This is a genomic window from Wenzhouxiangella sp. XN79A (assembly GCF_012272825.1).
Lineage (GTDB): Bacteria > Pseudomonadota > Gammaproteobacteria > Xanthomonadales > Wenzhouxiangellaceae.
The window spans coordinates 57,252-110,917 of sequence record NZ_JAAWWS010000157.1 but is presented as its reverse complement, the minus strand read 5'-3'; the positions used below and the strand labels follow the sequence as shown (position 1 = coordinate 110,917).

Genomic DNA, 53,666 nt, shown 5'->3' with positions numbered 1-53,666 from the left:
CCGCGGAGATGGAAGGGCTTGCCGGGTACAGAGGGGTCAGAGCCCGAAGCGAAGCCGGATGGTTGTTTCCGGCTTGGTTCGGTGAACGGCCCTTCGGTGGGCGGGTGTTCTGCTTCTGGTGTTCTGCTCGCCTTCGGGTTGTTGCTGCCCCGGGCTACAAGCCGTTTCGCCACGCGGACTTCGTCCGCTTTCTGGCGAGGTACTTTTGTCAAACGCCACAAAAGTACCCAAAAGGGCTTTTTTAAAAGCGCGCGTACCGGGCGGGGTTTGCCCTCCGGTGAGGGTCGTGGCGCGAAGAATCGCGAAGTGCCGCGGAGATGGAAGGGCTTGCCGGGTACAGGGGCATTGGAACCCGAAGCGAAGCCGGATCATTGCTGCTGGCTCGGTTCGGACACAGGCCGCTTCGGTGGACGGTCGTGGCCGACCAGCGACGGCTCGGCCTGGCCCTGGCTTCTGGGTTGCATCCGGGGCCACTGTAAACCGCAGCCGGAGTGAGCCAGGGCGCGGTCCGACCACCGGCCCACCGACGCAGTCCGGCAGCCACTGCCCGTTCAGCCGCCTGTAAGAGCGCTTTTGCCTACTTTTGTCGCGACTGACAAAAACAGGTCGCCAGAAAGCGGACGAAGTCCGCGTGGCGAAACGCTTGTAGCCAGACCCCCGGCACAGCCGCCGGACAGGGCTCCGGCAAGACGCGAAGAAAGCAAACCACCTCTCAGCCGAAGCTTGTGGCCGACCAACGACAGATCGGCCTGGCCCTGGCTTCGCGGATGCATCCGGGGCCACTGTAACCCGCAGCCGGAGCGAGCCAGGGCGCGGGCCGACCACCGGCCCACCGACACAGTCCGGAAGCCCCTTCGCGTTCCGCCGCCTTCGAAGAGCGCTTTTGCCTACTTCTGTCGCGACCGACAAAAACAGGCCGCCGCACAATGCGAAACGCTTGTGGCCCGAACCCCGGCAACAACAACTGACGCGGCTCCAGAGAAAACCTGCAGAAAGCGAATACTGTCGAACAACGCCCAGCGCAATCAAAAGTCAAACTTCTGCAATCACTCCTCGTCGACCGGCTCCAGCAGGTCGTCGAGCCTGGGCGCCAGGTCGTCGGCGCGGCGGGCCGGGATGGCATAGGCCCACGGGGACAGGCGGCCGTCGACGGCAACGGCGTTTGCCAGGCGCTCGGCGGACGCCTGCTGCGCAGGCGGCTCTTCGGCCGGACCTTGCGTGTCCGCATCGTCGGCGTCGCTGACCGGTTCGATCGGGGGGGGCACGGCGTCTCCGGCGTCGGCAACCGTGAAGTGCACCCAGGCGGTCGCGTCGTCGCCGTCACCGTCCCGCCAGGTGTGCGCGCTGAAGCGCAGGCCGTCGGCGGTGAGCAGTTCGGTGATCACGGTGTCGTCGGGGTGCGGCGGGTCGAAGCGGCGGACGTCGTCGAGGTTCAGGCCGCGGATGCCGTTGGCCAGTGCGTCGCGCTTCCAGGCCGGGCCGGCGCTGCGGCCTTCCGGCACATCGCGCAGGACCCAGTCGCCCGCCTCGCCCGGCTTCTCGAGCACGACGGTCTCGCCGTCCGGGTGCGTGACGGTGATCGCGACCAGGTCCTCGCCGGGGATGTCCATGATGCCGGGCTCCAGCCACGACACCGGATCGGCGGCCAATTCGATGACGCGGTCGGCCAGCCAGGCCCGGGACTCACCGGCGATCCGGACGTAGCTGCCGCTGTCGGTCGGGTCGACCTGGCCGACGATCAGCGACGGCAGGTCGGTGCCCGGGAAGTCGATCCGGCGGCCGGTGGCCTCGGCATCGCCGGTCTCGGCCACGCCCAGCCGGCCGTACCAGTCGGGATTGTCGGTGCGCGGCTCGTCGCGCTGGGCTTCGGCCAGCGTGCGCAGCAGGTCGACCACCTGGCGGAAGTCGGCCTCGTAGCCGTCGCGCTCGGCCACCTGCCAGCGCGCATCGTCGCGCCGGAGCCGGACCGTGGTCGCTCCGCCCGGCGCGACCACGTCGACGGCATCGATCGCATTGACCTGTTCGGCGAGCCCCGGCAGCAGCGGGCCGGCCTCGACGGTCGGCGCGCCCCGCTCGTCGCCCAGCAGCATCACCAGCGCGATCGCGACCAGCGTGGCGGCCGCGAGCGCAAGCAGCAGATTGCGGTTCATCGACGTCCTCCTTCGTGCTGCGCCCGGCGCCGCCGCCAGGCCACGACCAGCGCGACCAGCGTGACCAGCAGCGGCATCAATACGATGTTGATGACCTTGATCCGTGTGCCGAGCGCTTCGATATCGCGGTCCAGCTCACGCCGGACCTGGCGCAGTTCGCGGCGAATCTCCAGGCGCTGATCCATGAACCGGTCGATCGCGGCTTCCTGTTCGGGCGTCAGGATGCTCAGGTCGGCGTCGCCGCGCGCCTGCTGCAGCTCGGTCAACTGCGCTTCGGTTTCGCGCAGTTCGGCTTCGAGCTGCTGTTCGGTGGACCGCAGGCGCGCCTCGGCCTCGCGGCGGAGGTCGTCGACCAGGCCGAACGGCCGGTCCGAGGTTGCCCGGCCGCGGATCGAGATCAGGTTGGCGTCACCGAGCAGGTTCTCGACCGCATTGACCGCCAGCGCGCCGTTGTCGGCAAAGGGTTCCAGCAGCACCTGGCCGAGGAAGCGCTGGCGCTGCACCCACAGGGCGTCGGCCAGCAGGTCGGTGTCGGCGACCAGCACGGCGTTGATCGGACCCTCGCCGATCCAGTCCTCGCGCTCGCTCTCGGGCCAGGCGGTGGTCGCGGTGCCGGACAGGCGTACCGCCAGCGTGCGCGTGAGACCCTCGTCGCCGAGCTCGTCGAGCAGCGTCGACGGGTCAGCGGCCATCCGCAGCCGTTCGGCCGGCAGCAGGCCGGCGGCGTCGCTGGACTGGATGAGCGGAATCGCCTCCAGGCCGTCGGCCAGGCCGGCCAGGTCGAAGGCACCGGCCGAGGCCACGTTGACGGTCTCGAGCTGGGCCGTGACCAGGTCATCGACGTCCATGTCGGCGCGCGTCAGGCCGAGAATGGCGGGATGCCGCACCGGCGGCTGCCCGGGCTGCAGCGTGACCTGCAGTGCGCGACCCGGGTCGGCGACGAACTGTTCGACGTCGAAACCGATTCCCCAGGCCTCGAACAGCTGCGGCAGCGATGAATCGCGCTCGGCCATGAAGCGTGCGGCCGGGTCCATCGGGTTGTCGCCGGGGTCGGCCTCGGCATAGGGATCGACGAAGGCCAGCAGGCGTCCGCCGCCGAGCACGAACTGGTCGATGTCGCGCACCAGGCCTTCGGAGAGCTGCTTCGGGTGGACCAGGACCAGCGCGTCGAGATCGTCCGGCAACGAGGCCGCGGTCGGCTGCACGGTCTGTACATCGAACAGCTGGGTCCACTGGTCGTGGATGGCCCAGGCCGGGGACCGCTGCCCGGTCTGCGGATCCATGCCGCCGGTGATCGGCAGGCCGCTGATCAGCCCGACCTTGGCCCGGTCCGGCGTGGCCAGCGCGGTGATCATCCGGGCCAGGTCGTACTCGAGGAAGCGTTCGCGCTGCGGCGAGGCGAACGGCAGCACTTCGAGCCCGTCGATGCGGTTGGTGCCGACCACGCCCAGGTACAGCACGTCGCCGGCCTGGCTCAAGGGTACGGCCTCCAGCCCGTAGCGCGCCGCGTCGTCTTCCTGTTCGGAAAACGGCACCGGATCGATCCGGGCGATCTCCAGCTGCCCGTCGGCGCGGCTTTCCATTTCCTGCATCAGTTCCCAGACCCGGTCGGCGTAGCGCCGGATCTGCGGCAGGTCCTCGCTGGCCCCGTCGCTGAAGTACAGCCGAAGCGTGACCGGCTCGGCCAGCGACTCGAGGATGTTCACGGTGCCGTCGGACAGGGTGTAGAGCCGGTTCTCGGTGAGGTCCACGCGCAGGTTCTTGAACAGCAGTCCGGCGAGCACGGTCAGCACGACGAACAGCACGGCAAGAAGGACCAGCGCGCCGGTGGAGTAGAGATTCTTCATGCTCACTGCGCCTTCTTCAGTTCGATGACGATGCGGTTGGCGGTCAGCCAGAAACCGATGACCAGGGCGAAGTAGACCAGGTCACGCAGCTCGACCACCCCGCGCGAGATGGAATCGAAATGCCCCAGGAAGCTCAGGTTGGCGATCGCGTCGACGGCCGCCTGCGGCAGCCAGCCGCGGAACAGGTCCAGCACCAGCGGCAGGCCCGACAGCAGGAAGCCGAAGCAGACCACCACCGACAGGATGAACGCGACCACCTGGTTGCGGGTGACCGCCGACAGACAGGCGCTGATCGCCAGGAAGCCGCCGGCCATCAGCCAGCTGCCGAGGTAACCGGCCAGGATCACGCCGTTGTCGGGGTCGCCGAGCACGTTGACGGTGATCCAGATCGGGAAGGTCAGTGCCAGCGCCAGGCCGATGAACAGCCAGGCGGCGAGGAACTTGGCGGTGACCGCCTCGCCGGCCGTCACGGGAAGGGTGAGCAGCAGCTCGATGGTGCCGGACTTGCGCTCCTCGGCCCACAGCCGCATGCCGATGGCCGGCACCAGGAACAGGTACAGCCAGGGATGGAAGGTGAAGAAGGGCTGCAGGTCGGCGATCTCGCGCTCGTAGAAGCCGCCGAGGTAGAAGGTGAAGGCGCCGGCCATCAGCAGGAAGATGACGATGAACACATAGGCGACCGGCGTGGCGAAGTAGCTGGCCAGTTCGCGCTTCAGCAGCACGCCGAGGGTACGGTCGAACGGGCGCATCAGGCGGCCTCCTCGCGAGCGGTCTGCTGGGTGATGGTGCGGAATACGTCATCCATCCGACCGGCCTCGAGCTGCACGCGCTCGACCGGCCAGGCCGACTGCTCGGCCAGCGCCGAGACGGCCCGGAACAGGTCGCCCTTGCCGGACGGGAACACGGTGACCAGGCCGCGCCGGATCTCGACCTCCCCGGCCTCGTCCAGCCCGCTGAGTGCCGAGGCAGCCGCCTGCAGGTCGGGCGTGGCCAGGCTCACGGCGCGTGCATAGCGCGAGCGGGCCAGCAGTGCGGCCGGGGTGTCGTCGGCCAGCAGTCGGCCGTGGGCGATGATCATCGCCCGCGAGCACAGCGCGTCGACCTCTTCGAGAATGTGGGTGGAGATCACGATGATCTTGTCCGGCGCCATGTCGCGGATCAGCCGGCGGACCTGCTGCTTCTGGTTGGGGTCCAGGCCGTCGGTCGGCTCGTCGAGGATCAGCACGGGTGGATCGGACAGGATGGCCTGGGCCAGACCGACTCGGCGCTTGAAGCCCTTCGACAGCGTCTCGATGGTCTGGTGACGGACCTCGCCGAGCTCGAGCCGATCGATGACCTGCTCGACGCGCGCGATCGCCTCGCGGCCTTGGAAGCCGCGGGTGCCGGCGGCGAACTCGAGGAAGCGCAGCACCGAAAGCTCGCCGTACAGGGGCGCGCCTTCGGGCAGGTAGCCGATCAGCCGACGCGCGGCCAGCGAGTCGCTGCGGATGTCGTGGCCGTGAATCATCGCCGTACCGGAGGTCGGCGGCAGGAAGCCGGTCAGCATCTTCATGGTGGTCGACTTGCCGGCCCCGTTCGGGCCGAGGAACCCGAGCACGGTGCCGGGTTCGACGCTGAAGGTCAGGCGGTCGACGGCGGTGAAGTCTCCGTATCGCCGGGTGAGCTCTCGGGTCTCGATCATCTCGACAGGCTCCGGATCAGGTAATGGACCGCGCTTCGATTGGGGGTATCGCCGGGAGTTTTCAAGACCCGGTTTCGTGGCGGCGAATCGGATAGCCTAACCGTTTCGCCCGTCCGACCCGCAACCGGGTCGCATCGGGCGCCCGAATCACGGATCGCTTCGTTCATGCAGGTCGACATCCTGGATCATCTTCCCGCCGGACTGCTCGAGCATCCGGCCCACCACCTGGCTCGGCACCTGAACGGGCCGACCTTGATCCATCTGCCCGGCCGCCGGCCCGAGCCGCTGTTCGTCTCGGTCATCCAGCACGGCAACGAGATCTCGGGCTGGGACGCGGTGCGCCGGCTGCTGGCCGGCCGCTATGGGCGCGATCCGCTGCCGCGCAGCCTGGCCCTGTTCATCGGCAACGTCGAGGCGGCCGCCGAACGCAAGCGACGGCTCGACGGCCAGCCCGACATGAACCGCTGCTGGCCCGGCTCGCACGATGCGGCCACGCCGTGGCACGCAGAGCTGGCAAGGATCACCGAGCACATCCGTCGACTCAAGCCCTTCGCCAGCATCGACATCCACAACAACACCGGCGAGAACCCGCACTACTCGGCGGTCAACGCGATCGAGCCGGAGCGGCTGAACCTGGCCAGCCGCTTCTCGCGCACGGTGATCTTCTTCACCGAGCCGGCCGGCGTTCAGTCGATGGCCTTCGGGAAGTTCTGCCCGGCGGTGACGCTGGAATGCGGCCAGCCGGGCAAGCGCGGCGGCACCGACCATGCAATGGCCTATCTGGAAAACGTGCTGAACATGGACGGCCTGTCGCAGCGCTACCCGAACCCCGAGGACCTCGACCTGTTCCAGGTCACGACCACGGTGCAGGTCGACAGCGACTGCAGCTTCAGCTTCGGCGAATCCGACGCCGAGCTGGTGCTCGACGCCCACATCGACCGGCTGAACTTCACCGAGGTGCCGCCGGGCACCGCCATGGCACGTCACAACCGCGCCGACCGCTCGCTGCTGGTGGCGATCGACACCGACGGTCACGATTGCACGCGGGACTGGTTCCGGATCGAGGACGGCCGCGTCGTCCTGCGTCGACCGGCGATGCCGGCCATGCTGAGCACGCATGCCGAGGTCGTCCGCCAGGACTGTCTGTGCTACCTGATGGAGCGGATGCGCATCCGCCGGCCAGCGCCGTATGCCGACCGACATGTCGAACTGCCCGAAGCCCGGCCCTGACCGCCAGCGCTGCAGGCCTGCCGGAGGACCTGACGTTCGGCACCTGCGCCCGGTGTCCTGCAAGCGATAGAATCCCGGTCTGATTCGGGACTCGGGAGCTCGCTGATGAACCTCTGGACCGCACTGGTCGCGATCGCCGGCATCATCGGTATCGTCCAGATCACCCGCTATCGCCTGGAAAGCCGCCGCGCCGAAACGGCCGAGCCCGACCCGCACGCTCGCGAGACCATCGAGCGGCTGGAGGAACGGGTCCGCACCCTCGAGCGCATCGTCACCGACGACAAGGAAGCGCTGAAGCGGCGCTTCGACGACCTCTGAAGGGCCGACCATGAGCGTGCCCGCCGACGACGATCGGCCTTCGCTGGCCCAGCGACTGGTCCGCCTGTTCCTGAAGGGCCTGGCGACGATCATCCCGATCGCGCTGACCCTGCTGATCGTGTTCTGGCTGGCCGGTCTGGCCGAGGGCGGCGTCGGCGCGATGATCCGCTGGGTGCTGCCGGACGACCTCTACATTCGCGGCATGGGCCTGATCGGGGGCATCCTGATCGTCATGGCCATCGGTCTGCTCAGCCAGGTCTACCTGTTCCGCAAGCTGATCGACCTCGGCGAAGCCGTGCTCGACCGCCTGCCGCTGATCAAGCCGGTGTTCCGGGCCACCAAGGATTTCGTCGATTACTTCAGCGATAACGGCGGAAAGAAGTTCGACCAGGCCGTTCTCGTCCGCCAGCCCGAGCTGGGCCTGGCCATGGTCGGCTACGTCACTCGCGAGGACTTCTCCGACCTGCCGTTCGGAAAGGAAGGCGAAGTGGCCGTCTACCTGCCGCTGAGCTACCAGGTCGCCGGCTACATGATCATCGTGCCCCGCGACTGGCTGGAACCCATCGACATGCCGTTCGACGAGTCGCTGCGCTTCGTGCTGACCGCGGGAATGTCGCGGCGGGCAGGGCCGAGGGACTAGGGCCGAGGGACTAGGGGCGACTGTGTTGTATGGGCGGGTTCGCGACGCTCCTCCGTTCTTCACTCGTCCCTCGCCCCTGGTCCCTCTCCTGGTCCCTGACCACCCGAACCTCGGCCCCGCCCGATTCCCAGCGCGGGTCATGGGCGGCTTCGAGCGTGTTGCTCTCGTAGTCCCACATCACGCCGTGCATGTTGCCCCAGGGCCGGGCCCGGACTTCGACGTCGTGGCCGCGGGCTTCGAGTTCGGCGATTTCATCGTCGGTCAGGGCATCGCGCTCGACCGAGATGCGGTCGGGCAGGTACTGGTGGTGGAAGCGCGGTTTCGAGACCCAGGACTCCGGGCCGTTGCCGTCGAGAAAATCGAGGATGCCGAGCAGGACCATGGTGATGATGCGCGAGCCGCCCGGCGTACCGAGCACGGCAAGACGATCGGGGCCGTGGATGATGGTCGGGCTCATCGACGACAGCATCCGCTTGCCGGGTTCGATGGCGTTGGCGCGGAACCCGATCAGGCCGTAGGCGTTCGGCTCTCCGGCCTTGGCCGCGAAGTCGTCCATTTCATTGTTCAGCAGCACGCCGGTGCCCGGCGGGGCGTACCCGGCACCGTACGGCAGGTTGACCGTCAGCGTGGCCGAGACGCGGTTGCCCTCGGCGTCGATCAGCGAGAAATGGGTGGTGTTGGTCGAATCGTCCAGCCGGTCGGGATCGGCCGCCAGGTGGGCCGACGGCAGCGCGCGATCCATCCGGATGGTCGTGCGCACGCCGGCGGCGTAGTCGTCGCCGAGCAGCAGGTCGGTCGGGATATCGGCGAAATCGGGATCGCCGAGATACAGCGCGCGATCGCGATAGGCCCGGCGCATTGCCTCGGCCAGCAGGTGCACGCGGTCTACACGATCGAGCTCGAAGTAGCCGAACGGCTCGATCAGCTTCAGGATCTGGGCAATCGCGATGCCGCCCGACGACGGCGGCGGGGCGGTCAGCAGCGTGTAGTCGCCGAACTCGATGGTAATCGGGTCGCGTTCGACGACCCGGTAGCCGGCCAGGTCGGCCAGCGTCCAGATGCCGCCCTCGGCGCGCACGCCCTCGACCAGCTTCTCGGCGGTCTCGCCGCGGTAGAAGCCGTCGGGGCCGTGCTCTGCCAGCCGCTTCAGCGTTGCCGCCAGGTCGGTCTGGACGATGACATCGCCGATGTCCGGAAGCTCTCCGCCGGGCATGAAGATCGCCGCGGTCTCCGGCCACCGCAGCATCACGTGGGCACGCCAGTTCAACAGCTGCTGGTACTTGAGATCGACCGCGAAGCCCTGCTCGGCCAGCCGGACGGCCGGCGCCAGCGATGCCGACAGCGGCAGCCGGCCGTAGGTCTCGGCAATGTGCGCCCAGGCCGCGGGGGCGCCCGGAATGCCGGCGGCCAGCGCGCCATCGATGGCCAGTTCGCGGACGAACTCGCCGTTCTCGTCGAGGTACATGTCGGCGGTGGCCGCACCGGGCGCGGTTTCACGGCCGTCGACCATCGTGGCGAAACCGTCGGCGCGCTCGAGCAGCCAGAAGCCGCCGCCGCCGATGCCCGACGAAGCCGGCTCGACCACCGCCAGCGCGGCCGAGACGGCCACCGCGGCGTCGAACGCGTTGCCGCCGGCGGCCAGCACCTCGAAGCCGGCCTCGGTGGCCTCGGCATGGGCGCTGGAAATCGCCGCGGCGCCGGGGCCCGGACGGGCGGACTCCTGGTCGCCGAGCACATGGACGGGCGCCAGCAGAAGGAGAAGGGGAAGCAGAAGGTTCGGGCGGATGCGCATGGCTCCTCCGGGAAGGAATTCGAACAGGGGGTTCAGGCGTAGTGCCGTTTCAGTGCGGCGGCGACCCGCTCGTCGACGAACTCCGACACATCACCGCCGAGGCGGGCGATTTCCTTGACCAGGCTCGAGGAGATGAAGCTGTACTCCTCGGCCGGGGTCAGGAACACGGTCTCGGCGTCGCGGATCAGGTGGCGGTTCATCGACGCCAGCTGGAACTCGTACTCGAAGTCCGACACCGCGCGCAGGCCGCGCAGGATCACGCCGGCGCCGCGGCCGGCGACGAAGTGCGCCAGCAGATCACTGAAGCCGACCACCTCGACGTTGGGCACGCCATGGGCCTCGAGCACCGATTCGGCCAGCTCGATGCGCTCGGCCAGGGCGAAGGTCGGCTGCTTGTGCGGGCTCTCGGCGATCGCGACGATCACCCGGCGGAACATCCGCGAGGCCCGGGCGATCAGGTCGGCATGACCGTTGGTCAGCGGGTCGAAGGTGCCCGGGTAGATCGCAACGCTGTAGTCCAGCTCCGACGGGTCGAGCGGTTCGGTCATCGGTAGAGTTCGCCAGGTGAATGAGAACAGCCCGCGATTATACCGGCCGCGACTCCTCGGCCCGGTCGCCGTCCCGGTCCGGGGCCAGCAGCTGCATCCGGACATCGCCCTGGACCTTCTCGCGCAGCCGCAGCCAACCCGGACTGTCGCCGACCGGATCGGCGGATCGAGCAGCGCTTTCGACGTACACCCGAGCCTCGTCCGACAGCCGGCCGGGCCGGCCCAACGCATCCAGCGCGGCCCGGTGCAGCCCGGCGTCGAAGGGTGGATCGACGAACACCAGGTCCAGCGGCGCACCCTCCGGCGCATCGAGACGCTGCAGCCAGCCCAACGCGTCGACGGTGTGCACACAGACTCGTTCGGCGCCGGGCCAGCCTTCGATGGCCCGCTTCAGCGCATCGCCGGCGCGTCGATCGAGTTCGACCAGGTCGACGCGAGCGGCCCCGCGCGAGGCCGCCTCGAAGCCCAGCGCCCCGCTGCCGGCGAACAGGTCGGCCACGCCCCGCCCGGCTACCCGCCCCTGCAGCCAGTTGAACAGCGTTTCGCGGGCCCGGTCGCCGGTCGGCCGGAGCCCCGGCCGGTCGAGCACGGCGAGCCGCCGGCCGCGCCAGTCGCCGCCGATGATCCGGACCTGTCCCGTGCGTTTGGATCGAGCCACGGTGCTAGCATAGCGGGCTTGTCACGCAGTGCTGCAAGCGCGGCCCGTCAACGATGTTCTCGATCTTCCGACGCAAGAAATCCGGCGACGGCCTCGAGCCGACCGCCGTGGTCGAAAAACCGCAATCGGGCCAGGACCCGCTCGAGGCCCGGATGGAGCGGACCCGCTCGAACCTGGCGAGCCTGTTCGGGCTGATCCGGGGTTCGGAGTCGATCGACGACGACCTGCTCGACGACATCGAGACCACGCTGCTGACCGCCGATCTCGGCGTCGCGGCGACCACCCGGATCATGGACCGGCTGCGCGACGGCGTGAAGCGCGGCCTGGTCGCCACGCCGGCCGACGTGCTGCCGGCGGTCCAGGCCGAGCTCTACGCCCTGGTCGAGCCCTGCGAGCAGTTCCTGGCCGTCGACCCGAGCAGGAAGCCGTTCGTGATCCTGATGGTCGGTGTCAACGGCGTCGGCAAGACCACCACGATCGGCAAGCTGGCCCGGCGCTACCTCGACGACGGCCTGAAGGTCATGCTGGCCGCTGGCGACACCTTCCGCGCCGCCGCCGTCGAGCAGCTCAAGGAATGGGGCCAGCGCAACGACGTGCCGGTCATGGCCCAGGGCCAGGGCGCCGATTCCGCGGCGGTGATCTTCGACGCCCTGCAGTCGGCGAAATCGAAGGGCGTCGACGTGCTGATCTGCGACACCGCCGGCCGGCTGCACACCCAGGACCACCTGATGAAGGAGCTGGGCAAGATCCGCCGGGTGATGGGCAAGGTCGACGACACCGCGCCGCACGAGGTCATGCTGGTCGTCGATGCCGGGACCGGCCAGAACGCGCTGGCCCAGGCCCGGCAGTTCGACCAGGCCGTGCAGCTGACCGGGATCACCGTGACCAAGCTCGACGGCACGGCCCGCGGCGGCATCGTGTTCGCGATCGCCGAGGAGATGAACCTGCCGATCCGCTTCATCGGCGTCGGCGAGCGCGCCGTGGACCTGCGGCCCTTCGACGCCGGCACCTTCATCCACGCCGTGCTGCCGGTCGAGACCGACTGACCCCGGGCCCGATGGCGCCCTTCGCGACGCGGCTGCTGCGCTGGTGGCGCGCCCACGGCCGCCACGACCTGCCCTGGCAGCATCCGCGCACGCCCTACCGCGTCTGGGTCTCGGAAATCATGCTGCAGCAGACCCGGGTCGAGACCGTCATCGGCTATTTCGACCGCTTCGTGACCGCCTTCCCCGACGTGACCGCGCTGGCCACCGCCGAGCTCGACGACGTGCTGGCGCACTGGTCCGGCCTGGGCTACTACGCCCGCGCCCGCAACCTGCACGCTGCGGCCGGGCTCATCGTCGAACGGTACGGCGGCGAGTTTCCCGCCCACGTCGACGCGCTGGCCGCCCTGCCAGGCATCGGCCGCTCGACCGCCGCGGCCATCGTCGCCCAGGGCTTCGATCAGCGTGCGCCGATCCTCGACGGCAACGTCAAGCGCGTGCTGGCCCGCCATGCCGGCATCGCCGGCTGGCCGGGCCGCAGCCCGGTCGAGAAACAACTGTGGATCGAATCCGAGGCGCGGACACCCAAGCGCCGAGCCGCCGACTACACCCAGGCGATCATGGACCTGGGCGCCACGCTGTGCACCGCAAAGACGCCGGCCTGCCCCGACTGCCCGGTACGCAGCGACTGCATCGCCTTGCGCGACGGACGTACGCAGGAACTGCCAACGCCGAAGCCGAAGAAGTCGCTGCCGACCCGCGAGCAGCGCTTCGGCGTCTACCGCGACGGCCGGGGGCGCGTGCTGCTGGAACGCCGCCCGCCGACCGGGATCTGGGGTGGTCTGTGGTGCCTGCCGGGCGATCCCGCGACGGCCGGCACGTCTGCCCGCCCGCCGGAACTGCCCGAAACCATCGACCACGTGTTTTCGCACTTCCGGCTGCAGATGAGGCTGGAGTACCGGGTCGTCGACGACCCGGATCGCGTCGCCGACGGCGCCGAGCGCCGCTGGATGCCCCTCGACAAGGCGCTGGCCACCGGCCTGCCCCGGCCGGTCCGCGCGCTGCTCGAACAACTCCGTGCCGCGGCCTCTACAATGGACGTCGAATCGAACCCGGAACCGTCGCCATGAGCCGCACCGTGCACTGTGTCTACCTCGGCCGCGAGGCCGAAGGGCTGCCCCGCAAGCCGCTGCCCGGCGAACTGGGCGAGCGGGTCTTCAACGAGATTTCGGCCGAGGCCTGGCGCAAGTGGCTGGCCCACCAGACCATGCTGATCAACGAGAATCGACTCTCGCCGATCGACCCCGAGCACCGCAAGTACCTGATGGACCAGGCCGAAGCGTTCCTGTTCGGCGGCGAGGTGGACCAGGCCGAGGGCTACGTGCCGCCGGAGGACTGAGCCTGCCGGCGAGCCCGGCCGCTATCGATCGGTCACGATCGCCTCGCGCCAGCCGGCGTGGTCGAACGGCGCGATCCGCGCGATCCGGCAGTCGCGACCCTGCAGCACCACCCGATCGGCCGTGGTCAGCCGGCCGGCACTACCCTGGACCAGGCGCATGCCGATCGCCTCGCGCGCATCGGCAATGCACGGCTGCATCAGCTGCACAGCAAAGAACCGATTGCGGTTGACGCGCAGCATCACCCAGTCCCGGTCGAGCACCCGCCAATCGACCAGCTGGCTGAAGCCGATCGAACGCTCGGGCTCGCCGACGAACTGCATGAACGGCGCCGTCGGCTCGGTCTCCCGGTTCGCAGCGCACGCGGTCAGAACCAGCGCTGCACACAGCGCCAGGCAGCCCTTCAGGAACGACGTTGCCATGGTGGTCTCCTTCTCCTTCGATTGAGTTCTTCTGACGCTCGCCGCTCACGGTTCGTTCCCGTCTCGCTCGCGGCGCTCCGAGGCCCCCTGCGCTGTGGCATGGTAGCCCGAACCCTGCAAGGAAGACGCCGATGCGATCGATCGCCCTGCTGGTGGTTTCGGCCTGGCTGGCCGCGTTGCCGGTCCACGCCGAAGTCCTGCCGGTGACCCACCCCGCTGCCGCCGGCGCGCTGGCGCCCGAGTTGGCCGAATCCGATCGCGGTGCGGTGCTCACCTGGCTGGAGCCGGACGACGACGGCCACGCCCTGCGCTTCGCCGAGTTCGACGGCGAGCGCTTCGGCACAGGGCGGACGATCGCCCGCGGCCACGACTGGTTCGTCAACTGGGCCGATACCCCGCGCCTGTTCATCGCGCCCGACGGCGACTGGATCGCGCACTGGCCGGTCAAGAGCGGACGGGCGACCTATGCCTACGACGTGGTCGCCGCGCGCTCGACCGATCGCGGCGCGACCTGGTCGCCGCCCGTCACGCCGCACCGCGACGGCACGCAGACCGAGCACGGCTTCGTCAGCTACTTTGCCGACCCCGACGGCACCGCCCACCTGGTCTGGCTGGACGGCCGGCATACCGGTGCCGCGACCGGTCACGCCGGCCATGGAACCGGCGGCCCCACCCGTGACGAAGCGGAAGAAGGCGCGATGACCCTGCGCACCGCCAGCATGGTGGGCGCCTCCTTCGGCCCGTCGATCGAACTCGACGACCGGGTCTGCGACTGCTGCCAGACCGCCAGCGCCTCGACCGAGGCCGGACCGGTCGTGGTCTACCGCGACCGGTCCGACGACGAGGTGCGCGACATCCATATCGTGCGCCGCCTCGACGACGGCTGGACCGCACCCGCTCCGGTCGCGGCCGACGGCTGGGTCATTGCCGGCTGCCCCGTCAACGGGCCAGACATCGCCGCCGACGGCGACCGGGTGGCGGTGGCCTGGTTCACGATGGCCGACGGCGTGCCGGCCGTGCGGCTGGCAGTCTCGATCGACTCGGGCGCCTCCTTCCAACCGGCGCAGACCTTCTCGGCCGGCACCGCACTCGGTCGGGTCCAGCTGGCCCGGGTCGACGACGGCTTCCTTATGCTGTGGATGGACGAGGCCGAAGCGGGCGCCGTCCTGCGCCTGGCCCGCTTCGGCGACCGGGGCGAGGCCCGCTGGACCCGCACCGTCGCCGAACTCGGCGCCGGCCGCAGCAGCGGCTTTCCGCGCATGGCCGTGGTCGGCGACCGGATTCTGCTGGCCTGGACGAGCTCAGGAACGAATGCCGCCGGCGATCCGGCCCCGCGAATCGCCACCGCCCTCGTCGACCTGGAATCCGCCCCGCCGGGTTGACTTTCGCACCGGTTCCGGGTGTAATACGCGGCTTCCGGTCGCCGGCCCCCGATTCGCCCGAATCACCCCGCGCGGCCTGCTGGTTCGAGAAAATGGCCAGGTAGCTCAGTTGGTAGAGCAGGGGATTGAAAATCCCCGTGTCGGCGGTTCGATTCCGTCCCTGGCCACCATCTCCAACTCACTGTTTCTATTCAGCATCTGGCCGCGTACTGGCAATGCAGGTAAGCCATTGCGCCGATGCCGTGTAAGCCATATGTAACCTAGATCGGAAAATCAACCCCAGTTCTGGACACTCCAGCGCGCGTAGTTGTGCAACAAACCAGCGCCTGAACGTGCGTAAAAACTGCTCAAGCGGGCCGCGCTCCCCAATGTGTCCAGAAACTCGACAGCTCCCCTCTTTTCTGGCTGCGGAAAACTCCTCACCACCGCTTTGTTTACGGCCCCCAAAAACCCAGCCATTGCGGTCTTTTTTCTAGGGAACCTCTGAACAAGTCTGCACGGGCGCGACGGGGTTTCGCCGGAGAAGCCGCATCTCGCGCGCGACGTGGCTCGGCCGTAGCAACGGCTACTGTCACTCGCCACGGCACACACGATCTGCGGCTTCTTCGACCGGCTTGTTCAGCGATCCGCGCTCCGCGCAGACTTGTTCAGAGGTTCCCTAGAAGAATTCGATTGCCTCTGCAGGCGAGATGATCCGGATGTCGCGCCACGGGTTCATGGACAAAAGATCTGCGTCGCCGGTGACGATCAGCGGAGCTTCTGCATTCAATGCAGTCTCGAGAATCATGTCGTCGTCACGATCGCGGCAGCCCATCGGAGCGCCGGTGATCCCGACGATCTCGGCGATGGCGTCCAGTTCAGCGAGAAATTTCACGCGCAAGGATCGATCGACGTATCGGTCGAACTTCGATTTCAGCATTCGGGTGGCCAGCTCGTTCATGGTCGGCTCGGAGAACACCAGCACGCTTCGAGCTCGCACCAATCGAGCGAGCAGATTCGCGGGTGCGCCGCTCGGCGAGAGCACGGCGCTGATCAGCACATTCGTGTCGAGAACGACGCGCTCAACGATCATCGACCAGGAGTTCGGCGAGGACCTCGTCGGTCATCCCATTGTCTGCAGACTGTTTCTGCATCGCTTCGACCGTAGCGGCCAATCGATCCCAGGCAATGCCGCGCAGACGCTGATACTGCTCCTCTGACATCAGCACGCCGGCCGATCGGCCCCGCCGAGTCACGCGCACTGGGCCGCGCTGCGCGGACTCCAGCAACTGGCCGAACTGATTCTTGGCGTTTTTTGCATTGACTTCTTTCATGAAGCCATTGTAGCTACTTCGGCCACTTCAGAACAACCACAGCGAGCCACGAAAGATTCCGGCCCGATGTAGGCTATCCCCCGTCGTCCCGCCGGCCAATGACATGTTGCGATCCGTTGTTCTGTGCGTGCTCGCCCTCCTGCTCACCGCCCCTGTTTCGGTCCACGCCGACTCGGACTGGACCCAGGTCGTGATCGTCCGCCACGCCGAGAAGGCCGATGACGGAACTTCGGATCCTGCACTGACGCCCGAGGGCGAAGCGCGCGCCGAGCGGCTTGCCGATCTGATGGCCGATGCGGGCATTAGAGCGGTGTTTTCGACGCAGCGCCGGTACGTACCGGACACCCACTGCGAAACCCCAGCGAACCGGACACCCACTTCGAAACCCCCTCTGCGACCCGGAGGTCGATCCACATCATGAAGACTCTGATCCTCCCGCTGCTGCTTCCGCTGCTTGCTTCGCCGCTCTCGGCCGACGATCCCGGCGACTGGACCCAGGTCGTCATTGTCCGCCACGCCGAGAAGGCCGACGGCGGGACGTCGGATCCGCCCCTTGCGGCAGAGGGCCGCGCGCGGGCCGCGCGGCTGGCGGAGCTGATGGCCGATGCCGGCATCGAAGGCGTCTACTCGACGCAGTACGCTCGCAATACCGAGACCGCGCGTCCGCTGGCCGAGCGGCTGGGAGTCGATGTGCAGGTGCGGCCGATCGAGTCGGGCGGGATCGAAGCACATTCGAGGGCGCTTGCCGACGAGGTGCTGCGCGAGCACGCCGGCGCCGCGGCGCTGATCGTCGGCCACAGCAACACCGTCGACGACCTGATCGAGGCCTTCGGCGGACCGGCGATCGGCGACCTGGACGAGGCGGATTACGAACGGATCTTCATCGTCCACACCCGGCCCGGCGCACCGGCCCGGCTGCTGCGTACGGCCTACCCTGCCTCGGAATGAACTCGAACGAGCGCGATGCGTCGGGCGCGCACACCACAGCGCTGACCTTGGCGGACTTCGACCGGGTCGACCTGCGGGTCGGCACGGTGGTGGCCGCCGAGCCGTTTCCGGAGGCCCGAACGCCTGCCATCAAGCTGCGGATCGACTTCGGTCCGGAACTCGGCGAGCTGAAATCCAGCGCGCAGATCGCCGACCACTACACGCCCGAATCGCTGATCGGCCGCCAGGTGGTGGCGGTCGTCAATTTCCCACCGAAGCAGATCGGACCGATGATGTCCGAGTGCCTGGTGACCGGCTTCCACGACGAGAACGGTGCCGTCGTGCTGTGCGTGCCGGACGCGGAGGCTCCACCCGGCACCCGCCTCCGCTGATTCAGGCCTGTGTCGGCAGCGACCAGTCGATCGGCGCCTGCCCTTGCTGTTCCAGCCAGGCATTCGCCTCCGAGAAATGCCGGCAGCCGAGGAAGCCGCGGTGGGCCGACAGCGGTGACGGGTGCGGGGCGGTCAGGACGAGGTGGCGACCCCGGTCGATGCCCTGCCCCTTCTTCTTCGCCTGGGCACCCCAGAGCAGGAATACCACCGGGTTGGGCCCGGAGTTGATCACTTCGACAACGCGATCGGTGAACGTCTCCCAGCCCCTGCCCTGGTGGGCGCCGGCGTTGCCGCCTTCGACGGTCAGCACGGCATTGAGCAACAGCACGCCGTGCTCGGCCCAGGTCTGCAGGCAGCCGTGGTTCGGGATCTCGAAGCCGACGTCGTCGCGCAGTTCCTTGTAGATGTTGACCAAAGACGGGGGCACCGGCACGCCGGGCAGGACCGAGAAGCACAGACCGTGCGCCTGGCCGGGACCGTGGTACGGGTCCTGGCCGAGGATCACGGCCCTGACCTTCGACGGCGGCGTGGAGTCCAGCGCGTTGAAGATCTGCTCACCCGGCGGGTAGATCGCCGCGCCCGCCTGCTTGCGCTCGAGCAGGAACGTCCGCAGCGCCTCCATGTACGGCTGCTCGAACTCACCACCGAGGGCCGCGAGCCACTCGGGATGCAGCCGGATTTCGCGCGAGGTTTCGGCGGTCTTGGACATCGTGACGCGTGCCATCATGTAAGGTTGCACGCATGCTACCGGAAGGTCGCGGCGCGGGCGGAACCGGTCCGCCCGGGCGCCTTCCGGACCCACCCACATCGAAAGGACGTTCCATGACGATCAAGACCGACGCGGTCATCATCGGCGCCGGCCCGGTCGGGCTGTTCCAGGTCTTCGAGCTCGGGCTGCTGGGCCTGAAGGCAGAGCTGATCGACTCGCTGGCCCAGGTCGGCGGGCAATGCAGCGAGCTGTATCCGGAAAAACCGATCTACGACATCCCGGCCTGGCCGGTGATCGGCGCGCAGGAGCTCATCGACAAGCTCCGCGAGCAGATCCGACCGTTCGAGCCCGGCGTGCACCTGAACCAGGAAGTCACCGGCTTCGAGGCGAAGGACGATGGCCGATTCCGGGTCGAGACCTCGAAAGGCAAGGCGTTCGACGCCGGTGCGGTGATCATCGCCGCCGGGCTCGGCGCGTTCCAGCCGCGGCGGCTGCGGGCCAAGGGCCTGGATGACCTGTCGGCCAGCAACATCCACTACAAGGTCACCGACCGCTCGCAGTTCGCCGGCAAGCGCCTGCTGATTCTCGGCGGCGGCGACTCGGCGCTGGACTGGACGCTGGACCTGGCCGACCTGGCCGAGCACATCACGCTGGTCCACCGCCGCCACGACTACCGCGCGCAGCCGGCCTCGGTGGCGAAGATGAAGGAACTGGTCGAGGCCGGCAAGGTCACCGCGCAGCAGGGCACGGTCGGCGAGGCCCTGGGCGTGCCGGGCCGGATCGACGCGCTGGAACTCAACACGCTGGAACGCGAGAAGGTCCGCGTGGAAGGCGATGAAGTGCTGGTCTTCTGGGGCCTGGCGCCGAACCTGGGCCCGATCGCCGACTGGTCGCTGCAGATCGAGAAGAAGCAGATCCCGGTCGACACGGAGAAGTTCCAGACCTCGATTCCCGGCGTGTTCGCGATCGGCGACATCAACACCTACCCCGGCAAGAAGAAGCTGATCCTGTCCGGCTTCCACGAGGCCGCGCTGGCCGCGTTCGGCGTGCAGAAGCACCTCGACCCCGAGGCCCGGCAGTTCCTGCAGTACACCACCACCAGCCCGATCATGCACAAGCGGCTGGGCGTGGCCGAAGAAAAGAGCGGCTGAGCCGATGCTCGGCCGGCTGCTGCGTCGGCGCCGGGCGCGCGAAGCCGCGGCGCTGGCGCCGACGCCGGACGAGCTCGCGGCCGTGGTCGCGGCCTGGCCGTGCCTGCAGCGACTCGATGCACGCCAGCGCGAACGGCTGCGCGAGCTGTCGGGTCACATCCTGGCCGGCTTCGAGTTCCACGGCGCCGGCGGGCTGGAACCCGACCGCGCCGACTGCCTGCCGGTCGCCGTGCATGCGGCCCTACCGGTCCTGAACCGCGGCCTGGACTGGTACCGCGATTTCCGCACCTTCATCCTCTACGCCGACGAATTCGAAGTCGAACTCGAAGAGACCGACGAGGACGGCCTGGTGCATCGCGGGCGGGACCTGCGCGCCGGCGAGGCCTGGGAGCTCGGGCCGGTGGTGCTGTCGCTGGCCGACGTGGCCGAGTCGGGCCAGGGCCTGGGGTTTCATGTCGTGGTCCACGAACTGGCCCACCAGATCGACCGGCTGTCCGGCGACATCGACGGCGCCCCGCCGCTGCCGCGCGGCCTGGCGCATGCCGACTGGGTGCGTACCCTGACCGGGGCCTGGGACCGCCTCAACGCCGATCTCGAGGCCGGCCGCGAACCGTTCCTCGACCCCTATGCCGCCGAGAGTCCGGCGGAGTTCTTCGCCGTGGCCTGCGAAGCCTTCTTCGATGTCCCGGCCGGGCTGCGGGCCGAGGAGCCGGAGCTCTACCGCGTGCTGTCTCACCTGTTCGACCAGGACCCGGCGGTACACTGATCGAGGGAACGCACGGGAGCGCGGGATGACGGGGCAGGAACCGCTGGCGATCGGTGGGATGCTGACCGTGGCCGGGGTTCTGATCCTGATCAGCGTGCTGTTCAGCCGACCCTCGGAGAAGATCGGCGTCCCGGCCGTGCTGCTGTTTCTCGGCCTGGGCCTGCTGGCCGGCGCCTGGCTGCCCGAACCGTTTTCCGATTACGACCTCGCGTTTCGCGTCGGCACCGTGGGGCTGGTGCTGATCCTGTTCGACGGGGGCCTGAATACCCCGTGGCGCACCGCACGCGAGCACCTTGCGCCGGCCGCTGTGCTGGCCACGCTGGGCGTGGTCGGCACGGCCGGCCTGGTGGCGGTGGCCGGCCGGCTGCTGGGGCTGAGCTGGATCGAGGCGCTGCTGGTCGGCGCGATCGTGTCCTCGACCGACGCCGCGGCGGTGTTCTCGGCGCTTCGGGGCTCGAACGTCCAGCTGCGGCGCCGCGTCGGCGCCACGCTGGAGCTGGAATCCGGGCTCAACGACCCGATGGCGGTGATCCTGACCCTGACCCTGACCGGCGTGCTGCTTGCGCCGGAGACCTTCTCGGCCACCGGCTTCCTGATGAAGATCCTGACCCAGCTGGCCATCGGTCTGGCCGCCGGGCTGCTGATCGGCTTCTTCGGCCAGCAACTGCTCAGACGGATCCGGGTCCCGGCCGCCGGCCTGTATCCGGCGCTGACGCTGGCGCTGGCGCTGCTGGCCTTCGGTGTGCCGACGCTGTTCATGGGCTCGGGCTTCCTGGCCGTCTACGTCGCCGCGCTGGTGCTCGGCAACCAGCGCATGCCCTACCGCGCCGGCATCCTGCGCGTTCACGATGCGCTGGCCTGGCTCGGCCAGATCACGATGTTCCTGGTGCTCGGGCTGCTGGCCGTGCCCGGCCTGCTGGCCGAATCCGGCCTGCGCGGGCTGATTCTCGGACTGGTGCTCGCGCTGCTGGCCCGTCCGCTGGTCGTCTGGCTGTGCCTGCTGCCGTTTCGCTACACCCCGCGCGAGACCGGCTTCGTGGCCTGGACCGGGCTGCGTGGCGCGGTGCCGATCCTGCTGGCCAGCGTGCCGGTCATGAGCGGCGTGGCCGGCGGCGAGGGGTTGTTCCACCTGGTGTTCTTCGTGGTCGTGATCAACGCCCTGATTCCCGGTGCGACGGTGCGCTGGGCGGTCGGCTGGTTCGGCGTCGAGCGAGGCGGCCAGGCGCGCCCGCCCCCGGTGCTGGAGATCACCGCCACCGAGAGCCTGCCGGTCCGGGTGATCTCGTTCCTGATCGACCCGGTCGCGCTGGTCGCCGGCAGCCGTGCCGGCGACCTGCCGCTGCCCGAGGGTGCCGACATCCTGCTGCTGGTCCGCGACGGACGCGTGCTGCCGGTCAATGAATCCACGCGGCTCGAGCCCGGCGATCACGTCCACCTGATGATCCGGCCGGCACAGGCGCGCGCGGTGGAGCTGCTGTTCGGGCTGCGCGAAGAGGACTGAACCGGGTCGGGTCTCAGCCCGGGCCGAGACGCTGGCCGAGGTCGTGCAGCAGGGCGGCGGTCGCGCCCCAGATCCGGTGTTCGGGATGGTCCAGGGTCAGGATCTCGAAGGTCCGGTCCTGCCAGCGCAGCCGATCGCAGCGCCAGGCCGCCGGGTCGCGGACCCGGGCCAGCGACACCGAGAACACGACCTCGACCTCGTTGCGGTCGGGCACCGGCTCGAAGCCGGCGTCGATCCAGCCGACCACCGCGGTCATCCGGAACCCGGTGATGGTGTCGTAGCGGCCGAGCAGGCCGGCCGGCCGGACCCGTTCGGGGGCCAGGCCGGTCTCTTCGTGGGCTTCGCGAAGTGCCGTTTCGACCACGGTCTCGCCGAGCCGGTCGCGACCGCCGCCCGGAAACGCCACCTGCCCGGCGTGCTTGGCCAGGTGGGCCGCACGCACCGTCAGCAGGACCCGGGGCTCGGCCTCGTCGGTCACCGGCACCAGCACCGCGGCCGGGCGGGGACGCACGGCGGCATCGTGCCCGGGATCGGGCCGGTAGCCGCCGACCGGGAGATCGCGGATCGGCGTATCGAGGGGATACAGGCGGGTGCGGAAGGCGTCGGAAAGCATCATGCGGGACGGACCCGCGGAGGGTTCGGCCCGGCGCCGGAAGGCCGGCGCTGCGGACCGCATCGCGACCGTGGACGCGATCGATCAGTCGCCGAACAGTTGCTCGGCACGTTCAGGCAGCTCGGCGATCACCGCGCGACGCTCCTCGACGGTCATGGACAGCCAGCCGGCAATCTCCGACGAGGTCCGGAAACAGCCCATGCAGCGGCCCTGCTCGTCGAGACGGCAGACGCTGATGCAGGGCGATTCGATCGGTTCGAGTCGCTGCGCGGGATCGCTCATCGGCTCAGTTGCCGTTTGCGGGGTCCGGCTCGCCGATCCTGACCAGCCGCAGGTCGAACTGCAGCGCTTCGTTCGGGCCGATCAGCGGCGGATCGCCGCGCATGCCGAAGGCCAGCTCCGGCGGCAGGAACACCTGCCACATGGCGCCTTCGCGCATCAGCGGCAGCACTTCCTGCCAGCCTTCGAGCACGCTGTCGACCTGGAACACGGCCGGCACGCCGCGGGCGAACGAGCTGTCGAACTCGCGGCCGTCCATCTTGGAGCCGCGGTAATGGACCGTAACGGTGTCTTCGAGGTTCGGGCGGGCGCCCTCGCCCTCTTCGATCACCCGGTACTGGACACCGCTGGGCAGCGCCACGATGCCGCTCTTGCCGCGGTTCTCGGCCAGCCACTCGTCGGCGCGGGCCTGGTTCTCTTCGGCCAGCTGCTGGAACTGCTCCATGCGCTCCTGGCGCATGCGCTCGTTGAAGGCGGCGAGCACTTCGCGCATTTCCGACACGGCGACCTGCGGTTCGCGGCCGGCGTTGGCGTCACGGATGGCCGCAAGCACGGCCTCGAGGTCGACGTCCCACTGACTGGTCTCGGAACCGAATTCGTAACCGATCGCGTAGCCCAGCTTGCCGGCGTCGGATTCCAGATCCTGGGCCTGGACGACCATCGGCGCGAAGGCCAGGGCCGGCACCAGCAGTTTGAACACGATGTTGCGCATAGAACTCTCCAGAAAGGGAATTGGAACGGCTCGGATCAGCCCGGCATTCTAACCGAGAGCGCCTCGGCCCGTCGGGCAGCGGATTCACGCGCCGCGCCGAATCAGACCGGCGATGCACGGCTTGGTTCCTTCGCAAAGGGCTGGTCAGAAAAACCGTTTATCGGCTTTCTGCACCGCTTTAGCCGAACACCGCTTCGCCAAGCCCTTGATTCGTCTCGGGCCGAATCTTGGCACGAGACTTGAATCTCCACGACAGACGGGCACCCCGCCCCCCAACCGGAACCACTGCCAAGGAGAGTTCGATCATGGGCATCTTTTCGCGACTCGGCGACATCATCAACGCCAACCTCAACTCGGTGCTGGAAAAGGCCGAGGATCCGGAGAAGATGATCCGGCTGATGATCCAGGAAATGGAAGACACACTGGTCGAGATCCGCTCCGCGACCGCCAAGTGCATCGCCGAGAAGAAAGAGCGTGCGCGGCTGCTGAAACGGCTCGAGGAACAGAAGATCGACTGGGCCTCGAAGGCCGGGGTCGCCCTGGACAAGGGCCGCGAGGACCTGGCCCGCGCCGCGCTGGCCGAGAAGACCGCGCTCGGCGACCGCATCGAGCACCTCGAAGAAGAGCTCGATCAGTACGACGAGCAGCTGACCAAGTACGACGACGACATCGCGCGGCTGCAGGCCAAGCTCGACGACGCGCGCGCGCGCCAGCGCACCATCGTCATGCGCCATCGCTCGGCCGAACATCAGCTCAAGAGCCGCCGCCACATCCACAATCAGAAGATCGACGAGATGCTGCACCGCTTCGACGCCGCCGAGCGTCGCGTCGACCACATCGAGTCGGAAGCCGAGGTGCTGGACATGGGCCGCAAGGCCAGGAGCCTCGACGAGGAGTTCGAGTCGCTGGCCCGCGATGAACGGGTCGAAGCCGAGCTCGATGAACTGAAGGCCAGCCGCAGCGCCGCGTCGAAGGCCAAGGCCAAGGGCACCAAGGAGGCCTCCTAATGGAGTGGACGTTCGTTCCGATTGTCCTGTTCCTGGTCATCGTCGCGCCGATCTGGCTGATCCTGCACTACGCGACCCGGAACTCGGCCAGCAAGCGCCTGACCAGCAAGGACGAAGCGCTGCTGGAAGACCTGCACGCCAGTGCCCGCAAGATGGAGGAGCGCATCCACAACCTGGAGCGGATTCTCGACGCCGACACGCCCGAATGGAGGAACACGCAATGAGCGCTGCCACCTATCACAACCGGAATCGCCTGTACCGCAACCGCGAGCGCGGACTCATCGCCGGGGTCTGCGCCGGCATCGCCGACTGGACCGGCTTCAACCTGACCGCGCTGCGCGTGGTCGTGGTGCTGCTGGCCATTCCGTTCACCGCGGTCATGGTCATCGGCTACCTCGTGCTGGCGCTGCTGCTGCCGGTCAAGCCGGCCGACCTGTACAAGGACGCCGAAGACGAGCGCTTCTGGACCGAGACGCGGCGCGCGCCGGTCGACTCGGTTTCGGCCCTGAACCAGCGTTTCCAGCGGCTCGACGAGCGGCTGCAGAAACTCGAGAAGTGGCTGACTTCGCGCCAGTACCGGATCCGCTCGGAGCTCGACGAGCAATGAACCGCCCGGCCGAGATCGTCGCGACCCATGTCGCGGGGCTCGCGGCCATCACGCTCCTGATCGCGGCAGCCAGCCCGGACTGGCTGCCGAACCGCGACCTTCCCCCGCCCCTGGTCTACGCCGACGCGCTCGGCCACGCGACGCAATGGCTCCTCGATCGACTGATCCAGCTGGGCGCCTGGCTCGAATCGGCCTTCGATTCGGCGCGGTTCTCGATGGCTTGAGCCGCCCCGGCAGCCGGTCCACGATCCGGCCGGCTGGGGTAGACTGCCGGCCGGTTTCACGCCACGGATTTCCCGACATGCCCTTCGACAACCTCAGCGTCGACGCCGGCGGGCCGATCGCCCGGATCGCCGTCGATCGCCCCGAACGCCTCAATGCCCTGAACGCTGCCACGCTGGCCGAGCTCGATGCCGCCTTCGCCACACTCGACGCCGATCCCGCGGTCCGAGTGATCGTGCTCCGCGGCGCCGGTGACAAGGCCTTCGTCGCCGGCGCCGACATCACCGAGATCCGAGAGCAGTCGCCGATCGAGGCACGCGCCTTCTCGCGCCGGGGCCAGGCCCTGATGAGCCGCATCCACGACCTGGAAACCCCGGTCATCGCCGCGATCAACGGCTACGCGCTCGGCGGCGGGCTGGAGCTGGCGCTGGCCTGCCACCTGCGCATCGCCGCCGACTCGGCGAAGCTCGGCCTGCCGGAAATCAAGCTCGGCCTCATGCCCGGTTTCGGCGGCAGCCAGCGGCTGGCCCGACTGATCGGACCGGCCCGGGCGCTGGAAATGATGCTGGGCGGCGACCCGATCTCGGCGTCGACCGCGCTGGAGTTCGGCATCGTCAACCACGTGGTCTCCTCGGAGCAGCTCGACGGCGCCGTGACCGAGCGCGCCCAAGCCCTGGCCGCGGCCGCGCCGGAAGCCGTGCGCGGCATCCTGCAGGCCGTGCGCCAGGGCCTGGACGGACCGCTGGACGCCGGGCTTGCGCTGGAAACGGCACGCTTTGCCGTTTGCTGCGCGACCGAGGACATGAAGGAAGGCACCAGCGCCTTCCTGGACAAGCGCGCGCCGAGCTTCAGCGGGCGCTGAGCGGCATCTCGTCGGCGTCGGCGTCGACCTTGTCGGGCGCCTCGACCGGCTCCGGCTCGGTCAAGCCGGCCGGACCGGCGTACTTCAGTTCACCGGCCCGCAGCCAGGCGTCCAGACGGTTGCCCTGCGGCGGCAACGGACAGGTCGTGAAGGCGTTGAAGGCGCACGGCGGGTTGTACAGCCGGTTGAAGTCCAGCACCACCCGACCCTCTTCGTCCGGCCAGTCGGTATAGAGGAAGCGCCCGAGGCCGTAGGTCTCGCCGCCCGAGGTCCGGTCGGCGACGATGTAGAACAGGTCGTCACCGGAATCGATGGCCTCGAGGCTGTGCCGCACGCCGTCGAGCTCGAATTCGACCCGGCCGGGGTTCGGCTCGTCGATCAGCTGACCGAGCACGTTGGCGATGGTCACCGTGCGCCCCGGCTCGTGGGGCACCCAGGTGCCGGTAATGCGCAGTGCCGGGTCGATCGGGAAGTAATCCAGCCCGGCGAAGCCGGTCCGCGTCTCCGCCTGCGGGTCGCGGATCCGCAGGCCGATCCGCTCCCCGGGCGTGACCAGGTGGACCCGCACGCCCTCGGCCTCGATCCGGGTCGGCTCGTCGCCGGCGACCAGGGTGGCCGACACCGCGATCTCCCCATCGACGGTGACCGAACCGACGACTTCCTGACCGGAGACCCGGAATCGGACCTCGGTTCCGTCCACGGTCAGGGTGCCCCAGCGCGCGGGGCCGCGCGGAAGGACGATGTCGGCCGCATCGTCGGCGCCGAGCCGGTACTCGCCGGGCTCGAGCATGACCAGACCGACCAGGCTCAGGTAGCCGTACGGTTCCAGCAGGCGGTTCAACCTGCGCTCGCGCCAGTCCATCACGTCCCGGCGGAACTCGGCCTCCGCGTCGTCGATCGAAGCGTATCCTCCGGACGCGTCGGACTCGGCATCGCGACCGCCGTCACAGCCGGCCAGGGCCAGCAGAGCGATCAACAGCGCGACCAGAGCACATCGGCCACCGAGAATTCGGGGTTCACGCGCGTCCATAGACGTCCTCCAGTCGCTCGATGTCGTCCTCGCCGAAGTAACTGCCGGTCTGCACTTCGATGATGTGGACGTTGTCCTTGCCGCGATTCTCCAGTCGATGCAGCGCGCCGGCCGGGATCTGGACGGTCCGGTTGGCGCCCAGCTCCAGTTCCTCATCGCCGACCCGGACACTGGCCGTGCCGGAAACCACGGTCCAGTGTTCGCTGCGATGCTCGTGGCGCTGCAGCGACAGCACCCCGCCGGGCTTGACCACCAGTCGCTTGACCTTGCAGTCCTCGGCGTCCTCGAGCACGGTGAAGCTGCCCCAGGGGCGATGGACGGTGCGATGGTAGACGGCCGATTCGTGGTCGCGCCGGGTCAGTTCCTCGACCACCGACTTGACCTCCTGGGCGCGGCCGCGGCGGGCGACCAGCACCGCATCGGGCGTGTCGACGATGACCAGGTCGTCGACGCCGACCGCGGCGATCAGGCGCTCGCCGCCCTGGACGAAGGTGTTGCGGGCATCGACCAGCACCGCATGGCCCGGCCCTTCGACACGGTTGCCCGAGCCGTCGGATTCGTACAGCTCGCTGATCGCCTGCCAGGAGCCGATGTCACTCCAGCCGCAGGCCATCGGCACCACGGCCCGCTTCGGAGCGCGCTCCATCACCGCGAAGTCGATCGAGTCGCTGCGCACCGCCTCGAAGCGCTCGGCGTCGAGTTCGACCGGGTCGGCCTGGCGGTCGGTCTCGGCCCAGGTCGCCTCGACCGCGGCCAGGATGTCCGGCGCCTGCTCGCGCAGCGCGGCCAGGATGGCGTCGGCGCGGAACGCGAACATACCGGCGTTCCAGAGGTAGCGGCCGCTCTCGAAATAGCGCTGGGCGGTGGCCGCGTCCGGTTTCTCGACGAAGGCCTCGATCTGCTGACCCAGATCGTCGATCGTCTCGCCGGCGCGAATGTAGCCGAAGCCGGTCTCGGCATGGGTCGGCTGGACGCCGAGGCAGACCAGCCAGCCGTCGGCGGCCAGCGAATCGGCCCGGGCCACGGCGGCCCGGAAGGCCTCCAGGTCGCGAACCAGGTGGTCGGCCGGCAGGACCAGCAGCCGGGCATGGTCGCCGTGCTGTTCGCGCACCCACAAAGCGGCCGCGGCGATCGCCGCTGCGGTGTTGCGGCCGACCGGCTCGAGCAGGAAGCGATGCTCGGCGTCGGGAGCAGCCTCGCGGTAGAGGTCGCGGGTCAGGAAGAAATGGTCGCGGGCGGTCACGGTCAGCGTCTCGCTGCAGTCGACCGCCGCCAGCGCCCGGCGCACGGTGGACGAGGCCAGCGTCTGGCCGTCGGCCAGCCGCATGAACGGCTTCGGGTGGGCCTTGCGCGAGACCGGCCAGAGCCGGGTGCCGGCCCCACCCGACAGGATCACGGGAATCAGCATGCTGCATCCTCCTTCCAGTTCGTCAGGCAGGCGTCGAGCCCGTCGCCCACGCTCGGCAGGGGTCGGCCGACCAGGCGCTCGTAGCGGCTGCAGTCGAGCACCGACCAGGCCGGTCGGCGGGCTTTCTGCGGCCAGCGCGCGCTGGCGATCGGTTCGACCGCGACCGGCGCATCGATCACACCGGCCTCGGCAGCACGCGCCACGGCCAGTTCGGCGAAGGCGTGCCAGGAATAGCGACCGCGACCGGCCACGTGGAAACGCTGGACGCCGTCGCCGAGGTCATCGTGGCGACGGATCAGCTCGATCACGGCATCGGCCAGGTGGCCGGCCCAGGTCGGCGAGCCGACCTGGTCGCTGACCACGGTCAGCGGCTCGCCGCGCCCGGCACGGGTCAGGATCGCCGACAGGAAATTGCCGGGGAAATGGCTGTACAGCCAGGCGGTCCGCACGATCAGGGCGCGCGCGCCGCTGGCCTCGATGGCCCGTTCGCCCTCGAGCTTGGTCCGGCCGTAGACGCTGTCCGGCGCCGGGCGGTCGTCCTCGGCCCAGGGCTCGTCGCGGGTGCCGGAAAACACGTAGTCGGTCGAGAAATGGACCAGCGGTACGTCCTGGGTCGCGCACCATTCGCCGATCCAGCCCGGCAGGTCGCGGTTGATCCGCAGCGCCATTTCCGGATGGTCCTCGGCCCGGTCGACCGCGGTCCAGGCCGCCGGATTGACGACCAGGTCCGGTCGGACCCGGGCCAGCGACTTGTCGAGCAATCGGCGATCCGACAGGTCACAGCGAAAATCACCGGCTTCGCGGTCGGTGCCGATCACGTCGCCGAGCGCGGCCAGGCGCGGGGCCAGGTGGCGGCCCAGCTGCCCCGCAGCGCCGGTCAGCAGGATGCGCATGTCGGTAGTTCCTCCGGTTCGCGCTCGTTCAGCCCGGGCGCTGCGGCGTCCTTCGCCGACAGCGCCGAGGGCACCAACGGCCACTCGATGCCGATCGCAGGATCGTTCCAGGCCACGACCGAATCATAGTCCCGACGATACGGGCGTGTACACAGATAGCTGAAGGTGGCGTGCTCGCTGAGTACCTGGAAACCGTGGCCGAAGCCTTCCGGAATCCACAGCTGCTGGTGGTTGTCGGCCGACAGTTCGACGGCGACCCAGCGCCCGAAATCCGGCGAATCGCTGCGCAGATCGACCGCCACGTCGAACACCGCGCCTTCGGTCACCCAGACCAGCTTGCCCTGCGGTTCCGGCCACTGGAAGTGCAGCCCGCGCAACACGCCGCGCGCCGACCGGCTGGTGTTGGCCTGGCAGAACGAATCCGGAAGGCCGTGTTCGGCATAGCGTTCGCCCCGCCAGTTCTCGAGGAACCAGCCGCGCTCGTCGCCGAACACCTCGGGCTCGACCACGCAGACGCCCGGCAACGAGGTCGGCCTGACCTTCATTCGTCGTCCCGCGGGTCACCGGGGAAATCCGCGACCCGCCGCAGGTAGTCGCCGTAGCCCGACGAGACCAGCGGCCCGGCCAGCTCGAGCAGCTGCGCGCGATCGATCCAGCCGCGTCGGTAGGCGATCTCTTCCGGGCAGGCCACGCGCAGACCCTGGCGCGACTCCAGCGTTTCGATGTAGCTGGCCGCCTGCTGCAGCGATTCGTGCGTCCCGGTATCGAGCCAGGCATAGCCGCGGCCCATCCGTTCGACGACCAGCTCGCCGGCCTCGAGGTAGACGCGGTTCAGGTCGGTGATCTCCAGCTCGCCGCGCGCCGAAGGTTGCAGCGCGGCGGCGCGCTCGACGGCCTGGCCGTCGTAGAAGTACAGCCCGGTCACGGCGTAGTTGGACTTCGGCCGCTCGGGCTTCTCCTCGATCGAGACCACGTGGCCGGCGCGGTCCGTCTCGACCACGCCGTAGCGCTCCGGATCGCGGACCGGGTAGCCGAACACGCTGGCGCCGTGCTCGCGAGCGTTGGCCCGCTCGAGCAGTTCGCGCATGCCGCCGCCGTGGAAGATGTTGTCGCCGAGGATCAGGCACGACGGCCGATCGCCGACGAAGTCGGCGCCGACCCGGAACGCGTCGGCCAGCCCGCGCGGCTCGTCCTGCACCGCGTAGCGCAGATCCAGCCCCCACTGCGAGCCATCGTCGAGCAGCCGGCGGAACAGCGCCTGCTCGTGCGGCGTGGTGATCAGCAGGATCTCGCGGATGCCGGCCTGCATCAGCGTCGACAGCGGGTAGTAGATCATCGGCTTGTCGTAGACCGGCAGCAGCTGCTTGCTGACCACCCGGGTCAGCGGATACAGCCGGGAGCCGGCGCCGCCGGCCAGGATCAGTCCGCAGCGGTTCATGCGGCGGCCCCGTCGCGGGTACCCAGGCGCTCGCCGCGGTAGGCGTCCTTGCGCAGCGGCTGCCACCAGGCCTCGTGCTCCAGGTACCAGTCCACGGTCCGGGCCAGGCCGGTCTCGAAGTCGACCGACGGGTGCCAGTCCAGTTCCGCGGCGATCCGCGAGGCGTCGATCGCGTAGCGGCGGTCGTGGCCCGGCCGGTCGTCGACGAACCGGACCTGTTCGCGTCGCGGACGCTCGCCGGGCCGACGCTCGTCGAGCAGGTCGCACAGCGCATGGACCACGTCGAGGTTGGTCCTCTCGGCGTTGCCGCCGACGTTGTAGGTGCGGCCCGGCCGGCCGGCCTCGAGCACCCGCTCGATCGCCCGGCAGTGATCTTCGACGAACAGCCAGTCGCGGCGCTGCTGGCCATCGCCGTAGACCGGCAGGTCCTTGCCTTCCAGCGCGTTGATGAGCATCAGCGGGATCAGCTTCTCCGGGAACTGGCGCGGGCCGTAGTTGTTGGAACAGTTGGTGACCAGCACCGGCAGCCCGTAGGTTCGGTGCCAGGCGCGGACCAGGTGATCGGAAGCGGCCTTGCTGGCCGCGTACGGCGAGCTGGGGCGGTAGGGCGTGGTTTCGGTGAAGGCCGGATCGTCCGGACCCAGGTCGCCGTAGACCTCGTCGGTCGACACGTGCAGGAAGCGGAAGCCGTCGTGCCCGGCGCGCCAGTGCTCGAGCGCTGCGTCGAGCAGCACCTGGGTGCCCTGGACATTGGTGCGGATGAACGCGCCCGGATCGTCGATCGATCGATCGACGTGGCTCTCGGCGGCGAAATGGACGATCGCCGCCGGCTTTTCGCCGGCCAGCAGAGCGCGCACCGCGTCACGATCGCCGATGTCGGCCTCGACCAGTCTGTGCCGCTGTTCGTCCAGCCCGGCCAGCGAGGCCGGGTTGGCCGCATAGGTCAGACAGTCGAGGTTGACCACGCGCCAGCGGTCGCCGGCCAGCACGTGGTGAACGAAATTCGCGCCGATGAAGCCGGCGCCGCCGGTAACCAGCAGGGTGTCCATGTCGGCTGCCTTGGCTGGCGCCGGGCCATCGGGGCCCGGCGGTGGTTCAGAACGGGATGTCGTCGCCCATGTCGTCGTCGGCCGCTGGAGCCGACGCCGGCTGGCGCTGCGGCTGCTGCGGCTGCTGCGGTCGGCCTCGCCCGTAGCCGCCGCCTTCGCCCATCGGTGCATCGCTGCCGCGGCCGTCGAGCATCTGCATCTCGTTGGCGACGATCTCGGTGGTGTAGCGGTCCTGACCGCTCTGGTCCTGCCACTTGCGGGTCTGCAGACGGCCCTCGATGTAGACCTTGGAGCCCTTGCGCAGGTACTCGCCGGCGATCTCGCCGAGTCGCGCGAACAGCACCACGTTGTGCCACTCGGTGTTCTCTCGCTGCTCGCCGGTCTGCTTGTCGCGCCACTGCTCGCTGGTGGCCAGCCGCAGGTTGCAGACTGCCGTGTTGGACTGGGTGTAACGGACCTCGGGATCCGCGCCGAGGTTGCCGATCAGGATGACCTTGTTGATTCCGCGCGCCATGAAATCGTCGCCTTGCAGTTGTTGTCGGAACGGCTGGCCAGTCTAGCACACGGTCCCGCCCGCTCCCGGGGTTCGAACCGACGTGTACCGCCGGTTGCCGTTCGGCCCGTATAATCCGATCAATGAGCCATGCGCACCCGATTCCCGAGGCCCGCACGATCGACGCGGTGATGGACCACACCCGCACCGATCGCGCCGCGATGGACCAGCTGATCCGCGATCGGCTGCGCTCGGACGTGCTGCTGGTCAACCAGATCGCCGAATACATCATCCAGGCCGGCGGCAAGCGATTGCGGCCGCTGGTCCACCTGCTGTCCGCCCGGGCCTGCGGCTACGTCGGCACCGGCCACATCCAGCTGGCCGCGGTGATCGAATTCATTCACACCGCAACGTTGCTGCACGACGACGTGGTCGACGAATCCGACCGCCGGCGCGGCCAGCAGGCCGCGCACACCGTGTGGGGCAACGCCGCGTCGGTGCTGGTCGGCGATTTCCTGTATTCGCGAAGCTTCCAGTTGATGGTCGAGCTGGAATCGCCACGCGTGATGGCGATCCTTGCCGATACCACCAACACCATCGCCGCCGGCGAGGTGCTGCAGTTGATGCAGCTCGGCGATGCCGACCTCGACGAGTCGGGCTATCTGCGGGTCATCGGCGACAAGACCGCCTGCCTGTTCGCCGCCGCGGCGAGACTCGGCGCGGTCATCGGACGGGCCGACGACGGCCTCGAAGAAGCGCTGTCCAGCTACGGATATGCGCTGGGCCAGGCGTTCCAGATCACCGACGACTGGCTGGACTATTCGGGCCAGGACGGCGCGTTGGGCAAGAACCTCGGCGACGATCTGGCCGAAGGCAAGGTCACCCTGCCGCTGATCCAGGCGCTGCGTCGGGCCGACCTGGCCGACCGCGAGTTCCTGACCGGGGTGATCCGCTCCGGCGGCACCGAGGACCTGGACCGGGTCCGCGAAATCCTGCGCGCCAGCGGCGCACTGGACGAATCGCTGGCGCGCGCCGTCGAATACTCCGACCGCGCCGTGCAGGCGCTCGATGCGCTGCCGCATTCGCCGGAGCGGGATGCGCTGGCGACGCTGGCCCGCTTCGCCGTCGACCGCTCGCTCTGAACCCCGCGGGCCGAGGGCCCGAACCCCACGCCCAAGGTCCCTGTCGCCGCTAATCGCGCCCGCCGCGCGCTCGCCGCAGCGCCTCGACCGCCGAGCGGAACGCCTCGCCGCGCGCCTCGAAATCGCGGAAGCGGTGGTAGCTCGGCGCACCCGGCGACAACAGCACGCGGTCGCCGGGTCGAGCCAGGTCGGCGGCGGCCCGCACGGCCGCGTCCAGGCCCTCGACCTGGCGGATGTCCCCGCGCTCGACGCAGCCCAGCGCAACCAGGCGGCCGGCCAGATCCGGGCCGGTGTCCGGCAATCCGACCAGGCCGCGCAGCTTCGGCAGATCACCGGCCCAGGCTCCGTCATCTGCGCTGCGCGCCTGGCCGCCGGCAATCAGTACCGCCGGACGCGGATCGGCACGCAGTGCGGCGCGGGTCGCGTGCGGGCTGGTCGAGATCGAGTCGTTGATCCAGGCCACGCCGTCGATCGAGCCCAGCGCCTCGAGCCGGTGGGCCAGGCCGCGGAAATCGCGCGCCGTGGCCAGGGCGTCGCCGCGGTCGATGCCCAGCGCGTCGGCCACGGTCGCGGCCAGCACCAGGTTGTCGAGGTTGTGCCGGCCCGGCAGGGCCCATTCCTCCCGGCCGAAACGGCGCTGGTCGTCGAGGTAGAGCCCGTCGTCAAGGGCGTGCAGGCCGGGCGCCTGATTGACCGGGCGCGCATTGGCGAATCCGGCGACGGCACCGGCCAGGACCGGGTCGGCCGCGTTGAACCACAGCGGCCGACCCTCGAGCAGTGTGGCCAGGCGCAGCTTGTCGGCGTAGTAGGCCTCGATCCCGCCATGCCAGTCGGCGTGCTCCGGGAACAGCCGGGTCACCGCGCCGAGGTCCGGGTGTCCGTGCAGGTCGACCAGCTGATAGCTCGACAGTTCGAGCACGAACACGTCGGCCTCGACGTCGAGCAGTTCGATCAGCGGGCGGCCGATGTTGCCGGCCAGCTCGACCCTGCGGCCGTTGCCTTCGAGCAGGTGGGCCAGCAGCGCCGAGGTGGTGCTCTTGCCCTTGCTGCCGGTGACGCCGACGACCCGCGGCGCGCCCGGGTCCGTCGAACGCTCGGCGAACCAGATCGACGAGGAGGTCGTCATCGGCCGTCCGGCCTCGCGACAGGCGGCCAGGCCCGGGTGATGCGGCGGGACGCCGGGCGAGCGCAGCACGAGGTCGAACCGGCTGGGGTCCACGTCCAGCGGGCCGACGGTCAGCGGCGCGACCGGCTCGACCTCGGGCGGGCTCTCGGCAAAGACCTGCAACCGCGCGTCCGGAACCCGATGGGCCAGCACCCGCTCCGTGGCGCGGCCCTCGCGACCGTAGCCGATCAGCGCGATCCGCGCGCCGTCGAGATCAGCCAGCCGCCAGCGCACGGAATCGCTCCGGAATGCGGTCGGGACCGTCGGGCCGGCACAGCAGCTCCAGCGAAGGCACGTCGCGCTCGCCGAGTCGGTCGGCCAGCGCGCGCACCACCGGGTGCGCCTGCCACCGCGGGTCCGCGGCCAGGGCCAGGACGGCGGCCCGCGCCTCGTCGGCCTCGCCGACGCACTCGAACGGTCGATGGCCATCGAGCTCGAGCAGTTCGGCGAAGCCGTCGATCGCGTCGACGTCGGCCAGCAGATCGCGACCGAAGATCGCGCCCATCCGCGGCGGGTCGAGGAACGGGGCCATTGCGAGGTACACGAAGCGGCACTTCGGGCAGGCGCCGCACCACCGCTCGGTGCGCGGACCATCGAGATGGAAGTTGCGATTGCAGCTGGAAAACACGTCGTGGTAGCGCTCCAGCCCGGCGAACTCACGGGTGATGGCCAGCTCGCGGTCGCGGCGCAGCAGCGAGAACACCCGGAGGTCGGCCGCGACATGGCGCTGCAGCCAGTCGTCGAAGGCCGCCTCGAAGACCAGGCTCTTGGCCCACTGGTGATTGACAGCCCGGCCGCCGACCTCGAGCGTCGGCGTGTCGGCGGAGCGTTCATTGGCGAAGACCACGTCGCGTACATCCCACAGCACCGCGGCCACCGCGAGAACCGCGGCATTGATCGCGGTAATCGGCACGTGTCCGTTCAGCGCGCCGGCATCGTTGAGCCGGCGCAGCGCCGGATCGAGCCGTCGGCCGATCACCCGGTGCGCAACGCCGGTGCGTTCGGCGACCCGGCCGATCAAGCCGGCGCCGCCGACCTGGACGGTCTCGAACGGCAGGCCGGTGACCCGGACGCGCTCCAGCGCGACCAGCGAGTCCTTTCCGCCGCCCATCGGCACCAGCACGCGCTCGGCCAGCCCCAGCTCGGGCGCCGGCGGCGCGTCGTTCGAGACCACCGGAAACGCCGGCCACCACGGCGCGTCCAGGCCGTTTCGCCAGGCCAGCTCGGCCAGGCCGTCGCGATACACGGCGGTCAGCAGCGCGGCTTGCTCGGGATCGGGCAGCGGGCTCAGCTCGACAGTGCCTCGGCAGGCGGTCTTCCAGTAACTGACCCCGGCGATGCGATGCAGCAGGCGTACGGCGGCGTCGAACGCGGTGCGCCGCAGCCCGGTCGGCGCCGGGCCGGGACCGAATTCGAAGCGTTCCCCGAGCCGCTGCGTCGAGGCGCCGCGGATCAGCGTCCAGCGCAGGTCAAGATCGCCGCGATCGGCATCGAACGTGGTGGAATCGAACTGCAGCCGGACCGGCTCGGTCGACGGCACGACTTCAGGACTCGGCGGTCGTCGCCGTTGCGCCATCGGCGTCGTCCGGCTCCTGACGCGGCCAGGCGCGCAGAACGGCGTTGACCAGAGTGGCCAGCGGAATCGCGAAGAACACGCCCCAGAACCCCCAGATGCCGCCGAACACCAGCACCGCGACGATGATCGCCACCGGGTGCAGACTGACGACCTCGGAAAACAGGATCGGTACCAGCACGTTGCCATCGAGCATCTGGATGATCGCGTAGGCGATCAGGACCCAGCCGAACTGCATGGTCAGCCCGAATTCGATGAAGGCGATGATCGCGACCGGAATCGTCACCACCGCGGCGCCGATGTAGGGGATGATCACCGAGAATCCGACCAGCATCGAGATCAGCATCGTGAACGGCACACCAAGCGCCAGGAAGGTCACGTAGGTCACGACCCAGACGATCAGGATTTCCAGCACCTTGCCGCGCACGTAGTTGCCGATCTGCGCGTCGACCTCGTGCCAGACCGACATCGCCAGCCCGCGATTGCGCGGCAGGTAGCGGCGGAACCAGCTCAGGATCTGGTCCTTGTCCTTCAGGAAGAAGAACACCAGGATCGGCATCAGGACCAGGAACACCACCAGGCCGATCAGGTAGACCAGCCCGGACGGTGAGACGACGGTGCTCGAATACCGGCCGACTTCTTCGCCGATCTTGCCGAGAATCTCGTTGACCTGCGCTTCGCCGACGATCTGCGGATAGCGCTCGGGCAGTTCGGCGACGTAGGTCTGGATCTGTCGGATGTAGCTCGGCAGCGCGGCCAGCGCCTGGCCCAGCTGGCGGGTGATCATCGGCGTGATGTAGAAGAACAGCACCAGCACCGTGGCCATGAACGCGACGAACACCGCCAGCACCGCCATCAGTCGCGGCACGCCGAAGCGCTGAAGCCGAAGCACCAGTGCTTCGAGCAGGTAGGCGACGACCACGCTGGCGAACACCGGTGCCAGCATCTTGCCGAAGGTCACCACCAGCACTACGCCGAGAATCAGCAGGATCGCCAGGATGACGACCTGCGGGTCGGAGAAGTTCCGTTCGTACCACTGGCGAATCTGCGCGAACATGGCAGGGATTATAGCGCCCGGATACTGCGGAACCGTTTCATCCGCGCATCACGCCGCGGTCCCGGGACAGGCCCGGGCGCGGGACGCGGATCGGGAGGCGGTCAGAACGAGAAGTTCAGCCGGGCAGCGACTTCGACGGCCTGGTCGAGACGGTCGCTGACCACGCCGAGGACGTTGCCCCCGAACGCGAACTCCGGCGGCGCATAGGTGGCCGACAGATCGATCCGGGCGCGCTTGCCCAGGCCCTTGCCGATGCCGACCAGGATGCTCTGCTGGGCCAGCTCGTCGGACAACGCGCTGGCCAGCGCCGGCGCGGTCGGCATCGGCTGCGAACGGGTGTGGTAGTCGACGCGGAATTCGAGATCGCTCTCGTGCTGCCAGCGCAGCCCGAAGCTGTAGACGGTCAGGTCGTTCCACTCGAAGTCGGGGCTGGTGCTGTCGCCGAGCAGCGCGTTGAAGCGCGCCGGCAGCGATCGACTGGGAAAGGCACCGACCTCGCTGTAGAACACCTGCGAGACGGCCATCGTGAACACCGTCCGACTCGATGCGCGCAGATCCAGGCCCATCTGCATCCGCGAGGGAATGTCGAGATCGGCCGAAAACCCGTGGACGCCGCGCAGGCTGGCCAGCTCGTCCATGTTGATCCGCGACTGGTAGGCGGCGCTGAGCATCAGGCGAGGCGCGACTTCGGTCTCGAATCCGAGCCTCAGGCCGGCGCCCTGCGAGCGTTCGCGTTCCTGGGCGTACAGGCCGGCGGCCGGCGCCAGGTCGGGATCCGGAAACGGGTTCAGCGCCCCGCCGCTCATCTGGTCGAACACCTGGGTATCGAGCATCGAGTGGCTGAACTGCTGCGCGGCCAGCACCGCCGAGACGCTGATCCGGTTGCGGTCCGACAGCTGGCGCGAGATGCCCGAGAGCATCATCGAACGCTGGAAGGACAGCCCGCCGCGCTGACCGGCAGACGGTGCCGAGAAGCTCATCGGCGCGTGTTCGGTCAACGACGTCGAGAACAGCGCCAGGCCGTGGCGACCATCACCGAGCAAGGGATGGGCAAACGCCGGCAGGACCACGTCCCGGTCGATCTGCAGCCAGCTGATCTCGGGCCGCGGGGCGCGCTGGATGCGCGGCAGGTCCGGAGTCAGCTCGTGGGCCAGGTAGGCCTCCCACGGGCCCAGCTCCATCCCGAGCAGCGACCAGGTCACGCCGAATGCCGACCCCGGCATCAGGCCGGTCGGTGCGGCACGAACCGAGGTGGCCGGTAGAACCAGCAGGGCGGCAGCGGCTGCGATTGCGATATGGAATCGCCGAATCATCGTGTTTCGGTGTCCCCGGACTCAGGATGCGACGTCATTCTACGGCAGTCTACCCGTTCGTTTGGCAAAAATACAACGCTTTTTCCGCGCCCCTCCGACCCCAGCGCCGCGATCCCCCTGAAAAGCTCGTAATCAAGGGGGGTTCGGAGCACGGCCTGATGTTGCGAAAGAACAACAACGCGCGGCCGGGACCGGCTCAGTCGGCCAGCCGCTCGATCAGGGCCTCGGAAAAACTGCGGGTGGTGCCGGTGCCGCCGAGGTCGGGGGTGACCCGGTCGGCCGCCGAAATCGTTTCGCGGATCGCCGCGCGCAACCTCACCGCCCGATCGTTCATGTCCAGGTGATCGAGCATCTGGGCCGCGCCCAGCAGCAGCGCGCAGGGATTGGCGATTCCCTGCCCGGCGATGTCCGGCGCCGAACCATGAACGGCCTCGAACATCGCCGCACGATCGCCGATGTTGGCCCCGGGCGCCAGGCCGAGGCCACCGACCAGGCCGGCGCAGAGATCGGAAATGATGTCGCCGAACAGGTTGGTGGTCACCATCACGTCGAAACGTTCCGGGTTCATCACCAGCTGCATCGCGCAGTTATCGACGATCATGTCGTTGAACTCGATGTCGTCGTAGTCGGCGGCGATGCCGCGCGCCACCTCGAGGAACAGCCCCGAGACATCCTTCAGGATGTTGGCCTTGTGGACCGCGGTGACCTTGCGCCGACCGGCCTTGCGGGCCAGCTCGAAGGCATAGCGGACGACCCGCTCGCAGCCTGCGCGCGTCGCGATCATCTTCGACTCGGCCCGATTGCCGTCGGCCGTGGTCAACGCGTCTTCGGCCAGGTAGGCGCCTTCGGTGTTCTCGCGCACCGTGATCAGGTCGATGTTGTCGTAGCGCGAGCGGGTGCCCGGAAAGCTGATCGCCGGCCGGACATTGGCGTACAGGTCGAAGCGCTTGCGCAGTTCGACGTTCAGCGACCGGAACCCACCGCCGATCGGCGTGGTCAGCGGGCCCTTGAGCACGACGTGGTTGCGCTCGATCGATTCCAGCGTGGCCTGCGGCAGCAGCGTGCCGTCGGTGTCCTGAGCGGCCAGGCCGGCACGCTGGTGGTCGTACTCGAAGCCGCAGCCGAGCGCGTCGAGCACGCCGAGCGTGGCGTCCATGATTTCCGGGCCGATGCCGTCGCCGCGGATGACGGTAATGGTGGTGGTCACGATGCGTGTCCTTGAAGAAGAAGCGGTATCCAGCGCATTCAACCGGCCAGCAGGCGGTCGAGCCGGCCTTCCTGCTCGAGCGCGTCGAGGTCGTCGAAGCCCCCGACATGATGGTCGCCGATGAAGATCTGCGGCACGGTCCTGCGCCCGGTCCGCTCGATCATCTCGGCGCGCTTGTCCGGCTCGGCGTCCAGCGAGACCTCGGTCCACCGGACGTTCTTGCGCTTGAACAGATTGCGCGCTGCCACGCAGTACGGGCAGGCGGCGCGACAGTACATGACGATGGCGTGGCTCATTGGAACGGCTCCTCGGTCGCGATCCCGACCGCGGGGTCGGGGTGGATATCGGTGATTCAGGCTGTCGGGATCGATGGCCGAGCGACGCGTCAGATGCAGGACTCGGGTCGCGGCAGGCCGGCGTAGCGACACGCTTCACGGATCGGCCCTTCCGGAAACATCCGGTAGAGCGTTCGGCTGGAGGCGTCGGCCTGATCGGTCTGCTCGCGCATCGCGCGGATCACGACCCGCATCAGCGGCGGCATTCCGTAGCGCGCGTGGTGGTCGCGGACGAACCGGATCAACCACCAGTGGCGGTCATCGAGCCGCAGGCCGGCACGTTCGGCCAGCGCCCGGCCGACCGCTTCGCTCCAGTCCGACGAGGCCACCAGGTGGCCATCGTCATCCAGTGCGATACGTTTCCCGTCGACGATCAGATCGGACTGGGCACTCATCGATCACAGCGTCACTAGTTTAAAGGCTTCGTCGCGCAAGCGGGCCGCGCGTTCGGGCCCGATGAGGTTTCCGAGCCGCGGTCGAGGGTCGTCGGCAGCGCAGACCACCGCCAGCGCGGCCAGCTCGAAATCGGCCAGCTGGTCCCAGGCTTCCGACCCCGGTCCGGCCAGGTGATCGCGACCCTGTCCATGGACCAGCACGGTCACGTCGCGATCGAGCGAGGCGGCGGCCAGGATCGGCTCGAGGGTCTCGATGCGATCGCGCCCATCCACGGGCGCGCGGCCGACGTCGAACACGAGTTCCGGTCCCGGCCGGTCGGATCGATCCGGACAGATGCGATCGATCCACCGGGCCAGCGTGGCCGGTCGGAACGGCGCCGGCAGCGGCTCGGAATTCCGTCGTCGCCACGAGCCGATGCAGACCTGCCAATCGGCGCCGGCGCGACGCGGAGCCGTCAGCCCGGTCGGTTCGCTCAGCCAGTCCACCGCCCGGCCCTGCAGGAACACGGCCGGCCGCGGCCCGTCGCAGGCCAGCGCTGCGTCGAGGGCCGCCAGCTCGATCGCGCCCGGGCGCAACCGCCACCAGAACGCCGCGACGGAACCCGAAGCGGCGATCACCGGTCTGAACGCTGGATGAACTGCATGCCGTATTCTTGCATATCGATCAACGCCCACCGCTGCCCGGGATGACTGCCAAGCAACCTCACCCACACTCGCTGCCGACCGCGCCAGGCCGATCCGGAGAACTGCGCCGGCTCGGCTGCCTGCTGATGGCGCTGGTGCTGCTCGTGATCGGCTTGCCGGCGCCGGCCCAGGACAACGTCCGGCTGCCCGACATGGGCGGCACCGGCCAGGTGCTGCCGCCGGACCAGGAGCGCGCATTTCCACGCGATTTCCGTCTGTACATGCGCCAGGAACGGCTGCTGATCGAGGATGCCATCGTCAGCGCCTATTTCCAGGACATGGGCTATCGGTTGGTGATGCATTCCGACAACCGCGACCGCGACTTCCACTTCCACGTGCTGCGGATTCCGGGCATCAATGCCTTCGCTGCGCCGGCCGGCGTGATCGCGCTGAACGCAGGCCTGATCCTGGCCGCCGACGGCCCCGACGAAGTCGCCGGCGTGGTCGCGCATGAAATTGCCCACGTCACCCAGAATCACCTCCAGCGCGGCATGGAGGCACAGCAGGCCATGTCGTTCCCGATGCTGCTGGCGACCATGGGCCTGGTGCTGGCCGGCAGCCTGGCCGGCGGCATGGACGCCGAGACCGCGCAGGGCGTACTGGCCACCGGCGTCGGCCTGGCCCAGCAGTCCCAGATCAACTTCACCCGGCAGAACGAATCCGAGGCCGACCGCATCGGCATCCAGTTGATGGCGCGGGCCGGCTACGACCCGGGCGGCATGGCGGCATTCTTCAGCACGCTGAACCGCGCTTCGCGCTCGATGGGCGCGGGGCCACCGGAATACCTGCGCACTCACCCGCTGACGGTCAGCCGAGTCGCCGAAGCGCGCGACCGGGCCGAGCGGCTGACCGTACGCCGGCCGATCGAAGACGACCGATTTCACCTGGTCCAGGCCCGGCTGCGCGTGCTGATGGCCCGCCAGCCCGACGAAGCCATCGAGTACTTCCGCGGTCGGCTGGCCAGGGACGAGGGCACGGAAGCCGGCAATCGCTACGGCCTGGCGCTGGCCTTGATCGACGCCTCGCGGCACGCCGAGGCCGAGGACCAGTTGACCTGGCTGCTGGAGCGATCGCCGGACCATCAACTCTACCGACTGCTCGAGGCCGACCTGCTGATGGCCCGCCAGCGCATCGAGCAGGCGCTCGAGGCCTATGGTCGACTGTATGCCGCCTACGGTCACAGCCAGATCGTGGCGGTGCCCTACGCCCGGGCCCTGCTGCGGGCCGGTTCGCCGGAGATGGCCGGGCGCGCCGCCGAGATCCTGGCCACCGAGCTGCGGCGCCGACCGGAGGACCTCGACGTCAGCGAACTGCTGGCCTATGCCGCCGATCGGTCGGGCGATCCGGTCCGGGCCGCCGAGGTGGTGGCCGAGAATTACTACCAGCGCGGCGGGCTGACGCAGGCCATCGAGCAACTCGAGCGAATCCTCGATCGGGACACGCTGGACTACTACCAGCGTGCCCGGATCACCGCCCGGCTGGACCAGCTGCGTGGTGAGCAGGCCCGCCGGCTGCGCTGATTCCGGCACCGCTCAGCGTTCACCGAAACGAAAACTGACTGTAACGAATCAGTCATCCGGGACCGAATAATGGAACGGACTCTCCCTGGTTCGGTCCATAATGAAACCGCGAATCCTGATCGTCGATGACGAGGCACCGATCCGAAACATGCTGGCCTTCAGCCTGAATCGCGCCGAAATGGACGTCGACGTCGCCGCCGACGGCGACCAGGCACTGGCGCGCCTGGCCGATTCGCCGCACCCCGACCTGATCGTGCTGGACTGGATGATGCCCGGTCTCGACGGGCTGCAGCTGACCCGCACGCTGCGCGATCGCGACGACTACAAGGACATCCCGATCATCCTGCTGACCGCGCGCGGCAGCGAGCGCGACCGGACACAGGGGCTGGATTCCGGCGCCGACGACTACGTCGTCAAGCCGTTCTCCACCCGAGAACTGATCTCGCGCGTGCGCGCGGTGCTGCGGCGTGCCCGGCCCGAGACCGCCGCAGCCGATGCATCGACCCCGTCCCCCACCGCGCCCCGGCTGCAGGTCGGCGCACTGGTGCTGGATCCGGAACAGCGTCGCGCCCTGGCCGAGGGTCGGCCGCTGAACATGGGGCCGACCGAATACCGCCTGCTGCGGCTGTTCATGCAGCACCCCGGCCGGGCCTGGAGCCGCGGCCAGCTGCTCAACGAACTCTGGGGCAACGATCGGGCGGTCGAGGAGCGCACCGTCGATGTCCACATCCGCCGGCTGCGCAAGGCGCTGGAACCGACCGGCCATGCCGGCTACGTCCAGACCGTGCGCGGCCACGGCTATCGTTTCTCCGACGTAGTCTGAATGGCCGACCGCGACCCGACCGACGCCGACTCGACCGACACCGATCCTTCCAGCGGGCCGGCGGCCCGCATCCCGCAGCAGGCCGCCCCGCTACCACACTGGACCGACGACGATCTCGACGCGCCCTCGCTGTATCTCAACCGCGAACTCAGCCTGCTGTGCTTCACCCGCCGGGTGCTGGAACTGGCCCGCGACCCGGGCATTCCGCTGCTCGAGCGGGTCCGTTTCCTGTGCATCTCCTGCACCAACCTCGACGAATTCTTCGAAGTTCGGGTCGCCTCGATCCGGCAGCGTCTGCAGCACGGCGCGCAGCAACCCGGTCCGGACAACCTGACTCCGGCGGCTACGCTGGAGGCGATCCGGGCGGCGGTCTCGGAGCTGGTCCAGGCCCAGTACCGGGTGCTCAACGACGAACTGACGCCCGCGCTCAAGGGCGAGGGCATCCGGATCCTGAAACGTTCGAAGTGGTCGAAAAAGCAGCACAAGTGGCTGCACGGCCACTTCCGCCGTGAACTGATGCCGGTGCTCAGCCCGCTGGGGCTGGACCCGGTCCACCCGTTCCCGCGCATCCTGAACAAGTCGCTGAACTTCGCCGTCGAGCTCGAAGGCCGAGACGCCTTCGGCCGCGATCCCGGCCTGGCGCTGGTCCGCGCACCGCGCTCGCTGCCGCGCCTGATCCGCATCCCGAAGAGCTACAGCAAGGGCGGAAACGACTTCGTGTTCCTGTCCTCGATCCTTCACGAGTTCATCAACGAGTTGTTCCCCGGAATGAAGGTGCGCGGCTGCTACCAGTTCCGCGTCACCCGCAACTCCGAGTTGTTCGTCGACGAGGAGGAAATCGAGGACCTCGCCCGGGCGCTGGAAGGCGAGCTGCTCGAACGCGGCTTCGCCCAGGCTGTCCGGCTGGAGCTGGCGGAGAACTGCCCCGAGCACGTCGCCAAGCTGCTGACCACGAAGTTCGGGCTCGACGACGACGATGTGTACCGCTGCGACGGTCCGGTCAACCTCAACCGGATGGTCGCGCTGTGCGACGACGCCGACCGCCCCGATCTGCTCTACCCGCCGTTCCAGCCGGCGCTGCCGGCGCCGCTGGCCGCCGGCAACGACCTGTTCGCCGCGCTGCGCCGGCGCGACTGGCTGCTGCACCACCCCTACGACGGCTTCGCGCCCACCGTCGAGCTGCTGCGCCAGGCCGTGGCCGACCCGGACGTGCTGGCGATCAAGCAGACGCTGTACCGCACCGGCGCCGACTCGGCGATGGTCAGCCTGCTGATCGAAGCCGCGCGGGCCGGCAAGGACGTGACCGTGGTCGTCGAGTTGCGCGCGCGCTTCGACGAGGAAGCCAACATCACGCTGGCCACCCGGCTGCAGGAAGCCGGCGTGCAGGTCGTCTACGGCGTGGTCGGCCACAAGACCCACGCCAAGATGATGCTGATCGTGCGCCGCGAACGGCGCCGCTTGAAGCGTTATGTTCATCTCGGCACCGGCAACTACCACCAGGGCACGGCCAAGGGCTATACCGATTTCGCGCTGCTGACCGCCGACCCGGACTTCGGCCAGGACGTCCACCTGCTGTTCCAGCAGTTGTCCGGTCTGGGCCGGGCACCGAAGCTCGCCCACCTGGTCCAGTCGCCGTTCGACCTGCACGACTGGCTGCTCGAACGAATCGAAGGCGAAGCCGCCCATGCCGCCGCAGGCCGGCCCTGCGGCATCCATGCCAAGATGAACTCGCTGACCGAGCCGCGCGTGATCCGCGCGCTCTACCGCGCCTCGCGCGCCGGGGTGCCGATCCGGCTGGTGGTCCGCGGCACCTGCTGCCTGCGGCCCGGTGTACCCGGCCTGTCGGAAACCATCCAGGTGCGCTCGATCCTCGGCCGCTTCCTCGAGCATTCACGCGTCTACTGTTTCATCAACGGCGGCGAGCCCGAGACCTGGGCCTCCAGCGCCGACTGGATGGAGCGCAACCTGTTCCAGCGCGTCGAGGCCGCCTTCCCGCTGCTCGAGCCGAAACTGGCCGCGCGGGTCTTCGAGGAGGCGATCAAACTGGCCTACGCCGACAACCGCGAGGCCTGGATCCTCGAACCCGACGGCAGCTACCGACACGCCTGGCCGGACGACGGTGACGCGCCGCGCCGGCTGCAGGAAACGCTGATCGAGCGCGCCCGCGACGCCGGCTGAGTCGGCGACGGGTATCATCGGGACCTCGATCCGGCCGTCCACCCGCTGCATGCCCGAACGCGATCTCTACGCCGCCGTCGACCTCGGCAGCAACAGCTTCCACATGGTGGTGGCCCGCCGCGAACACGGCGAGCTGCGAGTCATCGACCGGATCCGCGAAATGGTGCGCATCGCCGGCGGGCTGGACGACGAAGGACAGCTCGATCGCGAAACCCACGACCGGGCGCTCGGCTGCCTGGCCCGGTTCGGCCAGCGGCTGGCCGGCATCCCCAATCGCCAGATTCGCGCGGTCGGCACCCAGACCTTCCGCCGGCTCCGGTCGCCCCGGCCATTCCTGGTCGTGGCCGAAACCGCGCTGGGCTGTCCGATCGACATCATCAGCGGACGCGAAGAAGCCCGCCTGGTCTGGCTCGGCGCGCGGTTGGGCACCGCCACCCAGGAAGCGGCCCGTGTGGTCATCGACATCGGTGGCGGCTCGACCGAGATCGTCGCCGGCCGCAGCCGCGATCCCGAGCTGACCGAAAGCCTTCAATACGGCTGCGTATCGGTCACTCGGAAGGCCTTCCCGGACGGACGGATCACCGAACGCGCCTGGATCCGGATGCGCGAGGAAATCGCCGAGGAGCTGCTGGCCGTCCAGGCCAACCTGCGCGGGGTCGGCTGGCAGCGAGCCATCGGCACTTCGGGGACGATCCGCGCGCTGCAGGCCATCTGCGCCGCCCGCGATGGGGAAACGCCGCGCCCGCTGTCGCCGGGCGATCTGGCCGACCTGCGTCGCCGGGTCCTGGCGGCCGGCCGGACCGAGGCCATCGAGCTGCCCGGACTCTCGACCCGCCGTCAGCCGGTGATCGCCGGCGGTCTGCTGATTCTCGAGGCCTGCATGGACAGCTTCGGCATCGAGCGGCTCGACATCAGTCCCTACGCGCTGCGCGAAGGCGTGCTGGTCGACCTGTTCGGCCGACTGGAGCACCGCGACCCGCGCGAGACCAGCGTCGTTGCAATGGCCGAGCGGTTCGGCGTCGACCGGGCCCAGGCCGAGCGCGTGCGCGACTTCGCGCTGGCCGGCTTCGAGCAGGTGGCCGAAGCCCACGCACTTCGGCGCGCCCACCACGACCTGCTCGACTGGGCCTGCCGTCTGCACGAGATCGGCCTCGGCATCGCCCACAGCCACTACCAGCTGCACAGCGCCTACGTGGTCGAACACGCCGACATGGCCGGCTTCTCGCGCCAGGAACAGGAGCTGATGGCCTTCCTGCTGCGCTACCAGCGCCGCCGGATTCCGGGCGATGCACTGGAGGCCCTGCCCGAACGACTGCGCGACGCGGCCCGGGTGATGCTGGCGCTGATCCGGCTGTCGGTTGCACTGTGCCGTTCGCGCTCCGACAGCGACCTGCCCGACTTCGCGCTGCAGTCCGACGGCAAGCGGCTGACCCTGCTGCTGCCCGAGGGCTGGGCGGGACGCCATCCGCTGTCTTCGCGCAGCCTTGCGCTGCAGCGTACCCAGCTCGACCGGATCGGCCTCAGGCTGAAGATCGGTCGGCTGGCCGACCCGCTGCCGGGCACCGGACCGGCGGCATGAGCACGCCGCTGCGCCGACGGCTGGCCCGGCGCGCCGGCCTGGCCGCCCGCATCCGCGCTTTCTTCGCCGAGCGCGACGTGCTCGAGGTCGGCACCGAGCTCACCGTCGCCGGCGTCACCGACGTCCACCTCGACAGCGTCGCGCTGGCCGACGGCGGCTATCTGAGGACCTCGCCGGAATATGCCCACAAGCGCTTGCTGGCCGCCGGCGCCGGCGACCTGTACGAACTGGGGCCGGTGGTCCGCGCCGGCGAACACGGCCGACATCACCGCCGCGAATTCTGGATGCTGGAGTGGTACCGCACGGGGTTCGACGCCCGGCGCCTGGCCGACGAGGTGATCGCGTTGATCCGCCATGCCGGACCGGACCGCGACTGGACCGTGGTCCAGACCCACTGGACCGACGAGGCCCGCGCCGTGCTCGGCTTCGACCCGCACCGGGCCGATGTCGAACGGATTGCCGAGGCGCTGCCCGAGGCCCCGGACGGGCTCGATCGCAGCGGCCTGTACGACTGGCTGCTGGCGATGCGCATCCAGCCTCGCCTGGCGCCCGGCCGGTTGACCGTCATCCAGCGTTTTCCGGCCTGCCAGGCCGCACTGGCCCGACTCAGCCCGGATGACCCACGCACCGCGGAGCGCTTCGAAGTCTTCGCCGGACCGCTGGAGCTGGCCAACGGCTACCACGAACTGACCGACCCGGCCGAGCAGCGCCGTCGCTTCGAGGCCGACAACGCGACCCGGCGCAGCCTCGGCCGCCCGGAAATGCCGGTCGACGATGCCCTGCTGGCCGCCCTCGACGCCGGCCTGCCCGACTGCGCCGGCGTCGCCCTGGGCTTCGAACGGCTGCTGATGGCTGTCCACGGCCTCGACGACATCGCCGATGCGGAGGGCTTGACCGGGGCTGTTGACCGGTGACTGGAGGCCAGCGAGCGCGGGCGAGCACCACGGAGAACGAAAGCAACACGAGCCCCTCGCCCAAAAAAAAAGCGCCCGCGGGGTCCGCAGGCGCTCGAAAGCGATTGGAGCCTCGGCACCGCGCCGGGAGCGGGCCGGTCCGGAGTCCACTTGCCCGACCCCGAACCGAGGCAAGACTACCCGGCGTTCGTTTCGGTTTCATGACGCAGCGCGTCGACCGGAATGACCGGCGGGGCGCCGAGCAGCCGATCGAGTGCGACCCGGAACCGGGCCACAGAGCTCAGGCGGTTGGGATGGTGAACCCGCTCGATGCCGGCGCACGGCAGCCAGTCGACGACGCGCTGCCGACTGACGCCGAGCGTGCACTCGGGCAGCACGACGGCCGGCCACCAGAATCCGTCGGCCGGTGGCGGCCGAGTGACCCCGTCGGCGTCGCGCAGGCCGACCACGTAGCCGAGAATCGGCGCCCCGTCGACCCGGTCGATGACCGCGGCGCTGTGCGGCCGGGAGCGGACCGTTGCCGGTGCGTCGACCCGGCTGGCCGGTTCGAGCACCGGTCGGTTATCGGCGTCCAGCCGTTCGACCACCGGTTCGGGCCACAGTGGAAGCACCAGGCGATGCAGTGGAACGGCCAGCACGACGGCTGCAAACGGCAGGAAAATCAGCGATACTACGAGCGTTTTCAAGGCTGCGTACCGTTTCCAGGGGGGATACGAACTATAGCAATCCACCCCGATCGAGACTCAAGGCCCCTTGATGAATCCCACCCTGCGCATTCGCCCTGCCCGCCGAGCCGAACTTTCCCGCCTGGCCGGACTGATCCGGAACCGACTCCCGGACCTGATGAAGACCCAACCCGCGACCCAGCGGGAGAACATCGAAAAGAACCTGCTGAAGCTGCTGCCGGACGAGTCGCTGCTGATCGCGATCGAGAATCGCCAGCTGGTCGGCATGGCGGCGCTGGACCTCGATCGAGCGCGCCTGATGGCGATGTACCTCGACCCCAAGGCCGCGCACGCCGACGCAACGCGCAGGCTGGTCCGGGCGGTCGAGAAACATGCCCGCTCCTTCGGCATCGGTCGGCTGGAGTGCACGGTCAAACCGCAGGCCTGGTCGTTCATGGAGAAGCTCGGCTACCAGGCCACCGTCACCGCCGGTGAAGGCGAGCCGGTGACGCTGGCGCGCGATCTCGTCGAGGACGCCGAGGACTGGCAACGGCGGGTTGCCGAGCTGCATCGCGAACTGGGCATTCCGTCCAACTACGGCGTACGCTATCGGCTGCGGATGATTCCGGAGAACACCGACTGCCTGTCGATCGGCGCCGACATCTTCGACCGCGACATCCAGCTCGACCGGGCCGCCGCGGACGCCTGGAAAGCCATGAAGACCGATGCCCAGCGCAGCAACATCGAGCTGCAGCCGGTGTCCGGCTTTCGCACCGTGGCCTACCAGGCCGGCTTGATCCGCAAGAAACTGAACGCCAACACCCCGATGGGTCGGATCCTTCGCAGTAGCGCTGCGCCGGGCTACAGCGAGCATCACAGCGGCTGCGCGCTGGACCTGACCACGCCGGGCGTTTCCCCGCTGAGCGCCGAGTTCTCGATGTCGCGTGCCTACGAATGGCTGAAGGCCCGGGCCGGCATGTATGGCTTTCACGAGTCGTACCCGAACAACAACCGGCACAACATCGACTGGGAGCCGTGGCACTGGTGCTACCACCGCCACGTGGACCCGCGGACGACCTGATGGCAAGTGCGCCGGCAGGCCGCCGGCGCAGTCCCTCGGATCAGCCCTTGATGGCCTGGTAGGCGTCCAGCGCCCGCTGGCGGCTGGCCTTCAGGTCGACCTGCATCGGCGGATAGCCGCGCCGCCTGCGCTCGGCGTCGTCGAGCTTCTTCAGCTGCTTGAGGTCCAGCCCCTCCAGCTCGGGGCACCAGCGATGGATGTAGGCGGCGTCGGGGTCGAACTTGTCGGCCTGCAGTTCGGGGTTGAAGACACGGAAATACGGCGCGGCATCGGCGCCGCAGCCGGCGGTCCACTGCCAACCCTGGGTGTTGTTGCCGAGATCGGCATCCACGAGCGTGTCCCAGAACCACTTCGCCCCTTCCTGCCACGGGATCAACAGGTTCTTGGTCAGGTAGGAGGCAACGATCATCCGGACCCGGTTGTGCATCCAGCCCTCGTGCCACAGCTCGCGCATGCCGGCGTCGACGATCGGCACGCCGGTCCTGCCGCGCGTCCAGGTCTCGAGATCGTCGGCGTAGTCCTCGCGCGTGCGCCACGGGAAGTCGGCGAACTTTTCCTGCATCGGTGTATCGGGCAGGTCCGGGTTGTGGAACAGCAACAGCGTCGAGAATTCGCGCCAGGCCAGCTCGCGGACGAAGCCCAGCGGTCCCTTGCCGCCCGGCAGCTCGCCGGACGGTTCCAGGGCCTCGACCACCTGGACCGGCGAGACGTGGCCGAAATGCAGGTACGGCGACAGCGACGAGGTGCCGCGATGGTCGGGCCGGTCGCGCTCGTTCTCGTAGTCGGCGACACCGTCGTCGACGAAATGGTCCAGCCGACGGCGGCCGGCCAGTTCGCCGACCTCCCAGCGGTCGCGCAGGCCATCGGCCCAGTCGATGTCCGGCAGCAGCGCCAGGTCGTCCAGCGAAACGGAATCCGGCACCTCGGAGGGACCGGTCAGCTCGCGTGGCTCGGGCCGGCTGGACACGGCGCGCCAGTCGGCCTGCATCCGCTTCCAGTACGGGGTGAAGACCTTGTAGAACCGCTCGCCGTCGCGCAGCAGCTCCCAGGGTTCGAACAGCAGCGCGGCGCGGAAGCTCTCGACGTCGAGGCCCCGGCCCTTCAGGTCCGACTTGATCGTCGTATCGCGCTCGACGATCGCCGGCTCGTACAACCGGTTCCAGTAGACCGCGCCGGCGCCGGTCTCCTCGACCAGCCGCGCCAGCTCGTCGCCGGCCGCCCCCTCGCGCAGGACCAGCGGCGCGCCGCGGTCGTCCAGCCGTTCGGCCAGGTCGGCCAGCGCGTGGTGCAGCCACCAGCGGCTGGCCGCCCCCGGCGCCCAGTTGCCCAGGACCTCGGGATCATGGATGTAGACGGGCAGCACCCGTTGATGGTGCTTCCGCGCGTGGTCCAGGGCGGGGTTGTCGGCCAGGCGGAAATCGCGGCGGAACCAGACGATGGCAAGATCGGTCATGCTGGAATTGTCGGTCCGACGAATCAACAGCGAGTGATCTTCGGCCCACCTGCGACCGGAGCGCTACTTCGCATCGGCCGCCGCATCGCGCGCGTCCATGGCGTCCATCGCGCGATGGAAGTTGGCCAGGTAGTCACTGCGGGTCGTCTCGTCGATGTCGGGCCAGGCCGATTCGTCGACGAAGCGGAGGGTGTCTTCGGTGAACGCGTCGAGGCCGTGCAGGGCGATCCAGCGCGGGTCGTAGTTGCGGGCGGCCTCGCGGTCGGCCTCGACGACGCGTTCGACGACGGTTCTCAACAGCGCGCGGTCCTGGAAGGTCCAGGTATTGATCGGCCCGCCGTAGCGCTCGTTGAGGACCGAGACCGCCTGGTGGGCGCCGGTGTCCAGCGCCTTGTTGGCATCGCTGCGCGCCTTGAGCTGACCGGAATAGAACCAGAACGCCGCTTCGCGCTTGCGGTCCTGCTCGAACAGCGCCGCCGACAGCGCATAGAGCACGGCCGGGTTGTAGCGCTCCGGTGCGGCGAGGACCTGCTCGACGGCGGCTGCCTCCCGCGCGGCGAGCCGCTCGATGATCCGGTGCTGGTCGTCGATCTCGATCGTCGCGAACTCGCCGCGCGGTTCGACGGCCACGGAGCGCGGCGCGGCGCTCGGATCCGCCGGGCCGGCGCAGCCCAGCGCGAACAGACACGGCAGGAGTACCGCGCCGAGGCGCACGCGAAGCGGCTCAGCGCTCACGACTGACCATGCGGCCAATGAACAGGATCGCCGAGCCCATGACGATCGGTCCGATCGCGCCGAGCCACATCACGGGCTGTCCGTTCCCGGTCAGCTGGAACGCCACGCCCGCGCCGCCGATCAGCAGCAGGATGAGGCCCAGGATCTGCAGTACGTGTCCGCCGTTCATGCGTCTTCCTCGCCGCGTTCGCGGCCTGTCGGTTGGGTCGAAGTCTACGTCCGGTCGAGTTCGCGCAGCGTCAGCCGCGCCAGCCGCTCGATGCGTTCGAGCTGGATGTCGGCGCGTTCGAGGAATTCGGCGTCGAAGCGGTCCGGATCGGCCCCGAGCCGGCCGCGGATCTCGCAGCGCTTCGCCAGCTTCGAAAGGCCCAGGTCCTCGAGCCGGAAGCCGAGTTCTGTCCAGCGCTCGGCCAGTTCGGCCCGGTCGGACGGCGGCACCACACCCTGCTCGGCGGCGCGAAGAATCACCGTGGTGCGCCGCACCGCACCGATGACGTCGCGCAGCGCGCGCTTCGACTCCAGCTTTCGCGCCCTTCCCGCGCGACGGAGATTGCCGAGCCACCGGATCAGGTGCCCGAACAGTGCATTCCATTCGGCCGCGCCGCTCACCGGTGCCATCGTGCGCCGCCCCTACCCCGCCGCGCGTCGCTGTTCCTTGATCGCGTCGCTGCGCTTCTTCTCCAGCGCCTCGAGGTAGCCGTCGGCCAGTCCGGTCACGTAGCGGCCGTTGAAGCACGAGGAATCGAAGCCGTCGATCGCGGTGTTCTTGCCGCGCACGGCCGCCTCGAGGTCGTCCAGGTCCTGGTAGATCAGGCGATCGGCGCCGATCAGCTGGCGCACCTCTTCGACGCTGCGACCCGCGGCCACCAGTTCGCTGGCCGCCGGCATGTCGATGCCGTAGACATTGGGATGGCGGACCGGCGGCGACGCCGAGGCCATGTAGACGTTCTTCGCCCCGGCATCGCGCGCCATCTGGATGATCTGGCGCGAGGTGGTGCCGCGGACGATCGAGTCGTCGACCAGCAGCACGTTCTTCCGGCGGAATTCCAGTTCGATCGTATTGAGCTTGCGGCGCACCGACCGGGCTCGCTCGGCCTGGCCCGGCATGATGAAGGTCCGGCCGATATAGCGGTTCTTGATCAGGCCCTCGCGGTACTTCACGTCCAGCATCTGGGCCAGCGGCAGGCAGGCCGTGCGGCTGGTGTCGGGAATCGGGATGACCACGTCGATGTCGTGATCCGGCCACTCGCGCAGGATCTTCTCGGCCAGCTTCTCGCCCATCCGGAGCCGGGTCTTGTAGACCGACAGGTCGTCGATCATCGAATCGGGCCGGGCGAAATACACGTATTCGAAGATGCAGGGCGTGTGCGACCGGGCCTGGTCGCTCTGGTGGCGGTGCAGCTTGCCGTCGAGCGTGATCAGGGCCG

59 protein-coding genes and 1 tRNA gene (1 of these 60 only partly in view) are annotated in these 53,666 nt (G+C 69.0%); 25 read left to right on the top strand and 35 right to left on the bottom strand.

Translation table 11 applies throughout. The annotated features are described in order from the left end of the window. Window positions 1-1,046 precede the first annotated feature (1,046 nt). Genes HFP89_RS12480 through HFP89_RS12465 form a run of 4 tightly spaced genes read right to left on the bottom strand, consistent with a single transcriptional unit; the run spans window position 1,047 to window position 5,678 of the window. Window positions 1,047-2,150, bottom strand: a complete 1,104-nt coding sequence (locus tag HFP89_RS12480; protein ID WP_168717996.1) for a DUF4340 domain-containing protein — start codon at window positions 2,148-2,150, stop codon at window positions 1,047-1,049. Continuing rightward, entirely contained in the window at window positions 2,147-3,997 is a 1,851-nt protein-coding gene (locus HFP89_RS12475) for a Gldg family protein (RefSeq protein WP_168717995.1), read from the bottom strand. The genes HFP89_RS12480 and HFP89_RS12475 overlap by 4 nt, the downstream gene beginning before the upstream one ends. 2 nt (window positions 3,998-3,999) lie before the next feature. Beyond that, window positions 4,000-4,746 (bottom strand): ABC transporter permease subunit, encoded by a 747-nt coding sequence (locus HFP89_RS12470; RefSeq protein WP_168717994.1) that lies wholly within the window; start codon window positions 4,744-4,746, stop codon window positions 4,000-4,002. Then, window positions 4,746-5,678 (bottom strand): ABC transporter ATP-binding protein, encoded by a 933-nt coding sequence (locus tag HFP89_RS12465; RefSeq protein WP_168717993.1) that lies wholly within the window; start codon window positions 5,676-5,678, stop codon window positions 4,746-4,748. The genes HFP89_RS12470 and HFP89_RS12465 overlap by 1 nt, the downstream gene beginning before the upstream one ends. Before the next feature lie 165 nt (window positions 5,679-5,843). On the opposite strand from HFP89_RS12465, the gene HFP89_RS12460 reads away from it, so the two are divergent. The 3 genes from HFP89_RS12460 to HFP89_RS12450 all read left to right on the top strand — a co-directional run bounded on the left by HFP89_RS12460 (window position 5,844) and on the right by HFP89_RS12450 (window position 7,866). Next, a complete protein-coding gene (locus tag HFP89_RS12460) occupies window positions 5,844-6,908 on the top strand; it encodes a M14 family metallopeptidase (RefSeq protein ID WP_168717992.1) in 1,065 nt (354 codons plus the stop codon). Window positions 6,909-7,013: 105 nt separating this feature from the next. Then, window positions 7,014-7,226 (top strand): hypothetical protein, encoded by a 213-nt coding sequence (locus HFP89_RS12455; RefSeq protein WP_168717991.1) that lies wholly within the window; start codon window positions 7,014-7,016, stop codon window positions 7,224-7,226. Between the two features lie 10 nt (window positions 7,227-7,236). Then, entirely contained in the window at window positions 7,237-7,866 is a 630-nt protein-coding gene (locus HFP89_RS12450; RefSeq protein ID WP_168717990.1) for a DUF502 domain-containing protein, read from the top strand. A 10-nt stretch (window positions 7,867-7,876) separates the two neighbouring features. Here HFP89_RS12450 and ggt read toward each other — a convergent pair whose 3' ends face one another. The 3 genes from ggt to rsmD are packed head-to-tail and all read right to left on the bottom strand — an operon-like array spanning window position 7,877 to window position 10,864. Then, on the bottom strand, window positions 7,877-9,658 hold the full coding sequence (ggt, locus tag HFP89_RS12445; protein ID WP_168717989.1) for a gamma-glutamyltransferase: 1,782 nt from the start codon (window positions 9,656-9,658) through the stop codon (window positions 7,877-7,879). Between the two features lie 32 nt (window positions 9,659-9,690). Then, window positions 9,691-10,206 (bottom strand): pantetheine-phosphate adenylyltransferase, encoded by a 516-nt coding sequence (coaD, locus tag HFP89_RS12440; RefSeq protein WP_168717988.1) that lies wholly within the window; start codon window positions 10,204-10,206, stop codon window positions 9,691-9,693. A gap of 37 nt (window positions 10,207-10,243) precedes the next feature. Further along, the gene (rsmD, locus tag HFP89_RS12435) at window positions 10,244-10,864 is read right to left on the bottom strand and encodes a 16S rRNA (guanine(966)-N(2))-methyltransferase RsmD (protein WP_168717987.1); all 621 of its coding nucleotides are present in this window, start codon (window positions 10,862-10,864) and stop codon (window positions 10,244-10,246) included. A 53-nt stretch (window positions 10,865-10,917) separates the two neighbouring features. Here rsmD and ftsY point away from each other — a divergent pair, with 53 nt between their 5' ends. From ftsY to HFP89_RS12420, 3 genes are read left to right on the top strand one after another with little or no spacing between them, the layout of a single operon-like run. Then, window positions 10,918-11,910 carry a signal recognition particle-docking protein FtsY gene (ftsY, locus tag HFP89_RS12430; protein ID WP_168717986.1) on the top strand — a complete coding sequence of 331 codons (993 nt, stop codon included), beginning with the start codon at window positions 10,918-10,920 and terminating at the stop codon, window positions 11,908-11,910. Between the two features lie 11 nt (window positions 11,911-11,921). Then, the gene (mutY, locus tag HFP89_RS12425) at window positions 11,922-12,977 is read left to right on the top strand and encodes an A/G-specific adenine glycosylase (protein WP_168717985.1); all 1,056 of its coding nucleotides are present in this window, start codon (window positions 11,922-11,924) and stop codon (window positions 12,975-12,977) included. Beyond that, window positions 12,974-13,246, top strand: coding sequence for an oxidative damage protection protein (locus HFP89_RS12420; protein ID WP_168717984.1), 273 nt, complete (start codon window positions 12,974-12,976; stop codon window positions 13,244-13,246). The genes mutY and HFP89_RS12420 overlap by 4 nt, the downstream gene beginning before the upstream one ends. A gap of 21 nt (window positions 13,247-13,267) precedes the next feature. On the opposite strand, the gene HFP89_RS12415 is transcribed toward HFP89_RS12420, so the two are convergent. After that, window positions 13,268-13,666 carry a DUF6491 family protein gene (locus HFP89_RS12415; protein WP_168717983.1) on the bottom strand — a complete coding sequence of 133 codons (399 nt, stop codon included), beginning with the start codon at window positions 13,664-13,666 and terminating at the stop codon, window positions 13,268-13,270. A gap of 131 nt (window positions 13,667-13,797) precedes the next feature. Between HFP89_RS12415 and HFP89_RS12410 the strand changes: the two genes are divergently transcribed. Continuing rightward, the gene (locus tag HFP89_RS12410; RefSeq protein WP_168717982.1) at window positions 13,798-15,048 is read left to right on the top strand and encodes a sialidase family protein; all 1,251 of its coding nucleotides are present in this window, start codon (window positions 13,798-13,800) and stop codon (window positions 15,046-15,048) included. A 94-nt stretch (window positions 15,049-15,142) separates the two neighbouring features. Continuing rightward, a tRNA-Phe gene (locus HFP89_RS12405) sits at window positions 15,143-15,218 on the top strand. A gap of 488 nt (window positions 15,219-15,706) precedes the next feature. Here HFP89_RS12405 and HFP89_RS12400 read toward each other — a convergent pair. Next, on the bottom strand, window positions 15,707-16,120 hold the full coding sequence (locus HFP89_RS12400; RefSeq protein ID WP_277347522.1) for a putative toxin-antitoxin system toxin component, PIN family: 414 nt from the start codon (window positions 16,118-16,120) through the stop codon (window positions 15,707-15,709). Then, entirely contained in the window at window positions 16,110-16,361 is a 252-nt protein-coding gene (locus HFP89_RS12395; protein WP_168717980.1) for a type II toxin-antitoxin system Phd/YefM family antitoxin, read from the bottom strand. The genes HFP89_RS12400 and HFP89_RS12395 overlap by 11 nt, the downstream gene beginning before the upstream one ends. Before the next feature lie 417 nt (window positions 16,362-16,778). Here HFP89_RS12395 and HFP89_RS12385 point away from each other — a divergent pair, with 417 nt between their 5' ends. After that, complete coding sequence (locus HFP89_RS12385; protein ID WP_168717978.1) at window positions 16,779-17,309, top strand: histidine phosphatase family protein; 531 nt, start codon at window positions 16,779-16,781, stop codon at window positions 17,307-17,309. Then, window positions 17,306-17,680, top strand: coding sequence for a tRNA-binding protein (locus tag HFP89_RS12380; protein ID WP_168717977.1), 375 nt, complete (start codon window positions 17,306-17,308; stop codon window positions 17,678-17,680). The genes HFP89_RS12385 and HFP89_RS12380 overlap by 4 nt, the downstream gene beginning before the upstream one ends. Window position 17,681: 1 nt before the next feature. Here the strand turns inward: HFP89_RS12380 and ung are convergent, their stop codons facing one another. Then, window positions 17,682-18,389: a uracil-DNA glycosylase gene (gene ung, locus HFP89_RS12375; protein WP_168717976.1), complete on the bottom strand. Its 708-nt coding sequence runs from the start codon at window positions 18,387-18,389 to the stop codon at window positions 17,682-17,684. Between the two features lie 113 nt (window positions 18,390-18,502). Between ung and HFP89_RS12370 the strand changes: the two genes are divergently transcribed. From HFP89_RS12370 to HFP89_RS12360, 3 genes are read left to right on the top strand one after another with little or no spacing between them, the layout of a single operon-like run. Further along, entirely contained in the window at window positions 18,503-19,540 is a 1,038-nt protein-coding gene (locus HFP89_RS12370; RefSeq protein WP_168717975.1) for an NAD(P)/FAD-dependent oxidoreductase, read from the top strand. A gap of 4 nt (window positions 19,541-19,544) precedes the next feature. After that, window positions 19,545-20,306 (top strand): M90 family metallopeptidase, encoded by a 762-nt coding sequence (locus HFP89_RS12365; RefSeq protein WP_168717974.1) that lies wholly within the window; start codon window positions 19,545-19,547, stop codon window positions 20,304-20,306. 25 nt (window positions 20,307-20,331) lie between these two features. Beyond that, complete coding sequence (locus HFP89_RS12360) at window positions 20,332-21,807, top strand: potassium/proton antiporter (RefSeq protein ID WP_168717973.1); 1,476 nt, start codon at window positions 20,332-20,334, stop codon at window positions 21,805-21,807. A gap of 13 nt (window positions 21,808-21,820) precedes the next feature. Here HFP89_RS12360 and HFP89_RS12355 read toward each other — a convergent pair whose 3' ends face one another. From HFP89_RS12355 to HFP89_RS12345, 3 genes are all read right to left on the bottom strand, one after another. Beyond that, window positions 21,821-22,423: a CoA pyrophosphatase gene (locus tag HFP89_RS12355; RefSeq protein WP_168717972.1), complete on the bottom strand. Its 603-nt coding sequence runs from the start codon at window positions 22,421-22,423 to the stop codon at window positions 21,821-21,823. A gap of 81 nt (window positions 22,424-22,504) precedes the next feature. After that, window positions 22,505-22,702 carry a DUF1289 domain-containing protein gene (locus HFP89_RS12350; RefSeq protein WP_168717971.1) on the bottom strand — a complete coding sequence of 66 codons (198 nt, stop codon included), beginning with the start codon at window positions 22,700-22,702 and terminating at the stop codon, window positions 22,505-22,507. Between the two features lie 4 nt (window positions 22,703-22,706). Further along, window positions 22,707-23,411: an FKBP-type peptidyl-prolyl cis-trans isomerase gene (locus HFP89_RS12345; RefSeq protein WP_168717970.1), complete on the bottom strand. Its 705-nt coding sequence runs from the start codon at window positions 23,409-23,411 to the stop codon at window positions 22,707-22,709. A gap of 305 nt (window positions 23,412-23,716) precedes the next feature. On the opposite strand from HFP89_RS12345, the gene pspA reads away from it, so the two are divergent. The 5 genes from pspA to HFP89_RS12320 all read left to right on the top strand — a co-directional run bounded on the left by pspA (window position 23,717) and on the right by HFP89_RS12320 (window position 26,109). Then, the gene (gene pspA, locus HFP89_RS12340) at window positions 23,717-24,418 is read left to right on the top strand and encodes a phage shock protein PspA (protein WP_168717969.1); all 702 of its coding nucleotides are present in this window, start codon (window positions 23,717-23,719) and stop codon (window positions 24,416-24,418) included. Continuing rightward, a complete protein-coding gene (gene pspB, locus HFP89_RS12335) occupies window positions 24,418-24,642 on the top strand; it encodes an envelope stress response membrane protein PspB (RefSeq protein ID WP_168717968.1) in 225 nt (74 codons plus the stop codon). Before pspA ends, pspB begins: the two co-directional genes overlap by 1 nt. Then, window positions 24,639-25,025 (top strand): envelope stress response membrane protein PspC, encoded by a 387-nt coding sequence (gene pspC / locus HFP89_RS12330; protein WP_168717967.1) that lies wholly within the window; start codon window positions 24,639-24,641, stop codon window positions 25,023-25,025. The genes pspB and pspC overlap by 4 nt, the downstream gene beginning before the upstream one ends. Beyond that, complete coding sequence (locus tag HFP89_RS12325) at window positions 25,022-25,249, top strand: hypothetical protein (protein ID WP_168717966.1); 228 nt, start codon at window positions 25,022-25,024, stop codon at window positions 25,247-25,249. The genes pspC and HFP89_RS12325 overlap by 4 nt, the downstream gene beginning before the upstream one ends. A gap of 77 nt (window positions 25,250-25,326) precedes the next feature. Beyond that, the gene (locus tag HFP89_RS12320) at window positions 25,327-26,109 is read left to right on the top strand and encodes an enoyl-CoA hydratase-related protein (RefSeq protein ID WP_168717965.1); all 783 of its coding nucleotides are present in this window, start codon (window positions 25,327-25,329) and stop codon (window positions 26,107-26,109) included. On the opposite strand, the gene HFP89_RS12315 is transcribed toward HFP89_RS12320, so the two are convergent. From HFP89_RS12315 to ssb, 7 genes are read right to left on the bottom strand one after another with little or no spacing between them, the layout of a single operon-like run. Then, complete coding sequence (locus HFP89_RS12315; protein WP_168717964.1) at window positions 26,096-27,139, bottom strand: DUF1684 domain-containing protein; 1,044 nt, start codon at window positions 27,137-27,139, stop codon at window positions 26,096-26,098. The two genes, HFP89_RS12320 and HFP89_RS12315, sit on opposite strands and share 14 nt — an antisense overlap. Then, window positions 27,126-28,547, bottom strand: coding sequence for a mannose-1-phosphate guanylyltransferase/mannose-6-phosphate isomerase (locus HFP89_RS12310; RefSeq protein WP_168717963.1), 1,422 nt, complete (start codon window positions 28,545-28,547; stop codon window positions 27,126-27,128). The genes HFP89_RS12315 and HFP89_RS12310 overlap by 14 nt, the downstream gene beginning before the upstream one ends. Further along, complete coding sequence (gene rfbD, locus HFP89_RS12305; RefSeq protein ID WP_168717962.1) at window positions 28,541-29,440, bottom strand: dTDP-4-dehydrorhamnose reductase; 900 nt, start codon at window positions 29,438-29,440, stop codon at window positions 28,541-28,543. Before rfbD ends, HFP89_RS12310 begins: the two co-directional genes overlap by 7 nt. Further along, entirely contained in the window at window positions 29,425-29,985 is a 561-nt protein-coding gene (rfbC, locus tag HFP89_RS12300; RefSeq protein ID WP_168717961.1) for a dTDP-4-dehydrorhamnose 3,5-epimerase, read from the bottom strand. Before rfbC ends, rfbD begins: the two co-directional genes overlap by 16 nt. Next, the gene (rfbA, locus tag HFP89_RS12295) at window positions 29,982-30,878 is read right to left on the bottom strand and encodes a glucose-1-phosphate thymidylyltransferase RfbA (protein ID WP_168717960.1); all 897 of its coding nucleotides are present in this window, start codon (window positions 30,876-30,878) and stop codon (window positions 29,982-29,984) included. The genes rfbC and rfbA overlap by 4 nt, the downstream gene beginning before the upstream one ends. After that, a complete protein-coding gene (rfbB, locus tag HFP89_RS12290) occupies window positions 30,875-31,927 on the bottom strand; it encodes a dTDP-glucose 4,6-dehydratase (protein ID WP_168717959.1) in 1,053 nt (350 codons plus the stop codon). Before rfbB ends, rfbA begins: the two co-directional genes overlap by 4 nt. A 46-nt stretch (window positions 31,928-31,973) precedes the next feature. Beyond that, window positions 31,974-32,441 carry a single-stranded DNA-binding protein gene (gene ssb / locus HFP89_RS12285; RefSeq protein WP_168717958.1) on the bottom strand — a complete coding sequence of 156 codons (468 nt, stop codon included), beginning with the start codon at window positions 32,439-32,441 and terminating at the stop codon, window positions 31,974-31,976. A 122-nt stretch (window positions 32,442-32,563) separates the two neighbouring features. Between ssb and HFP89_RS12280 the strand changes: the two genes are divergently transcribed. Then, the gene (locus tag HFP89_RS12280; RefSeq protein ID WP_168717957.1) at window positions 32,564-33,562 is read left to right on the top strand and encodes a polyprenyl synthetase family protein; all 999 of its coding nucleotides are present in this window, start codon (window positions 32,564-32,566) and stop codon (window positions 33,560-33,562) included. Window positions 33,563-33,611: 49 nt separating this feature from the next. Here HFP89_RS12280 and murD read toward each other — a convergent pair whose 3' ends face one another. From murD to HFP89_RS12240, 8 genes are all read right to left on the bottom strand, one after another. Beyond that, entirely contained in the window at window positions 33,612-34,961 is a 1,350-nt protein-coding gene (gene murD / locus HFP89_RS12275) for a UDP-N-acetylmuramoyl-L-alanine--D-glutamate ligase (protein WP_168717956.1), read from the bottom strand. Further along, entirely contained in the window at window positions 34,942-36,303 is a 1,362-nt protein-coding gene (locus HFP89_RS12270; protein WP_168717955.1) for an endonuclease domain-containing protein, read from the bottom strand. The genes murD and HFP89_RS12270 overlap by 20 nt, the downstream gene beginning before the upstream one ends. After that, window positions 36,272-37,357 (bottom strand): AI-2E family transporter, encoded by a 1,086-nt coding sequence (locus HFP89_RS12265; protein WP_168717954.1) that lies wholly within the window; start codon window positions 37,355-37,357, stop codon window positions 36,272-36,274. Before HFP89_RS12265 ends, HFP89_RS12270 begins: the two co-directional genes overlap by 32 nt. Window positions 37,358-37,458: 101 nt before the next feature. Further along, window positions 37,459-38,670, bottom strand: a complete 1,212-nt coding sequence (locus HFP89_RS12260) for a hypothetical protein (protein WP_168717953.1) — start codon at window positions 38,668-38,670, stop codon at window positions 37,459-37,461. A 196-nt stretch (window positions 38,671-38,866) separates the two neighbouring features. After that, window positions 38,867-39,877, bottom strand: a complete 1,011-nt coding sequence (locus tag HFP89_RS12255) for an isocitrate dehydrogenase (protein ID WP_168717952.1) — start codon at window positions 39,875-39,877, stop codon at window positions 38,867-38,869. A gap of 38 nt (window positions 39,878-39,915) precedes the next feature. Then, on the bottom strand, window positions 39,916-40,173 hold the full coding sequence (gene grxC, locus HFP89_RS12250) for a glutaredoxin 3 (protein ID WP_168717951.1): 258 nt from the start codon (window positions 40,171-40,173) through the stop codon (window positions 39,916-39,918). A gap of 89 nt (window positions 40,174-40,262) precedes the next feature. After that, entirely contained in the window at window positions 40,263-40,607 is a 345-nt protein-coding gene (locus HFP89_RS12245) for a TusE/DsrC/DsvC family sulfur relay protein (RefSeq protein ID WP_168717950.1), read from the bottom strand. Window positions 40,608-40,610: 3 nt separating this feature from the next. Further along, the gene (locus HFP89_RS12240; protein WP_168717949.1) at window positions 40,611-41,225 is read right to left on the bottom strand and encodes a hypothetical protein; all 615 of its coding nucleotides are present in this window, start codon (window positions 41,223-41,225) and stop codon (window positions 40,611-40,613) included. Window positions 41,226-41,293: 68 nt separating this feature from the next. Between HFP89_RS12240 and HFP89_RS12235 the strand changes: the two genes are divergently transcribed. The 5 genes from HFP89_RS12235 to epmA all read left to right on the top strand — a co-directional run bounded on the left by HFP89_RS12235 (window position 41,294) and on the right by epmA (window position 48,305). Beyond that, window positions 41,294-42,811 (top strand): M48 family metalloprotease, encoded by a 1,518-nt coding sequence (locus tag HFP89_RS12235; protein ID WP_168717948.1) that lies wholly within the window; start codon window positions 41,294-41,296, stop codon window positions 42,809-42,811. Between the two features lie 100 nt (window positions 42,812-42,911). After that, window positions 42,912-43,634 (top strand): phosphate regulon transcriptional regulator PhoB, encoded by a 723-nt coding sequence (phoB, locus tag HFP89_RS12230; protein ID WP_168717947.1) that lies wholly within the window; start codon window positions 42,912-42,914, stop codon window positions 43,632-43,634. Further along, window positions 43,635-45,812, top strand: coding sequence for a polyphosphate kinase 1 (ppk1, locus tag HFP89_RS12225; RefSeq protein ID WP_168717946.1), 2,178 nt, complete (start codon window positions 43,635-43,637; stop codon window positions 45,810-45,812). Window positions 45,813-45,861: 49 nt separating this feature from the next. Further along, window positions 45,862-47,391, top strand: coding sequence for a Ppx/GppA phosphatase family protein (locus tag HFP89_RS12220; protein WP_168717945.1), 1,530 nt, complete (start codon window positions 45,862-45,864; stop codon window positions 47,389-47,391). Further along, the gene (gene epmA, locus HFP89_RS12215) at window positions 47,388-48,305 is read left to right on the top strand and encodes an EF-P lysine aminoacylase EpmA (protein ID WP_168717944.1); all 918 of its coding nucleotides are present in this window, start codon (window positions 47,388-47,390) and stop codon (window positions 48,303-48,305) included. Before HFP89_RS12220 ends, epmA begins: the two co-directional genes overlap by 4 nt. 176 nt (window positions 48,306-48,481) lie before the next feature. On the opposite strand, the gene HFP89_RS12210 is transcribed toward epmA, so the two are convergent. After that, window positions 48,482-48,991 carry a hypothetical protein gene (locus HFP89_RS12210; RefSeq protein ID WP_168717943.1) on the bottom strand — a complete coding sequence of 170 codons (510 nt, stop codon included), beginning with the start codon at window positions 48,989-48,991 and terminating at the stop codon, window positions 48,482-48,484. Between the two features lie 157 nt (window positions 48,992-49,148). Here HFP89_RS12210 and HFP89_RS12205 point away from each other — a divergent pair, with 157 nt between their 5' ends. Beyond that, complete coding sequence (locus HFP89_RS12205; RefSeq protein ID WP_168717942.1) at window positions 49,149-50,051, top strand: GNAT family N-acetyltransferase; 903 nt, start codon at window positions 49,149-49,151, stop codon at window positions 50,049-50,051. 40 nt (window positions 50,052-50,091) lie between these two features. On the opposite strand, the gene HFP89_RS12200 is transcribed toward HFP89_RS12205, so the two are convergent. The 5 genes from HFP89_RS12200 to purF form a co-directional block, all read right to left on the bottom strand. Continuing rightward, complete coding sequence (locus HFP89_RS12200; protein WP_168717941.1) at window positions 50,092-51,504, bottom strand: deoxyribodipyrimidine photo-lyase; 1,413 nt, start codon at window positions 51,502-51,504, stop codon at window positions 50,092-50,094. A 63-nt stretch (window positions 51,505-51,567) separates the two neighbouring features. Further along, window positions 51,568-52,239 (bottom strand): hypothetical protein, encoded by a 672-nt coding sequence (locus tag HFP89_RS12195; protein ID WP_168717940.1) that lies wholly within the window; start codon window positions 52,237-52,239, stop codon window positions 51,568-51,570. Beyond that, the gene (locus HFP89_RS12190; RefSeq protein WP_168717939.1) at window positions 52,229-52,408 is read right to left on the bottom strand and encodes a hypothetical protein; all 180 of its coding nucleotides are present in this window, start codon (window positions 52,406-52,408) and stop codon (window positions 52,229-52,231) included. Before HFP89_RS12190 ends, HFP89_RS12195 begins: the two co-directional genes overlap by 11 nt. A 44-nt stretch (window positions 52,409-52,452) precedes the next feature. After that, window positions 52,453-52,848, bottom strand: a complete 396-nt coding sequence (locus HFP89_RS12185; protein ID WP_206212358.1) for a hypothetical protein — start codon at window positions 52,846-52,848, stop codon at window positions 52,453-52,455. A 21-nt stretch (window positions 52,849-52,869) separates the two neighbouring features. Beyond that, window positions 52,870-53,666 carry the 3' portion of an amidophosphoribosyltransferase gene (gene purF / locus HFP89_RS12180; RefSeq protein ID WP_168717937.1) on the bottom strand. Its footprint extends 682 nt past the window's final position, so the window shows 797 of its 1,479 coding nt (coding positions 683-1,479); the start codon falls outside the window, past its right edge; its stop codon occupies window positions 52,870-52,872.

Coding starts and splice junctions, on each gene's coding strand:
- HFP89_RS12480 (WP_168717996.1), bottom strand. CDS start 2,150: ATGAACCGCAATCTGCTGCTTGCGCTCGCGGCCGCCACGCTGGTCGCG.
- HFP89_RS12475 (WP_168717995.1), bottom strand. CDS start 3,997: ATGAAGAATCTCTACTCCACCGGCGCGCTGGTCCTTCTTGCCGTGCTG.
- HFP89_RS12470 (WP_168717994.1), bottom strand. CDS start 4,746: ATGCGCCCGTTCGACCGTACCCTCGGCGTGCTGCTGAAGCGCGAACTG.
- HFP89_RS12465 (WP_168717993.1), bottom strand. CDS start 5,678: ATGATCGAGACCCGAGAGCTCACCCGGCGATACGGAGACTTCACCGCC.
- HFP89_RS12460 (WP_168717992.1), top strand. CDS start 5,844: ATGCAGGTCGACATCCTGGATCATCTTCCCGCCGGACTGCTCGAGCAT.
- HFP89_RS12455 (WP_168717991.1), top strand. CDS start 7,014: ATGAACCTCTGGACCGCACTGGTCGCGATCGCCGGCATCATCGGTATC.
- HFP89_RS12450 (WP_168717990.1), top strand. CDS start 7,237: ATGAGCGTGCCCGCCGACGACGATCGGCCTTCGCTGGCCCAGCGACTG.
- ggt (WP_168717989.1), bottom strand. CDS start 9,658: ATGCGCATCCGCCCGAACCTTCTGCTTCCCCTTCTCCTTCTGCTGGCG.
- coaD (WP_168717988.1), bottom strand. CDS start 10,206: ATGACCGAACCGCTCGACCCGTCGGAGCTGGACTACAGCGTTGCGATC.
- ftsY (WP_168717986.1), top strand. CDS start 10,918: ATGTTCTCGATCTTCCGACGCAAGAAATCCGGCGACGGCCTCGAGCCG.
- mutY (WP_168717985.1), top strand. CDS start 11,922: ATGGCGCCCTTCGCGACGCGGCTGCTGCGCTGGTGGCGCGCCCACGGC.
- HFP89_RS12420 (WP_168717984.1), top strand. CDS start 12,974: ATGAGCCGCACCGTGCACTGTGTCTACCTCGGCCGCGAGGCCGAAGGG.
- HFP89_RS12415 (WP_168717983.1), bottom strand. CDS start 13,666: ATGGCAACGTCGTTCCTGAAGGGCTGCCTGGCGCTGTGTGCAGCGCTG.
- HFP89_RS12410 (WP_168717982.1), top strand. CDS start 13,798: ATGCGATCGATCGCCCTGCTGGTGGTTTCGGCCTGGCTGGCCGCGTTG.
- HFP89_RS12400 (WP_277347522.1), bottom strand. CDS start 16,120: ATGATCGTTGAGCGCGTCGTTCTCGACACGAATGTGCTGATCAGCGCC.
- HFP89_RS12395 (WP_168717980.1), bottom strand. CDS start 16,361: ATGAAAGAAGTCAATGCAAAAAACGCCAAGAATCAGTTCGGCCAGTTG.
- HFP89_RS12385 (WP_168717978.1), top strand. CDS start 16,779: ATGAAGACTCTGATCCTCCCGCTGCTGCTTCCGCTGCTTGCTTCGCCG.
- HFP89_RS12380 (WP_168717977.1), top strand. CDS start 17,306: ATGAACTCGAACGAGCGCGATGCGTCGGGCGCGCACACCACAGCGCTG.
- ung (WP_168717976.1), bottom strand. CDS start 18,389: ATGTCCAAGACCGCCGAAACCTCGCGCGAAATCCGGCTGCATCCCGAG.
- HFP89_RS12370 (WP_168717975.1), top strand. CDS start 18,503: ATGACGATCAAGACCGACGCGGTCATCATCGGCGCCGGCCCGGTCGGG.
- HFP89_RS12365 (WP_168717974.1), top strand. CDS start 19,545: ATGCTCGGCCGGCTGCTGCGTCGGCGCCGGGCGCGCGAAGCCGCGGCG.
- HFP89_RS12360 (WP_168717973.1), top strand. CDS start 20,332: ATGACGGGGCAGGAACCGCTGGCGATCGGTGGGATGCTGACCGTGGCC.
- HFP89_RS12355 (WP_168717972.1), bottom strand. CDS start 22,423: ATGATGCTTTCCGACGCCTTCCGCACCCGCCTGTATCCCCTCGATACG.
- HFP89_RS12350 (WP_168717971.1), bottom strand. CDS start 22,702: ATGAGCGATCCCGCGCAGCGACTCGAACCGATCGAATCGCCCTGCATC.
- HFP89_RS12345 (WP_168717970.1), bottom strand. CDS start 23,411: ATGCGCAACATCGTGTTCAAACTGCTGGTGCCGGCCCTGGCCTTCGCG.
- pspA (WP_168717969.1), top strand. CDS start 23,717: ATGGGCATCTTTTCGCGACTCGGCGACATCATCAACGCCAACCTCAAC.
- pspB (WP_168717968.1), top strand. CDS start 24,418: ATGGAGTGGACGTTCGTTCCGATTGTCCTGTTCCTGGTCATCGTCGCG.
- pspC (WP_168717967.1), top strand. CDS start 24,639: ATGAGCGCTGCCACCTATCACAACCGGAATCGCCTGTACCGCAACCGC.
- HFP89_RS12325 (WP_168717966.1), top strand. CDS start 25,022: ATGAACCGCCCGGCCGAGATCGTCGCGACCCATGTCGCGGGGCTCGCG.
- HFP89_RS12320 (WP_168717965.1), top strand. CDS start 25,327: ATGCCCTTCGACAACCTCAGCGTCGACGCCGGCGGGCCGATCGCCCGG.
- HFP89_RS12315 (WP_168717964.1), bottom strand. CDS start 27,139: ATGGACGCGCGTGAACCCCGAATTCTCGGTGGCCGATGTGCTCTGGTC.
- HFP89_RS12310 (WP_168717963.1), bottom strand. CDS start 28,547: ATGCTGATTCCCGTGATCCTGTCGGGTGGGGCCGGCACCCGGCTCTGG.
- rfbD (WP_168717962.1), bottom strand. CDS start 29,440: ATGCGCATCCTGCTGACCGGCGCTGCGGGGCAGCTGGGCCGCCACCTG.
- rfbC (WP_168717961.1), bottom strand. CDS start 29,985: ATGAAGGTCAGGCCGACCTCGTTGCCGGGCGTCTGCGTGGTCGAGCCC.
- rfbA (WP_168717960.1), bottom strand. CDS start 30,878: ATGAACCGCTGCGGACTGATCCTGGCCGGCGGCGCCGGCTCCCGGCTG.
- rfbB (WP_168717959.1), bottom strand. CDS start 31,927: ATGGACACCCTGCTGGTTACCGGCGGCGCCGGCTTCATCGGCGCGAAT.
- ssb (WP_168717958.1), bottom strand. CDS start 32,441: ATGGCGCGCGGAATCAACAAGGTCATCCTGATCGGCAACCTCGGCGCG.
- HFP89_RS12280 (WP_168717957.1), top strand. CDS start 32,564: ATGAGCCATGCGCACCCGATTCCCGAGGCCCGCACGATCGACGCGGTG.
- HFP89_RS12270 (WP_168717955.1), bottom strand. CDS start 36,303: ATGGCGCAACGGCGACGACCGCCGAGTCCTGAAGTCGTGCCGTCGACC.
- HFP89_RS12265 (WP_168717954.1), bottom strand. CDS start 37,357: ATGTTCGCGCAGATTCGCCAGTGGTACGAACGGAACTTCTCCGACCCG.
- HFP89_RS12260 (WP_168717953.1), bottom strand. CDS start 38,670: ATGATTCGGCGATTCCATATCGCAATCGCAGCCGCTGCCGCCCTGCTG.
- grxC (WP_168717951.1), bottom strand. CDS start 40,173: ATGAGCCACGCCATCGTCATGTACTGTCGCGCCGCCTGCCCGTACTGC.
- HFP89_RS12245 (WP_168717950.1), bottom strand. CDS start 40,607: ATGAGTGCCCAGTCCGATCTGATCGTCGACGGGAAACGTATCGCACTG.
- HFP89_RS12235 (WP_168717948.1), top strand. CDS start 41,294: ATGACTGCCAAGCAACCTCACCCACACTCGCTGCCGACCGCGCCAGGC.
- phoB (WP_168717947.1), top strand. CDS start 42,912: ATGAAACCGCGAATCCTGATCGTCGATGACGAGGCACCGATCCGAAAC.
- ppk1 (WP_168717946.1), top strand. CDS start 43,635: ATGGCCGACCGCGACCCGACCGACGCCGACTCGACCGACACCGATCCT.
- HFP89_RS12220 (WP_168717945.1), top strand. CDS start 45,862: ATGCCCGAACGCGATCTCTACGCCGCCGTCGACCTCGGCAGCAACAGC.
- epmA (WP_168717944.1), top strand. CDS start 47,388: ATGAGCACGCCGCTGCGCCGACGGCTGGCCCGGCGCGCCGGCCTGGCC.
- HFP89_RS12205 (WP_168717942.1), top strand. CDS start 49,149: ATGAAGACCCAACCCGCGACCCAGCGGGAGAACATCGAAAAGAACCTG.
- HFP89_RS12200 (WP_168717941.1), bottom strand. CDS start 51,504: ATGACCGATCTTGCCATCGTCTGGTTCCGCCGCGATTTCCGCCTGGCC.
- HFP89_RS12190 (WP_168717939.1), bottom strand. CDS start 52,408: ATGAACGGCGGACACGTACTGCAGATCCTGGGCCTCATCCTGCTGCTG.